Below are 41375 nucleotides of genomic sequence, written 5' to 3' on the forward strand. Positions count from 1 at the left end.
CACGGAGACTTGCGCGATGGCCTGCCCTTGTTCAGGGAGCAGGCACCGCCAGCAGATGCACGCCCCGGGCAGACACCCGCGCGTTCACGAACCTTGACCGGCTACACCACTTCGCGGGACACCATCGGCATGCGGCCCTGCCGTTGCGCGTATACGCCGACGCGTGCGCCGTATCCCGGCCTCGGTAAACGCCGGGAAACGGCACTCCCCCGAGCCCAGAGCCGGGTCCTCTAACCGCCGGTACCTCTCCCGCACCTGACAGCGCAGGAGTTCATGGATCTGTTGGTCGGTACCGTCGTCCCGCCAGGCGGCGAAGTAGTAGTACGTTGCGCTTTTCGGCGGCAGGTCGTTCGGCAGGAGAGCCCACTGACAGCCGGTCCGGGACTGGTAGAGGATCGAGTTCACGATCTCCCGCATCGAGTAACGGCCCTGATGCCCGCTGACGGAACGGTGCCGGTTCTTCCAGGTCGTGAGCACCGGCTCGATCAACGACCACTGCTCGTCCGTCAAGTCGCTCTGGTACGGCTTGCGTTCACTCACCTACCGATCCCAGCAGGCCACCGCCATCGGACCGGCACGTTCCGGCTTCGCCCACACCATCAGGCGACACCAGAACCGCTCATAGACTCACGAACCGCCCACTCGCAACCCTCCCACCGGCACGAAACCATAAAAGGCCAGGTCACCGCAGTTCAAGGCTCGCCTGAAGACCGGAAGTCCCACAGTCACCACACCTCCGTGAAGCGGCCGCGTATCTGCTGCAACCTCTCGCCGGCGTCTCGGAATTCGCTCTGATCTGGCTCCGGAGTCCCAGCTCGGACACCAGGGAACAAGTAACTCACCGGTAGCTTTCAGGGCTTTGCGGCGGTGGTCTTCTTCGGCCCCTGCCCTGTCCACGTGAACGGCGCTCTATACACCGGAACGAAAACCGGCGCTGAGCCTCGAAGGCCGTCCCGTCCCTGGCGGGCTGGGGCTCCGGGACCTTAAACCGTGCGCGCCAAGCCGAGCGTCACCCGGCGGCGTCACACGGGACTCCCTGCTTCTGGTACCGGTAGTCCTCGCCCTGCTGGTACGCCCCGCACGCCACCACCACCTCCGGCCGGTCCGCCACCTGCCGGAGCAGCACCAGGGTCTTGTCGACGGGCGGGGCGTTGACGTCGGCGCCGTAGGAGACGTACCCGGTGGCTCCATCGAAGGAGATGCCGTCCTGGAGCGCCTGGAGCACGTTCGCCCGGCTGACGGTCGGGTCCGCCTGATAGGCCTCGATCACCGCCTGGGACAGGACGTGGAAGGCGTCGTACGAGACCGCCGAGTGGCCGTCCTGCCGCCAGGGATCCTTGCCCGTGGTGGTCTCCTTGACGAAGTCGGTGTACTCCGTGACGAAATGTTCGGTCTTCGTGCTGGCCCGGATGTCCGTGGACGGGAGCCGGTGCGCGGAGTAGTAGAGGCGCAGCCAGTCCTTATTCGCGAAGGTGCCGGTCTGCGCCACGTTGGTGAGTTCGTTGCCGCCGAGGACCGTGATGTCGTGGTTGATGCAGGTGCCCGACCGGTCCAGGGCGTTGGCGAACGCGCTGAAGTCCTTGGCCCGCGCCGACCAGTACACGACCGAGTCAGGCTGGGACCCCAGTGCCTTGCAGAGCTGCTTGGCCAGTGTGTCGGCGCTGGACGTCCTCATCGTGGCGGGCGGTCCTCCGTTCCCGTACTGGTTCTCCTGGCTGTAGTCGAACACCGGCTCGGTACCGGGGAATTCGTCGATGAACTTGCCGGCCAGGCTGCGGCTGTAGAGGTCGGCGGAGCTCTCGATCACGATGGCGTGCTGCGCGGGAGTGCACTGGGTCTCGGAGCCTTGGCGGGCCACGATGTTCTCCTGGCTCGCGAACGAGGCCTCGATGGCGGCCTCCGTCGAGTTGCTCGGCGTGAGCGGCCAGTAGCTGGTGCGGGCGGCGTTCTGCATCTCGTCGGCGGTCGCGGTGGTGCCGATGACCGGGATCCTGGCCTGGTCGAGCACCTTGAGCGCGGCCTGGGTCGACTCACGGCTCTGCGCGAATCCGAGGACACCGACGACTCTCTCGTACGCGGGCTGCCCCGCTTCGCCGCGGATCTCGCCGACCAGTTCCTTGGCCTTGGCCTCGGCGTTGGCGAACGACTCCCCGGTGGTGCGGACGTCGACGAGCAGCGGCACCAGGGAAGGGTCGTTGGCCGCCTGGTCGTTCAGGTCCTGCTGCCACAGTGCGATGCCGCGCAGCTCGGGTATGAGGCCGTCGAAACGGATCGCGTCCACGCCGACGGGCGGTTCGGAGACGAAAGCGACGACGGTCCGCACGGTTCTGTGCTGCGCGTAGTTGTCCATGACGCGCTTGTTCTGCTGGTCGATCCGGTCCCTGGCTGACTGGTACCACTCCGTGGCCCGCACATTGATCTTGGCGCCCGCGTCCTCGGCGACGGTCTGGGTGCCGCCGACACACTCGTAGGAGACGTCTGGGCCATCTAAGATCTGCCATGCGCCGACACCGAGCAAGACCGAGAACAGGCTGACACCGGTCACCGCCGTGGTGGCGACGGTGCGTCCGCTGATCCGGAACGTCCGTGGAAGGCAGTGCCGTACGACGATTCCGTCCCGTTCGAACGGCTCGTCCTGGAGCCTCACCAGGGCTGGGCCGGTGGGCGGCTGCGGCTGCTGGAGCAACTGGCCCGCCTGTCCGAAGCCGATCGCCGTCGGGTCGCCCAGGGTGGTGAGCAACCGCTGCGAGGGCCGGCCGATCGCGACGACGAGCGGACCGGGCCGGCTCGCGGTGTGGCCGCGCTCCTCATGGAAGGCGCGCAGGAACCGCTCGACGGCCGCCACGCCCGGTGCGTCTTCCCTGGGTATCGGAACCAGCAGCAGGGGGCGGGCGGTACGGCGCCGCCGCCTGGGCAGCCGACGGCCGACCGGGGGATCCGCGAGATCTTCGAGCAGTGCCCGGGTCAGCAGCTTTTCGAGGGCGAACAGGGATTCCTGGTGCCGTGGGTGGTCCTCGGGCAGGACCAGCCGGGGCAGCTGCCGGTCCGCGACCTCGTCCATGACCTCGAACACGGTCGCGGAGCCCTGGGCCATGCCCAGCGCCTCGCCCAGCCACCCCGGGCGCCTGCGGCGCGCGAGGCGTCCGGGGCGCATCAGCCTGCGGGTCTTGCGCAGCTCCCAGCGCCGTCGCGGGAGGGTGCGGGTGATCCCGTGCCAGAGGGAGCCGAGCAGCCAGCCGCGCAACCCGCCGACCGGGGGAGCATCGCCGCCGCCGAACGCCCAGGAGACGGTCTGAGGACCTCCCTCGTGGCGCTGCCGTCGGTTGAGGCGCAGCTGCTCGTAGGCGTGGTCGCGCAGGGCCTGGGAGCCGGGTGCCTTGGTCCCCTGACCGACAAGGTCACGTATGGATGAGACGGCGTCCGACAGCGGCCAGAAGCCCGGAAGCCGGTCCGGCGTCATGTTCCTGGGCATGCCGAAGAAGAGACCCCGGGTGGCGGTGCCGCTGAGCAGGTCGCTGTCCTTCGAGGCCGTGACGAGGGCGTACGGGACCGTCGTCCGGTCCTGGTCGTTCCGCGAGGCCCGCAACAGCGCGTCGACCACACGGCGCACCCGGGCGTCGTACTCCGCGCCGCCGTCTCCGATGTCCAGGACGACGAGGGGCGGGGTGTACGCCAGCGATTCCCGTTCGGCGGGTGCCAAGGCCTGCCGGAACAACCGTACGAAGTCGTCGGCTCCCTCGTCGTCGGGGAAGCCCTGCTGGGCGGGGGGCGGTGTGGGCACGGAAAACCTCTTCGGGTCCGGGTTTGCGGCCAACTGCACCTGATGTCAAGGGAGATGAAGGATAATCACTGTTGACTGCGCGTCACAACGGATTCCTGAAGCGCTTCGATATCGATTCTGCGCATATTCCGTGTCTCCTTCCCGCGCGCCTCCTCTTCTGTCCTTCTCACGGGCACCCTTGCCCCCCTTTTTTTTTGTCGTGCCCCGGCACCCGAGGGTGTCCGTCGCACCCCCGCACCCCACACCGCAGGGGGGACTATTCACAGATGGTTGCGGGGCTGACCAGCGGGTTCTTGTGGGGCGGTTGGTGGTGGAGGGGTGGTTCCGTCCTGCGGTGTTGGGTGCGGGGGGCGTCTCCTCGGACACGGTCGAGCCAGGGGCATGACCTGTCCTCGGCGGGCAAGCGCCGAGGACCGGTGATGATTCCGCCGGGTCCTGTCCCGGCGGAATCAGGCGGGCGACGTGCCGGCCATGTGGGCCGTGCCATGCCGCAGGAGTCCGATGTGGCGTTTTGCCGATGGCGGTGAGCGCCGCGCTGTCGAGACGTCCGCCGGTGTCGCGGATTCGGCCTCGCTTCCGTCGGCGCGCTCGTGCTGCCGGATCCTCGTGATCGCCTGTCCCGTGATGAGCCCTCGGATCCCCTGTCCGGCCGATCGGGGAGTCCTTGCGCACCTCGATGATCTGGGTCGGAGATCTCGTGCGAGCAGCCGATTGCTGACGCGTCACCCGTGTTCTGGTAGGCCGACACCGTCCACGGCGAGTCGGCTCTGGTGCGCCATGGACCGCGCGTGCACCCTTGACCGCCGACGGTCGGACTCTTCGGACGCCGAGGGCTATGCGCAGTCGGGCTGTTCGTCATTCGTGTGGTCGGGCCTGGGCGGATCCATGGAATCCTCCTCCGATCTCCGTAGGAGGCGCTCGACGAGGGCGAGGGTCTCCGCATGTCCGGAGGTCATCCCCAGGGCCTTCTCCATCACCATCGTGCGGGAGACCGCAGCCGCCAGAAAGATGACCGCGACGGGAGGCACGTCGGGGAGGCTGATGTCTTCCTCGGCGATCTTCTGCGTGAGGGCGTCGAGTTGTGCGTTGCGGTACCGCTCCGCGCTGGCACAGATTTCGGCGCGGATCGCCTTGCGGTGATTGGCCAGGGCCATGAACTCCATGACGAGAGCGGTGCTGTGGTGGTTGAGATCCCACAGGGCGCGGAGGGGGTGATGCGAGCTGATGATGTGAGTCTGCCGCTCCGTCTCTTCCCCACCCAGACGTCGCAGCAGGGCGAGGAAGAGGTCGTCCAGTGTGCGGAAGTAGTAGAGGACGAGCGCCGGCGCGACGCCGGCCTCGCGTGCCACCCTGCGGACACCGACGGCGGCGTACCCCTCTTTAAGCATCAGTTGCTCGGCGACATCCAGCAGGGTTTGGCGCATCTGGGAGTTCTCGGTGCCCATTCGGCGAGGCGCAGTCATGCCTGCATTGTGCTTGACCGTTTCCGAAGACCCTGTTAAACACTTGTTCAGCGCGGTGCGGGGCGGCCTCCCGCGCGACCGGAGAGCCATGCGCGCACCGAGCGGCCGCGTGTTTCTCGAAGGCCGGGCACATCGCACCTCAAGTGCCAAGAACGGCAAGCCCCATGTCGTGGCGCGTCGGTACGCGACTGCCCCACAAACCGATCCGCCCCCTTGCCCAACCGTTGGATCCGACGCAGGTGGAGGACCGGCCGATGACACAGACCGGATGTATCCCGTCCGAAGGCGGGCGTACGGAAGTGAGTCCTTGCCTGGCAGCCGCAGAGCGGCTCACCGCGCAATGCCGATCGGCGCCGGTCCACGGCGCGCACCGTCGCCGCGGCATCATCGGTGCGGGGGAGAGCAACCGGCCGTTGGTGGGCCGATGAGCATCCAGGAGACGGCAACCGGCCGATACGTGGGCACCCGCACCCTCCGTGTCGAGGATCTGCGGCTGCTGACCGGGACGGGCACCTACGTGGACGATGTCGTGCGGCCCGGGATGCTGCACGTCTGTTTCGTCCGCAGTCCGCTCGCACGCGCCCGGATCGCCGGCATCGACGTGCGGGAGGCACTGGCCCTTCCCGGGGTCCAGGCCGTCTACGTAGCCGATGACCTCAACCCCGGCGTCCACGAACGGTGGTACTCGCTGGAGGGCCGGGACGCCCCGGACACCCCGCGCCCCCCGCTGGCCGAGGACGAAGTGCGGTTCGTCGGGGACCCGGTGGCGATGGTCGTCGCCGTCGACCGGTATGTCGCCGAGGACGCGGCCGAACTCGTTGTCGTCGACTACGAGCCTCTTGAACCGGTCGTCGACTACGCCACGGCCCACGAGTCTCCGGAGCTGGTGCACCCGGGCTATTCCGGCAATCTGGTGGGGCAACTCGGCGGCCGTCCGGCGGAGGACCTCGCCGGCGTCTTCGAGGCTGCACCGCATGTGGTCCGGGCGACGATCCACCAGCAGTGCTACGCGCCTGTTCCGATGGAGACACGGGGGATCATCGCCGAGTGGTCGGCGCCCGGCGGTGAGATGGCGATCTGGTCGTCCACCCAGTCCCCGCATGAGGTCCGGTCGTTCTGCGCGCGGCTGCTCGGTATCGACGAGCATCGGGTGCGGGTCGCGATGCGCGACACTGGCGGCGGGTTCGGGCAGAAGGTGATGCCGCAGCGCGAGGACATGTGCGTCATGCTCGCGGCGACGAAGCTGTCCGTCGCGCTGAAGTGGATCGAGGACCGCCAGGAGAACCTGATGGCGGCGGGACAGGCGCGGCACGAGCACGGCGACGCGCGGATGGCCTTCGGCGAGGACGGCACGATCCTCGCCGCCACCCTCGACCACGTACAGGACGCGGGCGCTTACCCGACACCGTCGCCGGTGAACAGCGGCATCGCCGTCGGACTGCTGTTCCCCGGCCCCTACCGGGTCCCCGAGGGTACGTTCTCGTCCAAGTTCATGTTCTCCAACACCAGCGGCCGGATGGCCTACCGCGGTCCCTGGCAGTTCGAATCGATGGCGCGCGAGGTGCTCCTCGACATGGCCGCACGCCAGATCGGCATCGACCCGGTCGAACTGCGTCGTCGGAACATGCTGCGCCGGGACGAACTTCCCACCGTGAACTGCATGGGCATGCCGTACAGCGACATCACACCGAGGGAGACGTTCGAACAGGCTCTGGAGTTACTGGACTACGAGGCATTCCGTCGCGAGCAGGAGCAGGGCCGCGCCGAAGGGCGATACATCGGTGTCGGCACCTGCACGTACGTCGAACCCACCACCGGTGCGACCCCGTTTCTCAGCACCGAGGGTGCGACGATCCGGATCGAGCCCTCGGGCAAGGTCAACGTCTACGTGTCCGGTGGATCCTGCGGGAACAGCCTGGAGACCACGGTGATCCAGCTGACCGCCGACGCACTCGGCGTGGCGATCGAAGACGTCAGCACCATCCAGGGCGACACCGCCGTCACCCCGTTCGGCGGCGGTACCAGCGGGAGCCGGTCCGGTTCGATGACCGCCGGCGCGGTCGGGGAAACCGCCGCCGCCCTGCGGGAACGCATCCTGGCGATCGCCGCCCACCGGCTCGGCGCCGCCGTGCAGGACGTGGAGTTCGTACGCGGTGTGGCCTGTGTGAAGGGCCGGCCCGCCGAGTCGCTGTCGATGGCCGACATCGCGTCCATGGCCTATTTCCAGGTCGGTTCCCTACCGCCGGGCGTTCAGCCCGGTCTGGAGGCCAGCGGACGCTACCGCGCGCGAAGCCCCATGATCTGGGCCAACGCGACACACGTGTGCACGTGCGAGGTGGACGTCGTGACCGGTCGGGTGAAACTGCTCCGGCACATCGTCAGCGAGGACTGCGGGCCGATGATCAACCCCAGTGTGGTGGAGGGCCAGATCTTCGGTGGCACCGTGCAGGGGATCGGCGGTGTCCTGTACGAGCACCTCGCCTACGACGATGACGGCAACCCCGTCAGCACCACGTTCATGGACTACCTCCTCCCCACGGCCACCGAGGTACCCACGATCGAACTCGGGCACATCGAGACGCCCGGCCCCGGACCGGGTGGCCACAAGGGCGTCGGCGAGGGCGGTGCGATCGGCGCCCCGCCGGCCGTCGTGAACGCGGTGGCCGACGCCCTAGCACCGTTCGGCGTGAAGATCACCCGACTGCCGTTGTCACCCGCGTCCGTCGTCGCGTTGCTGGAGGAAGCACGTCTCCTTCGCGAAGGAGGCGTGGACGTGCTCCACGAGGAAGGGATCCCGATCGTGGGCACGTCCGCCGCGAAGCCCGGGACGGGGACCGCATGAAGCCGGCACCGTTCGCCTATCACGCGCCCGCGGACACAGGGGAAGCAGTGGCTCTCCTCGCGGACCTGGGGGAGGACGCGAAGGCCCTGGCCGGCGGCCAGAGCCTGGTACCGATGCTGGCCCTTCGGCTCGCGGTCTTCGACCACCTCGTCGATCTGCGGAAACTGCAGGAGCTGCGGGGCATCGAGCGACGCGGCGAATCCGTCTGGATCGGCGCCGGGACAACGCAGGCCACCATCCAGCGCTCGGACGAGATCCGCACAGCCGTACCTCTGCTCGCTCGTGCCACTCCCTTGATCGGCCACTTCCAGATCCGCAGCCGCGGCACCATCGGCGGCTCGATCGCGCATGCGGACGCCGCAGCCGAATACCCCGCGGTCGCGCTCACCCTGGACGCCGAAATCGAGGCGCTCTCACCCCGTGGACGCCGCATGATCCCGGCGTCCCGGTTCTTCACCGGCATGTGGAGCACCGAACTGGCGCCGGACGAACTGCTCACCGGAATCGTTTTCCCCGTCCTGCCGGGCCCCTGCGGCTTCGCGGTCGAGGAATTCGCCCGCAGAAGCGGCGACTTCGCCATCGCGGGCGCCACCGTCGCCGTCGGCCTGGACGCCGACGCGCGGATCGACCGTTGCGGCATCGGTCTGTTCGGACTCGGCCCGACCACCAGCCGGGCCACCGAAGTGGAAGCCGCGCTGCTCGGCACCGCCCCCACCGAAGCGGTCGCCGACGACATCGGGCAGTCCGCGGTGTCCGTCCTGGAATCTGTTCCGTCCGACCTCCACGGGTCGGCCGCCTATCGCAAGCGTGTGGGGTCGGCCATGGTGGCACGCGCCTGGCGATGCGCCGTACAGGAGGCAGTCAATGACTGAGGTGGACATCGAGTTACGGGTCAACGGGAAACCGTGCCGGGCGACCGTACCGCCCCGGCTCACCCTCGCCGATTTCCTCCGGGTGAACTGCCGGCTGACCGGCACGCACCTCGGCTGCGAGCACGGAGTCTGCGGCGCCTGTTCGGTCGTCCTCGACGGTGAAGCCGTCCGTGCCTGCCTGGTCTTCGCCGTGCAGGCCGACGGCGCCGAGGTGACCACCGTGGAGGGACTCGCGTCGCCGGATGGCGAACTGTCCGTCGTCCAGGCCGCCTTCCGCGAACACCACGGACTGCAGTGCGGATTCTGCACGCCGGGCTTCGTGGTCTCGGCCACGGCCTTCTTGCAGGAGAACCCCGAACCCACCGACGCCGAGATCCGCGACGTCCTGTCCGGGAACCTGTGCCGCTGCACGGGGTACCAGGGCATCATCAACGCCGTCCGTGCGGCCGCGAAGACAACTGCCGCGAGCGATGCGTCGGCCGCCGCCCGACATGAACCTCCCTGATTCCGACGTGCGTTCCCGCACGCGATGACGAACAGCGGGAGGTGCGTCCCGCGGCCGGAACCTGGGTGCCACGTGATGTCGCGTGACCCGGCCCAACGGAGCCGACGCGGGGCCGATCACGAACCGGTGTCCGCCGTTTGCCCACCCGCGACGACCGGCCCTGCAACCCTTGCCGACGAACGCCAGGGAATCCGCATGAAACTGGAGAACACACTCACCATTCCCGTCTCGGAAGACCAGGCTTGGCGGGTTCTGCTCGACATCGAGCGCATCGCGCCCTGCGTGCCCGGTGCGACGCTCACGTCCAGGGAGGGCGACAACTACCACGGCAGGATCAAGGTCAAGCTGGGCCCGATCGCCCTGGCCTACAGCGGCACCGTCAGATTCGTGTCACAGGACGAGGCGGCCAAGGTCACGGTGCTGGAAGCCAGCGGTCGGGAGAGCCGAGGCAACGGAACCGCGAAAGCCGTGGTCACCTGCCGACTCTTCGGCTCCGGCGACTCCACCGACGTCCTCGTGGAAACCGACGTCACCATCACGGGCAGGCCGGCCCAGTTCGGTCGCGGCGCCCTCGCCGAAGTATCCGGCGCACTCATGGGCCGGTTCGCCGCGAACCTCGCCGGCGAACTGACCACGACGACACCCGACAGCCCAGCCGCGAGCGAGCTCGCCGACGCGACGACGGATCCCTCACCGCCACCACCGGCCGGACCCGCCTACGACCCGACGGGATCGGCTCCTGGAGGTGACAGCCCCACCGCCGCACACAGAACCGCCGAACCGATCGACCTGCTGGACACGGCCGGCGCCAGGATTTTCCAGCGCGTCGTGCCGCTGGCCCTCGGGGCTGCCGCTCTGTTGCTCATCGCCTTGGCCATGCGTAACCGGCGGTCCAAGCCTGCCGCGAAGGTGTACCGGGGGAGCACTTGCCACCCTCGCGCGGTTACCGGTGCGGCTGTTCGACCGCGGTGAAAGCAGCCCGGCACTGTGGTTTCAGTGGACGCGTCATCGAGAGCAGGGTCTTCAGCAGCCGGTGCGACAGACCGTCGACGTCGGTGCCCCCACATCAACGAATGAGGTAGGCAATGTCTGGACGAGTCGAAGGCAAGGTCGCGTTCATCACCGGCGCGGCACGCGGTCAAGGCCGCAGTCACGCGGTGAGGCTGGCGCAGGAGGGCGCCGACATCATCGCCATCGATGTCTGTAAGCAGTTCGACGGCGTCATGTTCCCCATGTCGACTCCCGAGGACCTGGACGAGACCGCCGAGCAGGTAAAGGCTCTGGGCCGACGCGTTGTCGCAGTCCAGGCGGATGTGCGCGACCATGACACGCTGAAGGCGGCGGTGGACGACGGCGTGGCCGAACTGGGCCGCTTGGACATCGTCGTGGCCAACGCCGGCCTCGGAAGCACGGGCGCCGCGCTCGACGTCATGGCCGAGAAGACGTGGCGCGACATGATCGACGTCAACCTCACCGGCGTCTGGCTCACCACCAAGGTGTCGACCCCGCACATTGTCGCCGCCGGCCGCGGCGGATCGATCGTCCTCACCAGTTCCGTCGGCGGATTGTCGGCCTACCCCAACGTCGGCCACTACGTCGCCGCCAAGCACGGAGTCGTCGGCCTGATGCGCACCCTGGCGATGGAGCTGGGAGCACACAACATCAGGGTCAACTCCATCCACCCCACCCAGGTGAACACGCCCATGGTGATGCACGACGGCACGTACCGTATGTTCCGTCCCGACCTGGAGAACCCGACCATCGACGACTTCGCGGCGGTGTCGCAGAACTTGCACCTGCTCCCCACTCCGTGGATGGAGCCCTTGGACATCAGCAACGCCGTGTTGTTCCTGGCATCGGACGAAGGACGCTATATCACCGGCGTGACGCTGCCGATCGATGCCGGGGCGCTCCTCAAGTGAACCGCTCCGGGCCTGATGGAGGCTCGATTCCCTGAGAGGATCGAGTCATGGCACGTCCGTCCCCCTACCCGCCCGAGCTTCGTGAGCGCGCGGTGCGCATGGTCGCGGAGATCCGTCCCAACTACCCGACCGAGTGGGCCGCGATGAAGGCGGTCGTAGCCAAGCTGGGGATTGGTGCGGCCGAAACGGTGCGGACCTGGGTCCGCAAGGCCGAAGTCGACGGCGGCAGGCGGCCCGGCGTCAGGTCCGAGGAGGCCGTGGAGATCAAGCGGCTGCGGGCCGAGAACGCCGAGCTGCGGCGGGCCAACGAGACCTTGAAGGCGGCGTCGGCTTTCTTCGCGGCCGAGCTCGACCGGCCGTCGAAGCGCTCGTAGCGTTCATCGACGCGCACCGCAGGGTGTTCGGAGTCGAGCCGATCTGCCGTGTCCTGACCAGCCACGGACTGAAGATCGCAACGAGCACCTACTACGCCGCCAAGAGTGGCATTCCCAGCGACCGGTCGGTCCGCGACGAGGAGCTGAAGACGCAGATCAGCCGAGTTCACGCGGACAACTTCGGCGTCTACGGGGTGCGGAAGGTCTGGCGGCAGCTGCACCGTGAAGGCATACCGGCAGCCCGCTGCACGGTGGCCCGGCTGATGCGCGACCTTGGCCTCCAGGGCGCGCGGCGCGGGAAGAAGATCCGCACCACCATCCGGGATGACGGCGACGAGAGGGCCTGTGACCTGCTCAGGCGCGACTTCACGGCATCCCATCCGAACCAGCGGTGGGTGGCCGACTTCACCTACGTGGCCACCTGGTCCGGGATCGTCTACGTCGCGTTCGTCGTGGACGTGTACTCGCGGACGATCGTCGGCTGGTCCGCGGCCACCAGCAAGCGGGCCAAGCTCGTGCTCGATGCCCTGGGTATGGCGTTGTGGCGTCGGAGCCGGGGGGGAACTCCCGCTGGTCCAGGGCTGGTTCATCACTCGGATGCGGGCAGCCAGTACACATCTTTCGCGTTCACCGCCCACCTTCTCGAGGCCGGCGTCGATGCTTCAATCGGCACCGTCGGCGATGCCCTGGACAACGCCCTCATAGAGTCCCAGATCGGCCTCTACAAAACGGAGTTGATCAAACCGCGAAAGCCCTGGCACGGCCTTGCCGACGTCGAACTCGCCACCGCGGAATGGGTGGACTGGTTCAACAACCAGCGCCTCCACTCCGCGATCGGAGACGTCCCGCCCCACGAGCACGAGACCAACTACTACGCTCAACACCAGCCCCAACCGGCGGCTGGAGTCAACGCATAGAGCCTCCACCGATCCCGGAGCGGTTCACCGGGGTGAACGTCCTCTTCGGATCGATCTTCGGCCTGTCGGCCGGACAGGCGTGGCTCGCGGCCGTCGTCGGAGCCCTCATCTGCCTGTCCGTGCTCGCCATCGCCCGGCCCCTGCTCTTCGCCTCCGTCGACGAGGCGGTGGCGACGGCCCGGCGAGTGCCGGTACGCCTGCTGGGCCTCGCCTTCCTGGTCCTGGTCGGCGCCTGCGCGGCCGAGGCCACCCAGGCGGTCGGGTCACTGCTGCTCCTGGGCCTGCTGCCCGCACCCGCCGGCGCCGCGCAACGGCTGACCGACCGGCCCTATCCCGCCCTGGCCCTGTCCGCGGGACTCGCGGTGGCGGAGATGTGGGCGGGCTTGGCCCTGAGCTACTACGTCCCCCAACTGCCTCCCAGCTTCGCCATCATGACCGTCGCCACGGCCGTCTACGCGACCGTCCTCGTTGCCGCACGCCGACCCCACGTCCGCGTCGGCCTTGCGGAGGCGTGATGAGCGCGCCGGCCGACGACCTGGACCTCATCGGCCGCCGCACCGTCCAACGCACCAGCGTGGTAAGGGCGTTGATCGACCATGGCGGCTTCGTCGGCGCCCGCGCCCTGCACGACGTACTGAGAACTCAAGGCGCGCGCGTGGGCCTCAATACCGTCTACCGCACCCTGGCCGCCCTCGTGGACGCCGGCCGCGCCGACGTCGTACGCGACCGGAGCGGTGAACGCCTCTTCCGCCACCGCCCGTCCCCCGAGCACCAGCACTACCTGCTGTGCCGGGTCTGCGGGTTGAGCACCCCGGTCGACTCGGAGGCGGTCGAGACCTGGGCCGGGCGGGTGGCCGACACCTCCGGCTTCGCGGAGGTCGAGCACACCGTCGAACTCACCGGCCTCTGCCCACGGTGCCGGTCCGGCCGGTCCAGCTCGTCCAACCCATCCAGTTAGTAATGGTATCCATTTTCATATAGCTTTGCCGCAGCTCACCGGCAGTCGTCGCAGCCATCCCAGTCGTCCAGGAGGATCCCATGGCCGTTCCCAAGCGGAAGATGTCCCGCAGCAACACCCGTCACCGCCGCGCCCAGTGGAAGGCGATCACGCCGGCGCTCGTGCCGCTCACCATCGACGGCGTCCCGTACCTGGTGCCCCAGCGGTTGGCGAAGGCGTACGAGCGCGGGCTGCTGCGCGCCGAGGGCTGACCTCCATGTCCTACGACTCTCACGACCGACTGCCCGTCACCGTCCTGTCCGGATTCCTCGGGGCGGGCAAGACCACCCTCCTCAACCACGTCCTCGGCAACCGCGAGGGCCTGCGCGTCGCCGTGATCCTCAACGACATGAGCGAGGTCAACATCGACGCCGCGCTCGTGCGCGGCGGCGAGGCGGCCCTGTCCCGCACCGAGGAACGCCTGGTCGAGATGACCAACGGCTGCATCTGCTGCACCCTGCGCGACGACCTGCTGGAGGAGATCGACCGGCTGGCCCGCGAGGGCCGCTTCGACTACCTCCTCATCGAGTCGTCCGGCATCTCCGAACCCATGCCGGTGGCCGCGACCTTCGCCTTCGCCCGCGACGACGGCGCCACCCTCGGGGAGATCGCCCGCCTGGACACCATGGTCACCGTCGTCGACGCCGCCAACTTCCTGCCCGAGCTGACCAGCGGCGACGAACTCGTCGAACGCGGCCTGGATCAGTACGAGGACGACGAACGCACCGTCAGCGACCTGCTCATGGACCAGATCGAGTTCGCCGACGTCATCATCCTCAACAAACTCGACCTCGTCGACGAGGAGTTGGCGGACCGCCTGTGGGCGACCCTCACCCGCCTCAACCCGGCCGCACGCGTCATCCCGGCCGTCCACGGCCGTGTGCAGGTCGGCGACGTACTGGGCACCGCGCTCTTCGACCTGGAACGCGCCCAACAGGCCCCCGGCTGGGTGCGGGAGCTCAACGGCGACCACATCCCCGAGACCGAGGAGTACGGCATCTCCTCGACCGTCTTCCGCTCCGAACTGCCCTTCCATCCCGGCCGGTTGTGGACGTTCGTGACCGAGGAACTCGACAGCGGCACGTACGGGCAGATCCTGCGTTCCAAGGGCTTCTTCACGCTGGCCAGCCGCCCGCGGGTGACGGGCCTGTGGTCCCAGGCCGGCTCCGTCGCCCGCTTCGAACCCTCCGCCGCGCACGACACCGAAAGCCCCGACGGCCAGGAACTGGTCTTCATCGGCACACACCTGCACCCGAAGACACTGCACGCCGCACTGACCAACTGCCTCATGACCGACCGCGACAGCCTCCCACCCGCCGACCCGTTCCCTGCCTGGGACACCTACGGCATCGACGACACCTGCGAACACGAACACCCCGCACTCGCAGCGGGCGCCTGAAAACCCCGGGCCGGGCGGCGAACGCAGCCACGGCACCGCCCGACCCGGCACGGACATCGATCCGTATCTCCCGAAGCCATAGGACGGGAGAGGTTGATCCGAAACTCAAAGTGTTCTATTCGAGGGTGTAGCGCAGGTGGGGGCCGCCGAAGTAGCCGCGGACGATATGTGGCTGACGTTGACGCCGATGGAAGAACCTGCGGGTTCCGTCGGCGAGTTGGGGCTGGTCACGGGACTGGTGGTGGGCAGGCTCCGCGGACGCGGTTGTCGAGGCAGTGGTGCAGGCATCCGATCATGCGGTTGAAGAGATTGCGCAGGGCGGAAATGTGTCGATCGCCATGGGCGCGTCTGCGGTCGTGGTGGGTTCTGGCGCCGGAGGCCCGGCTGCCCAGGATCACCGGTACCACCCGCCGCACACCGCTTACCAGCGCATCGGCCACCGTATTCAGGTTGTATTCAGGTTCGGACGAGGCTTGGGCAACTCAAGCCCCAGAAGCGTCAAAAATCCGGCAAAGAGGTCTGGGGCAACCGCCGGGCACCATGCCATCGTGCCTGCCATGACGACAGATCACCTCACTCACCACCGGCCCCCGGGCCACATCCGGAACGCGGCGAGCAAGGTGCCGGAGGTGACCGTCTACTTCTGGATCATCAAGGTGCTGACGACCGGCATGGGTGAGACGGCCTCCGATTTTCTGGCGCATGTGCTCGGCCCGATTCCTGCTGTCGGCCTGGGGGGCATCGCCCTGGTGGCCGCGCTGGCGGTGCAGTTCGCCGTCCGGCGGTACGTGGCCTGGATCTACTGGACGGCGATCGTCATGGTCAGCGTGTTCGGCACGATGGCCGCCGATGTCCTGCACGTCGGCCTCGGTGTGCCTTATACGCTCTCGACCCCGTTCTTCATGGCCGCGCTGGCCGCCGTCTTCGCCCTCTGGTACCGCAGCGAACGCACCCTGTCCATCCACAGCATCCACACCAGGCGCCGCGAGACCTTCTACTGGGCCGCCGTGCTCGCCACGTTCGCGCTGGGCACCGCCGCAGGCGACCTCACTGCCACGATCGGCCTCGGCTACCTGGGCTCCGCGGCCCTGTACGCCGCCGCGATCGCCGTTCCGGCCGTCGCTCACCGCTGGGGCAGTTTGAACGCGGTGGCCGCGTTCTGGGCGGCCTACGTCATCACCCGCCCGCTCGGCGCCTCCGTAGCCGACTGGATGGCCGTCAGCCACCACCGAGGGGGACTGAACCTGGGTCTGGGGCCGGTCACGCTGTCCTGGACGGTGGCCATCCTCGGCTTCGTCGGTTATCTGGCCGCCTCGCGCAAGGACATCCAGCACGACCTCATGCCGTGACGCCGCACGGACCGGGCACGGCTCTCGAACCGGGTGGCCGCCGTCACCCGGCAGGGAGGCTGACCACGAACCGTGCGCCCGGTGCGTGCCCGGGGTCGTATGTCACCTCGCCGCCGGCGGAGCGGGCCAGGCGTTGTGCCAGGGGCAGTCCCAGGCCGGCACCGCTGTGTCCGTCGCCCGGGTCCGTCCGTTGACCGGGCTCGAAGAGCTGTCCGGCGAACCGGGGCGGCACGCCGGGCCCGTCGTCGATGACATCGACGCGTACGCCGTCGGGTGCGCGATACGCGCGGACGGTGACGCTGGAGTGGGCGTAGCGGCAGGCGTTGGTGAGGAGCGGGCTGACGATGCGTTCGAGGAGGGCGGGTGGGACTCCGGCGTCCAGGTGAGAGCCTTCGACGCTGATTGCCAAATGGCTTGGCTTCTGCAGGAGTTGGACCAGGTGACGCAGCGTGGGTAGGAGATCGGCGGTGCCTGGAGCGGTGAGTGCGCCATTGCGGGCGTCGTCCAGGAGGGTGTCACAGATGCTGCGCATGGACTCGGCGGCTTCCGCGATGACCCTGTGGGTGGCCCAGGTCTGGGCGAGCGAGCGGGGGCGGGTGTGCCACCAGTCGAGTTCGGCGATGATCCGGCTCAGGGGCGTACGCAGTTCGTGCGAGAGTTCGCCGGTGAGCTGACGCTCGTGGCGCAGCAGGGTGCGGATGCGGTCCAGTATGGCGTCCAACGATGTGCCGAGGCGGGCGAGTTCGGCGGGATGCCGCTTGCTGCCGAAGCGTTCTTCGGAGGCGACGGCGCTCCACTGGATGGCCTGGTCGGTCATCGTGCGGACAGGGCGCAGTGCGCGGCCTACGGCCAGCCGGGTCAGGGCGTAGGTGCAGGCGAGCATGAAGGCGTCCAGGGCGAGTGAACCCACGAGCAGGGTGTCGGCCGAACTCCGGTAGGGGGAGAGGTCCAGCGCGGTGACCACCGTGGCCCGGCCCCGGGCTCCGGGTACCTGGTGGGAGCACAGTCGCAGGGGGCGATGGATCGTGGTGGTGAGGCACCGCTGTCCGCCCCGCGCGGCGAGCGCGTTGGCGACCCGGGTCAACGGGCCTGCGGCCGGCGGCTGTTCGAGCAGGTGCCGGCCGGCGTAGATCCACACGTTGGCGTCGAGGAGGTCGTCGTGAGAGGTCTCCAGGACACGTACCTTCGTGCCGCTGGTGTCGACGGTCGTCGCGACGGCGGCGGCGCGGGCGCGCAACTCGTCGTCCGCCTGGTGCTGGAGGCGGCGCTGGGCCACGGCGTTGAAGGCGACGGTGAGGACCAACATCAGCAGCGTGGCCGTGATGAGGGCCACGAGAGAGAGCCGGCCGCGCAGTGTGCGGGGTGCCAGGCGGTGGAGGAGGGCTGGCGCGGTCGCGGCCGGCCGCCGCGGCCGGTGGTGGCTGTCGCTCATGACAGGCGATGGCCGATGCCGCGGGCGGTGCCGATCGTACGGTCGCTGCCCGCCTCGCGCAGTTTGCGGCGCAACCGGGTCAGGTACTGGTCCAGGGTGTTGTCGTGGACCTGGGCGCCTTCGGGCCAGCCCGCGCGGACCAGTTCACGGCGGCTCATGATTCCACCGGAAGCCGCCATGAGCACGGCCAGGAGTCGGAACTCGGTAGGCGTCAGGTCCACCGGGGTGTCCCGGACGCTGACCTGGTGCCGGACGGCGTCCAGCACCAGGTCTCCCTCGGTGGTCGCGGGCGGCGGGGCGGCCCGCTTGAGCGCCGCCCGCAGCCGGGCGGCGAGTTCGGGGAGGTGGAACGGTTTGGGGAGGTAGTCGTCGCCTCCGGCCGAGAACCCGGACAGGCGGTCGGTGAGCCGGTGATGGGCGGTCAGGAAGATGACGGGGGAGAGGAATCCGTTCGCGCGCATCGCCTGGCACACGTCCCGGCCGTCGGCGTCGGGCAGCCCGATGTCGAGTACGGCGGCGGAGATGTCGGTGGTGGCCAGGCGCAGGGCGGTGGCGCCGTCCGGGGCGGGGACGGTGTCGTAGTCCTCGTCGCGCAGTCCGCGCATAAGCACGTCCCGCAGGGCGTGATCGTCCTCGACGACCAGGATCGTCTGGCGCATCGTTCTCCCTACTGTTCTCGTGCTGGGTCCGTCCGGCCTCTGGTTGTGCGCATCGCCCCCTTGGCTCCGCGTTCTGTGTCCGTCGCCTTCGTCGCCTCGGGCGTCCAACGCGCGGGCAGCCAGAAGGCCACGGCGCACAGGCACACGCCCAGCCAACCGAGGGCGAACAGCCAGCCGCCGACGATGTCGGTGAACCAGTGGACCCCGAGGTAGGCACGGCTCAGCCCGACCAGCGCGCCCCAGCCTCCGATGATCAGGGCTAGCAGGGTGCTGCCACGCGGGCCGCGGATGCGGACGGCGATGATCAGCAGTCCCGCGGTGAGGGCCGCTGTGGTGGTGTGACCGGAGGGGAAAGCCCAACCGGAGGCATGCGTGTCCCACTCCGGCCAGGGTGGCCGTGGTCGGGCGACGAGCGTCATCACCACGTACCGCAGCGCCTGGCCGGTGCCGAGGCAGGCCAGGCAGAGCGTGACGGCGAGCGCGCGCTGGCGCATGGTGCGTCCGACGATGAGTCCGGCTAACGCGGCCAGCGCGAAGGGAACTCCTCCCGTCCCGGTGGCGGTCACCCCACGGGCGAACGCCACTGCCACCTCCGGCCGGTGAGCGACGGACCACGTAAGGAGGTCGCCGTCTGCGAAGAGCGGTGCGCCGTCGCGGCTCACCACGACCATGGTCAGCGCGCCGAACGCCGTCCATGTCCCGAGTGCGCAGCTGCCGGCCAGTGCGACGGTGTTGCCGCTCTTCATTGCGCCGCCAGCAGTGGACGCAGACAGGTGGCGGTGAGTCGCAGGGCCAGCGCCCCGGTATTCCTGCGTACTGCCGGCATGACGAGCAGCGCGGTGAGGGCGCCCACAGCGACCCCTGCCACCACGTCATGCGGGTAGTGCACGCCGACCCAGACCCGCGAAGCGGCCATCGCACCGGCAGCCACAACGGCGATCGTGCCGAGCCGGCGGGAGAGGAACAGCAGGGCGACGGCCGCCGCGGCGGCGATGGCGGCGTGGTTGCTGGGAAAGGACCAGTCGCCGGGCGCCGGACACGCCTCCAGAGTGGCCACGTGCAAGGTCTGGCAGGGGCGATCCTCATGCACCAGCAGCTTCAGCGCCGCGTCCACTCCGTAGGCCGCGACTACGACGAACGGCACGGCGAGGGCGGTCACCGACGCGGTCGCGCTCACCCGCCGGGCACGCCACCAGCCGACGACCATGAGGACGGCGAACAGGGCGAGTCCGTACGTCGACCATGCCGACACGGTGTCGTCGAGCCAGGCCGGCGTGTGCCGGGCGAGGTTCACCACATCGGTGTACGCCGAGCCGTCGATGGACGAGCCGTCGAGGGCGAGGATCATCCGCGGGCCTCCTTCGCCTTCGCGTCCCGGCGTGTGCGGTACACCTCGGCGGCGAGCGGAATCAGGGACAGGGCCACGATCACCGCGACCATCGGCAGCAGATACCGGTCCACGTTCGGCACGGACGAGCCCAGCGCGTAGCCAGCCAGGGTGAGACCCAGGCTCCACACCAGGCCGCCGGTCACCTGCCACACGGTGAATGTGCGCACCGGTACCCCGAGTGCGCCCGCCATCGGGTTCAGGACCGTGCGCACCACCGGGACGAAGCGGGCCAGCACGATCGCCTTCGCGTACCCATAACGCTCCAGCAGTTCCTCAGCCCGTTTCGCCCCCTCGTGCAGGCGGGCCGAGCGGCTGCGGGCGAGCAGGGCGCCGCCCGCTCTTCGGCCCAGGAGGTAGCCGCACTGCGAGCCCGCCAGCGCCCCCACCGCCGCCGCGACCAGGAGCGGGGCGAGCGACAGCTTCAGACCGCGGTCGGCGGCGCCGGTGCACAGCAGACCCGCCGTGAACAGCAGCGAGTCGCCCGGGAGGAAGAAACCGACCAGCAGTCCCGTCTCCGCGAACAGCACCACGCCCACGCCCAACACGCCGAAGGCGGACAGCAAGGACCGCGCATCCAGCACATTGACAGCGAGCTGCGACGCCAAGTCCATGGCTGTGGTCATCGTGGAGCCCCTTCGCTCTTCGTCCGGACCGCCGGATCGCTGCAACGCTTGCATCCGTCAAGTGACTACAATCCTGTAGACGGTCTACTGAACTGTAGACGAAATCGGAGTGAGGACCGTTCCCATGACCCACGTGAGTTGTGAGAGGCGGCCGGCCAGCGAGCTTGAGACGGCGGTCATGGTCGCGCTGCGGGACGCCGGGGTCCCGCTCACGCCGGAACGGGTGCGGAGCGAACTCCGCTTCGGCCTAGCCCGGACCACGGTGGCGACGACGCTGCCCCGTCTGTACGAGAAGGGCGTCGTCAGCCGAGAGCATCAGGGGCGCGGTTACGCCTACCTCGCCGTGGAGGACGCCCTGGGTCTGACCGCCCGGCGCATGCACACCGAACTCGACCGGGACACCGACCGGGAGACGGTCCTGGCCCGCTTCGTCGCCCAGCTCAGCTTTGAAGTCATCTCATTTGGTGAGTCGGCGGTAGCAGATGAGGGTGCAGGCGATGGCGGCGAAGGCGAGGAAGTGTTCGGCTTTGCGCTCGTAGCGGCGGTGGAGTCGGCGGCAGCCGGTGAGCCAGGCGACGGACCGTTCTACGACCCAGCGGTGGCGGCCCAGGTGGGTGGAGGACTCGATGCCGCGCCGGGCCAGGCGATGGGTGATGCCCCGGCTGCGGAGCCATTGCCGCAGGTGGCGGTAGTCGTAGCCCTTGTCACCGTGCAGCTTGCCGGGCCTGCGGCGGCGCGGACCGCGTCGCGAACGGATCGGCGGGATACTCCGCACGAGCGGCTCCAGGCCCTGGCTGTCGTGCATGTTCGCACCCGAGATGCCGACCGACAGGGGCAGCCCGGTCCGTTCCGTGATCAAGTGGATCTTCGACCCGTACTTGCCGCGATCTACCGGATTCGGACCTGTCAGATCCCCTTTTTCAGGGCCCGCATGTTCACCGAGTCGATCACGCAGCGGGACCAGTCCAGCTCCCCGCGGGATCCGAGTTCGTCCAGGACCAGGCGATGGAGCTTCGCCCACACCCGGGCCTTGGACCACTCGGCGAAACGCCGGTGGGCTGTCGCTCCCGAAGGTCCGAACGAGGCGGAGGGCAGCTGCTGCCACGTGCAGCCCGACGTGGCCACGAACACGATCGCGGCCAGCACCTCTCGATCCCCGTGCCGACGCCGGCCGCCTCCCTGAGGTCGACTCGGCGCCTCCGGTACCACCCGCTGGAACAACTCCCACAACTCATCCGGCACCAGCCGCTCAACGATCCCCACACCGGAAGCCTACCGAACACTCCAAATGAGATGACTTCTTATCAGGTCCAATATCACGCAAGCTCCAGTGAGTTGAGAGCGAAAGGATGGCGGGCCAGCGGCCCTGGCGCTCGGGGTGTCGAGGCCGTTCAGGCGCGGCGGGCTTGAATGAGTTGGTCGACGACCGGGTCGTCGCCTTGGCGGTGGAGAAGGTCGATCGCCTCGACGGTGAAGCCGTGGTCGGTGAGCACGTCCTCCCACAACCGGGGAGAGAGAACCTTCTCCGAACTACCGCTATGCGACCGTGTAAGCCGCGCCGTCACGGGCCTCCGAACAACGCGTGCCCTGCGGCTTCCGCCCGGCGCGCGCCTGGGATAGTTCCGTCGCCAGTCGGCGGCAACGCGGACTCGCGTCCTTCACTCATTCATCGCCGCCGTACCTGCTGGTGCACCCGCCTCACGGGAGGGCTGCGCCAGGTGAGGTCGCGGCTGTCCACCGGTACTTCAGGGGCATGGGCTGCTCCTCCCGCGCCGACCCTGGGAGGAGCAGCCACTAGATGCGTACGTTACCAGTTGCTAAGATTGGCAATTCATGGATTGCCTAGGAGGTGCGATGCGCGTCACACCGATTCGCGGCGGGAGTGCTCCCGTCCTGCTCTGCTCGGCGTGCGGACTGCTGTGCCGGCCCTCCGCGCTGGACGGCCAGGGACGGTGTTCGCGATGCGAGAGTTCCCGGCCCGGTCGGTACGTGTCCGACGCCAGCCGCAAGCCGGCTCGGACCGGTTTGTTGCGTTTCTGGCAGCGACTGGGGTGGTGGTGAGCGTGCGCTGGGACTTCACGGAGCATGACGGCGTGGGTGTACTGCACCTGTTCGGCTTCCTGGGCCGTCAGGACACGCACCGCTTCGAGGGGGCTGTGGACTGGGTCCGCTCCCGCTCGAACGGCACGCTGGTGCTCGACCTGTCCGGCCTGCTCGGCTGGAGCGAGGAGGGTGAGGCCGCCGTGGTGCGTGCCGCACGGAGCCCGCTGGCCGTGTGCGGACTGCTCGATCGCCCCGCGCCGCTGCTGAGCGGCGACACGAGTGGGCTCATCCGGATCTACTCCGACCTCCGCTCCGCCCTGGCCTACCTGGCCACAGCGTGAGCACACCACCGCTGTACCAGCTCAAGGCCGGCTTCTTTAGACCCTCGGCCATCCGGTGCGCGTCTGCGTGCTGGAACTGCTCAGCCTGCGCGAGTACGCCGTGGGCGAGATGCTTCCCGAGGTCGGCGTCGAAGCCGCCCACCTTTCCCAGCAACTGGCCATCCTGCGCCGCGCGAATCTGGTCGCCACGCGCAGAGAAGGGACCACCATCTACTACCGCCTGACCACCCTCGAGGTGGCCGGCCTGCTGGCCGCTGCCCGCGGCATCCTCGGCGGTGTCCTGGCGGGCCAGGCCGGGCTCCTCGCAGATCTCCAGGCCGCGCCGGCCGCTGACCTCCCACCTCACCCGCGCCCGGCCTGACGCTGCCGCCCTCCTGCTCTTGGAGCCGACGATGCCTTCCTCTACGCCCCCCACCGCCGCCGACGCGATGCTTGCGCCGGAAGTCCAGGTCAGCGATCACACCAGCATTGACAGGGCTTTCGACGTGCTCTGCGGATCCCATACGGAGTTCGTCCTCATCCGTGACGACACGGGGCGGTGCGCCGGCCTCGTCACCCGCGAACAACTCGTCGTTCCCGGAGCGAAGCCCTGGTACGCCGAGAACACCCGCGTCCGTGACATCGCGCCCGACCACAGCCCGTTCGCCCGACCCGGCATGGCGGCCGTGGACGTGGCCGCCGAGATGCGGGAACGCTCGCTGGCGGCCCTGCCCGTCGTCGACGACGACGGCTTTGCCCTGGGCATCGTCACCGCCACGGGGCTGGAGACGGTTCTCGCGGCATCGGCCGGCGGCACGGCCGAGCGGCCCTGATGGTGTGCCGGCCGGCGGCTGGGCCTCGTCCCTTCCCTGCGGTCCGCATGATCGCGGCGTCCTGCGGGCCACCCGAGCGTTTCCCTCTCTCACACCAGGAATGACCCACCATGAGCCAGTGGCTACCGCGCAGACGCCACAGCGGCGAGCGGCGTCCGCCCCTGCCCGGCGCGGCACCCGCCCCCGGGGCGGCGCTTCCGCTGCGGCACGATCCCTTCCAGCACGCCATCGTCGTGGGATACAGCGGATCCCCCTCCGACGAGCACACTCTTGCCTACGCCAGCGGCATGGCGCGCCGAGCCGGCAGGGGGCTGGTGATTGTCCATGTGACCCACCGGCTGCCCAGCCCCGGCTGGTGGGAGGGCGGCGATCCCATGGCTCTCCTGGACCTCCCCGATGACAGCAGCGAGCGCCTGACCGACGCCCTGCTCCGTTCCGGGCAGCTCACGCAGGTGCCCTGGGTCGCCGTCCACACTCGCGGCGACATCCGCCGCGGGCTCGAAGAGATCGGCAGGCGGTATGCGGCGGACGCCATCGTCGTCGGCGCGAGCCGCAGCGTCGCCGCCCGGCTGTTCGGCCGCGTCGGCAGCCGCCTGGCCCGGCAGCCGCACCACCCCGTGATCATCATCCCGTAGCGACGGGCACGTCAATCCGCTTCCGGCGGACGGTGGCGTCATCCCCGAGCGGGCAGGCCCCCGCCAGGATCCTCACCCGGCGTACACTTGAAGAATTCTTCAATTAGGCAGTTGCCGAAATTTCTAGGCGCTGAGGAAGCAGAGGGTCATGGGAGCGAGGTCCCGGATCCGCTCGTGCTCGCAGGGCGAGCCGGTCGACGCCGGTCGGATGCGCAGCGGCCGGTGGCCGAACACCGGGGAGGGCGGGAAGTGAGAGGATGCCGACATTGCTGCACGTCCACCTGCGGGACGGGTTGCGCGCGGCGGGGGCGGCGCGGTGACGGGCCGCGACCGGTTCAGGCCGTGCCAGCGGGTCCGGCCTGCGGCGGCTGTCAGCACCGTGCCGCCACCGGTGGCACGGTACTGCGTGTCTGTAGAGATGGCGCCGGAGGCGGTGACACGGGCCCGTGAGGCAGTGGCAAAGGGCCTCGCCGAGGTCGGCGTCATGGCGGATTCCGCATTCGCCGACGCGGTGCTGCTCGTGGTCAGCGAACTGGTCGCGAATGTGGGGCGGCACGCGCCGCGCTGCCCCATCGCCGACGTGGAACTCACGGTAGGAGCGGGGCACCTCGTCGTCGGCGTCGCGGACGACGAACCCCGGCTTCCCGCTCTGGGGCCCGGCGAGCTGGGTGCGGGACTGCAGTTGGTGGCGGAGCTGGCCGCCGCCCACGGGGGCGGCATCGGCGCGAAGCTGACCGTCAACCGCGACGGCAAGGTCGTCCTGGTCCGCTTCCGCATGCCGTCGTAGCAATCGGTTCTTCCCAGCAGGTCCGTGGAGAGTGCAGGGTGAAGGGAGACGGCACGTGAGTGACGAGACGGCCAAGCGGCCGATAGGCAAGAAGAAGGCCAAAGCCAGGGACCGGGACAGCCGGATCCAGCGCGGGGTCACGATCCGGGCGGGCCTGTACATCTTCGGAACGCACATCGTCGCCGCGTGGGTGATGCTGCTCTTCTACCTCGGCCAGCACAAGTAGCGCCCGAGGACTCAGGATCGTGGACTGGTTCCCCCCGGGCGGAGGGTCTGTCTGCTGGGTTCAGCGGGCAACTCGCTCTGGCCAGTGATCAGTTCGAACACGATCCGGCGCGCCGCGCCCAGGAACTCGGCCGCGTCACCGCCGGCCAGGGCGCAGCTGACGGCAGAGCCCTCCCGGATGGACACCACGATCCCCGAGCGGCGCAGAACGGCCAGTTGCTGGGAGAGGCCGGACGGTTCGACCTCGATCTCGCCGAGCAGGTCACGTACGGGGATGGGGCCGTTCTGCAGCAGTTCCAGGACCCGGACGCGTACCGGGTGTCCGAGCATCCGGAAGAACTCGGCCTCGGCCTGGCAGAGAAAGACCTGCGGGGTAAATCTCTCCCTGCCACAAGCGGCGGGCTGCATCCGGGCCCGTTGGCCCCGGCCGGGCCACCGCCGACAGTCATGCCGACCGATCCTCGTGCATCCGGCGCCTCGCACGCCCATGCAATTGATCTGATTCAGATGTGGCCAGTTGAAGAAGTCTTCAAGTCGTGGGCGTGCGGGGCTCTGGAGTGCGCGGTTTTCTACACGTCCAGTTGGCCCTCGACGGTCCTGAGCTGGTGGCGGGCCATGGCGAGGTTCGATTTCTTCCTGTCGAGCACGAGGTAGAGGAACAAGCCGTTGCCGCTGCCCTTGAGCGGCCGGAGGATGTGGTAGTGGCTGACGAGTGTGATCAGGATGTCCTCGATCTCACCCTTGAGTCCGAGGTGTTCCATGGTGCGGAGCTCGGATCGGATCACGTCCGTGTTGCCCGCCGCCGCAACAGTCAGGTCGAGGTCCTTGCCGCCCCCCAGAGTGCCCAGCGCCATACCGCTGGTGAAGTCGACCAGAGCAGTTCCCAAAGCGCCCTCGATCGACGTCATGATGTCCTTCAGGCAGATCTCCACATTGCTCATGCAGGCATCTCCTCCTTGTCGCTGCGAGACTCGGGCGTAGCCCTCCTCGCCGATGCCCCGGACCTTACGTAGCGCTGTGACCCGGCAGCCCCGTTGTTCCTGTACTGGCCGAGGGAGCCCCGAAAAAGGCGGATGATGCGATGCCTGCGACCGCTCATGCTCGGCGAATGGCGCTCCCGGCAACCCCGATGCCGCCATCGACGAACGGATCATCGATTCATGTGGCGTCCGGTAGAGGCACGGGGCGGCTCCGGCTCCAACGGTCGATCGAGCGCGTGCACGGCGCCGGCGCAGCCAGCTGCTACGGGCGGCGGGCCCGGTCGAGGCCTCACCCCCGTCCCGTCCCATTCGCCCTGCGCTGTACGTGATCTTGAGCTAGTCAGCAGGATTCCTGGCACCCGGTGGTGCGTTGGTGGTCCAAGGAGAGACGCTTCGCTCCCTGCGGGGAGATGCAGGTACGCGGTATGTCCGGGGCTCGGACACGAACCCCAACCCGCGATCTGCGGCGTGGGATTCGTGCGTTGCACGCCGATGGCGCCGGTGATGTGACATCTGCGCGCCGTACTCCGCGCGGTAGGTCGGCAGTCGGGTAGGGCAGCATCTGCTCAGCTTCCGCCTGACCGTGAGGGTTCATCATGCGCTCCATCCGCCGTACCGCGTCGTCCGTGCTGCTCGCCACGGTGTTCCTGGCGGGCTGCTCGTCCGTCTCGCCCGGTACCTCTGACTCGTCCTCAGGCGGTGCTCCGGCGCCGGGTCCGTCGGGCACGGGTGCCCAGGGCGGCGGTTCAGGGCGGTCGATCGCGGTCGGGGCAGGTCCGCAGACGACGTACACGGTGCAGCAGCAGCCGGCCGCGGGCTCCTGCCACTACCGGTATCTCAAGGGGGAGCCGTTGGAGGATCCCACGTGCACGCCGGGCGCGGTCTCCCCGGCTGTCACGCAGGCGAACCTGAAGTCGACGATCTGCCGCAAGGGCGGCTAGACCTCCGGCATCCGCCCCTCCACATCCGTGACGGGCAAGGAGAAGAAGCTGAACGCCGCCTCCTACGGCTTCACCGGCCGTATGAGCGATGCCGAGTACGATCACCTCATTAGCCTCCAGCTGGGCGGGGATCCCAACGACTACCGCAACCTGTGGGTGGAGCCGGCCGACCCCGGCCACCGGAAAGGGTCCGGGGTCAACAACGCGAAGGACCCGGTGGAAACTCCACACCGCGGTCTGTAAGGGCAAGGTCACCCTCGCCGCCGCACAGCAGGCGATCGTCACCGACTGGACGACCGCGCTCAGCAGGCTCGGCCTCAGCTGAAGCACCGCGTAGGGGCGTCAAGCAGGCAAATGCACCGGCGCGGGGGCGACTTCACCGGGAGACGGCGCGCCCGGCACACAGGTATGAGACCGTGGCGGTCATCCGGCCCGTCGCTTCCCCCCGTAGCGGCGGGCCGGACCCGTTTCAGCGGGCGGGCCGATGGTCAGGGCGCGGCCAGCGTCGACGGTGACGGAGCCAGCGAGCCCGTAAGAGGATGCGCCAAGGCCCGGGCGGGGCAGCCCGGGCCAGCCGGGATACCGCCGCCCTCCGAGTTCTGACAACGCCGGCAAACCGCGGACTGCTCAGCCGCCGGAGCGTCAGAAACGCTGCGGCAAAGGGAAATTCACTCACCGGTATTTCCCCGTGTAGCGGCTGCCGCGCTGTGCTGTACGCATCCCCGGCGATCGGTCGGTGCGGTCGGGTAAGCCGGATCACTGAGTGTTCGCCGTCTTCGAACATGCAGGTCGGAGGCTCTGGCGTGGCGCTCGCTCGGGGTACTCATGGTGATCACGGGCGGGAGTCGGCGATTTTGATCATCCGTCATGTCATCGGTCGAGACAGTTGCATTTGGGTCACTGAACCCAACCCAGCCGGCCGGGTTGTTAATTTCACGTAATCGCTCGCGGCGGCACGGCCCGAAGGGCACATCAGCCCCCAGCGTCATCTCCCGGTGCGGTACGCTCCCGCGGCCAGCGACGGCGTCCGCGAGGGGCGCAGCCAGGTTCCCGTTGTATGTAGTGTGCGGAAATGACAAGAAGCGAGCGGCTCGCGGAGCAGTTGGACTGGCACTGGCGCACGAACCTGCGGCCGCGGCTGGAGGGTCTTACCGATGAGGAGTACTTCTGGGAGCCGGTGCGCGGCTGCTGGAGCATCCGCCCACGTGGCACGTCGGCCGGACCGATGTCGGAAGGTTCGGGGGAATGGACGATGGACTTCGCGTCCCCTGGCCCGGTGCCGGCGCCGGTGACCACGATTGCCTGGCGGCTGGCACACCTCATCGTCTCCTGCCTGGGCTATCGGGTCGGATGGTACTTCGGCGGCCAGGACGTCGACTCCCAGACATTCGCCTACGCAGAGACCGCTGACGAGGCGCTGAAACAGCTCGACGAGATGTATGGGAGATGGAACGAGGGGGTCCGCGCGCTCTCGGACGCCGACCTGGAGAATCCACCCACGGTGGGTCCCGAGCGGTTTCCCATGGAGAACAGGGTCCTGCACGTCAACAGGGAGCTGATCCATCACGGCGCTGAGATTTCCCTGCTGCGCGACCTCTACCGCTGGCAGGACGGAGCCGTACCGCACCGGATATGACTTTTCGGCAACCGGCGATCGAGCTTCGGAAACCTACGTGGACTCCGTGACGCTCCGTGGCTGCGAGCTTCACTGTGCCTGATCGCCCCAACCGGCCATTGAGTGCCTCAGACGGCCACGATGCGCCCTGCTGCGGCAGGGGCCTGATGGGGTGTCGGCCCGCGCTCAGCGCGACGGAGGCTTCAGCGCGCCGAGTTGTAGCAGCATCGCCAAGTCGTCGCGTACCGCCCAGCGTTCGGCGATCCGTCCGTCGACCAGTCGGTAGGCGAAGGCGACGTCTCGTCGGTAGGTCCCGCCCGGCACGTCGAAGCCTCGGAACGTGCCTCCGGGCCACTCGTGCTCTCGCACGCCGAACTGGACGACCATGTCTCCCTCCGCGACGATGCGTGACTCCACCCAACGGGCCGGATGCTGGTCACGGCGGGCCCGCAGCAGGAACTGCCGCGTGCCCTCGATCCCGGTCGGCATGCCGGGTGCCAGTGCGTGGTTGACCATGTCGGGTGTGCACAGCGCATCCAGCCGGCCAAGATCGCCCACACCGTTGCCCAGCTCGTCCAACTCGCGAACGGCCGCCTTGTTGCGCTCCGTATCCACCCTGTCGAGTGTTCAGCAGTCCCCCGTCGAGCACAACGCGATCGCCGAGGTGACACGCTCAGCTTGGCTCTGAAGTCCCTATAGATCGTCAAGTGGCGGGGCCGGTAGCTCGATGGGGAAATCAGCGATGGCTGTTACAGCGAGAGGCTGGCACGCGGCGAGGGCGTCTACCGGCTGCAGCGATCCGACGGTCACACTGGAGCTCGCGCGGCGGCGTCGCGAGGCGGAGACGGGACCGGTCAGCGGGCTCGGCCGGCTGGCTCTGCGCGCTGGAGCTGACCGACGACCTGTGCCGGGATTCGCTGCGGCGGGGCGATGCCGTTGCCTTCGCCCGCCAGTGCGCCTGTGGGGCCGAGCTGCGTGAGTTCTGTCCCTGCGCGCGGCTGGCCGACGGGTGAGTCCTGAGGGCGCTGTCTCCGCAGGACGGAACTCGGCTGATCCCACGACCTATAATTGAAGAGTTCTTCAATTGGTTAGTTGCGGTGGTCGATAGGTAATGCAGTGTATGGAGGTCGGGGTGGGTGAGGTCGTCGAAGCGCTGCTGGCGCGGGTGCGGGCGGCCCGGGCAGGGCTGGCGGCTGCCGTGGCGGCCGAGGATCCGTATGCCGTAGCGGTGGCGCAGGACGAGCTGGACGACGCGGTGCGGTTCGCCCGCCGGCACGGTCTCGATGTCACGGTGGCAGGGACGGATGAGGAGTGATCGGCATGTCGGTTCCTCTGTACGAGGCGAAGGCGGAGTTCTTCCGCATGCTCGGGCATCCGGTGCGCATCCGGGTGTTGGAGCTGCTGCAGGACGGGCCGATGCCGGTGCGCGACCTGCTGGCCGCCATCGAGGTCGAGCCGTCGAACCTGTCGCAGCAGCTGGCCGTGCTGCGCCGCTCCGGCATCGTGACCGCCACCAGGAACGGGTCCACCGTGGTGTACGAGCTGGCGGGCGGGGACGTGGCCGAGCTGCTGGCCGCCGCACGCCGGATCCTGTCCGTGCTGCTGACGGGCCAACAGGAACTGCTGGACGAGCTGCGCACGGCGGAGTCGACGCGGTGACGGGCGGGCACCCGTTCCGGCCGTGGCGCAGACACCGGCCCGCGGCGGCGATCGAGCATGTGCCGTCGCCGGTGCGCCGTCACATCGTGTCGGTACCGGTGGGGCCGGACGCTGTGCGCCAGGCCCGTGAGGCGATGACCCAGCGCTTCAGTGAGGTCGGTGTTGCGTCGGACTCCGTGTTCGCGGACGCGGTGCTGCTGGTGGTCAGCGAGCTGGTCACCAATGTGCTGCGGCACGCGCCCCGCTCCCCGGTCGCGGACGTGGGGATGACGGTCGGCGCGGGGCAGCTGGTGGTCAGCGTCGCCGACGCCGAGCCGTGCCTGCCCGATCTCGAACCGGGCGCGATGGGGGCTGGGCTGGAGCTGGTGGCGGAGTTGGCCGGCGAGTACGACGGTGACGTCAGCGCGGAACCGGCCGTCGGCCGTGACGGCAAGGTGGTTCTTGTCCGCTTCGGTCTGCCATCGCGGGCCATGGACACGCCCAGGTCGAGGGAAGCAATGAGATGGCCCGGTGCGTGACGAGTCCGGGACGGCCGAGCAGCCGGAGAGTACGCGGCGCAGCGCGACGACCAGGGACCGTGAGTGGCGGATTGGGCGCGGTGTCGCGATCCGGGCGGACTTCTGCATTTTCGGCACCCAATCTGTTCGCCGGGTTCGTATGGATGCTCTTCTACCTCTACCTCGGCGAACATGCACACAAGTGACCGGGCAGCCGACGGCTCGGCTGCCCAGTGGGAGGCCCGCCGCGTAATGGGGGCCGACCGGACCCTGTACGACCACCAGGGCATCGGCGAAGGTGTGGATCGACGGAGCCGGTGGGCGGTCGTTCCTCTCCCGCATACGGCCGCCCATGCCGCCCACCCGGCGGACTACCCTGGACTGGGATTGAAGATTTTTTCAATTTGCTAGTTGCTGTGGACAGCATGGTTGGGGAGAGAGGACTGCCGAGGGTGATCGCTGTTGTGGGGCATGCGGATCTCGCGCCCTGGACCCTGGCCCTGCTGGAGGAGGAGCTGCGCGCGCGGCTGGCCCGGTGTGCCGAGGCGGGCCGGACGGGCCTGGTCCGGGTCGGGCAGGGTCTCCCGGTGGCGTTCGGGCGGGCCGCTCAGCAGGCCGGGCTTGCGCTGGTGGCCGTGGTGCCCACCCTCAACCGTGTGCCCGCTCTGCTGCGGGAGCGGGATAGACGGGCGACCGGGGAGTTGCTGCTCCTCTCCCAGCAGGTGCGGCTGGTGGAATACGACCCGGCGGACCGGGATGCCTGCGTGCGCGCCGACGAGCGGCTGCTGCGCGCGTGTGCACGAGTGGTGGCGATCTGGGACGGCACCGCCTCCAACGGCCGTGACAGCACAGCACACTTGGTGGCCTACGCGCGCAGCCGTGGCATCGACGTCGAGGTGGTGTGGCCTGACGGCGCCGAGCGGCTGCCGCGGCTGGGAGAGGAGTCGTCATGACGGCCGGTAGTCCGCAGCGGGTTCGCATGGTCGAATTGGGCCGGGGCGAGGCGCTGAAGCTGCTGGCCGAGGCGCCGCTGGGCCGAGTGGTCTTCTCCCACCAGACGCTGCCCGCGATCCGCCCGGTCAACCACCTCGTGGAGGCGAACGATGACATCGTCATCCGCACGCACACTGGGGCCGCCCTGCGCGGTCGGAGATGGTGGCCTACGAGGCCGACGATCTCGACCCGGCCACCCGCACCGGCTGGAGCGTGGTCGTCACCGGCGCCGCCGGCCCCGTGACGGACCCCGCCGAACTCGCCCGCTACCGGACACAGCTCACGCCCTGGGTCGACACGGAGATGGAGCATGTGGTGCGCATCCACGCCGACATCGTGACCGGGTACCGGCTCGTGGAGCGCGACGCAGGCGCCTGACGAATCGGCTGGTGAGGGTGCTGTCGGCGGGTCGGGAGCCGGCTCGCGTGTGGCGGCACCGGACAGGGAATTACGTGGGCTCCCAGGTCGCTGGCAGGATCTCGGAATGGCTTCGATCTCCCCAATACCCCCGGTTGCTCCCGTGCCCTGCGTCGTTCCCGCCGGCCGGATGGCCCGGACGCCTCAGCCTCTGCTCGCCCTGCCCGGCGGGCTGGAGTTGCGCCCGTGGCATTCTCGGGACGCTGGCGTCCTCGTGGCCGCCGGCCAGGATTCTGCCATCCGGAAGTGGAACCGCCTGGTCGTGGCGTCATCGGATGACGCGCGCCGGAGGATCGAGCGCATGCACGAACGGTGGCGGGCCGAGGAGGCCGCGATCTGGGCCATCGCCCGGGCGGACACAGGCGAGGCCGTGGGTCTGATCGGCTGGGGCGACATCGACCTCGACGACGGCAACGCCGAGATCGTTTACTGGGTTCTGCCCGCGGCACGCGGTGGCGGTGTCGTCGTCGAGGCGACCAAGCGGCTCAGCCGGTGGGCCCTTGAGGACCTGGGCCTGCACCGCCTGCGCCTGTGCCACTCGACCGCGAACCCGGCGTCCTGCCGGGTGGCGGAGAAGGCCGGCTACTCCTTCGAAGGTACCCAGCGCAGCGCGCTGCTGCACGAGGACGGGTGGCACGACGAGCACCTGCACTCCCTGGTGCAGGGAGACATCTGAGGCGTCTACAGGTCGTTGCCCGCGTAGGAGAGATTGAAGCTCTTGTTGGTCAGCGGGAAGTCCGGGACGATCGTGTCGCTCAACGCGACCGGCAGCGCGGGCCAGTTGAAGAAGGACGGGTCGACCGGCTTGACCCGTTTCAGGGTGCCGTCGGCGGCGAGTTCGACGCGCGTGGCGATGGTGCCGCGCCAGCCCTCGACGAGGCCGACGCCGCTACGAGGGCCTGCCCCCGCAGCGGGCGCGGGGCCGAGGACCGGGCCGGTGGCGACGCAGTCGCGCAGTTCCCGGATCAGTGTGAGGGAGGCGTCGATCTCTTCGGCGCGGACCAGGAAGCGGGCCAGGACGTCGCCGTTGGTGTGGACGGGGACGTTCGCGGGGTGCCCGTGCGGGGCGAAGGGGTGGGCGATCCGGGCGTCCTGGTCAAGGCCGCTGGCGCGGGCGACGTAGCCGAGGCAGCCGATGTCGCGCGCGGCCTCGGTGCGCAGGATCGCGGTGCCGGTGAACCGGTCGTGCACGGTGGAGTGGCCGAGCGCCAGCCGGACGATGTCGCGGATGTCGTCGCCGATGGCCTCCAACTGCGTAGGACTGGGCAGGGTGCGCAGGGCGCTGCCGCCGGGGATGACACCGCCGCGCAGCAGCCGGTGTCCGGTCACCGTGTCGTTGAGGCGCAGGAGTTGTTCGCGCACGCGCTGGGCGTGGGCGTTGAGGATGCCGTGGCCGACGTCGTTGCAGAGCATGCCGAGGTCGGCCACGTGGTTGTGGAGGCGTTCGAGTTCGAGCAGCAACGCGCGGGCGCACTGGGCCTGTTCGGGGACGGCGGTGCCGGTGGCCTCCTCGACGGCCAGGCAGTACGCGAGGGCGTGGCCGACGGCGGTGTCGCCGCTGATGCGCTCGGCCAGCGGCAGCCCGGCCGCGACGCTACGGCCCTGGAAGAGTTTCTCGATGCCCTTGTGGACGAACCAGAGGCGGGCCTTGAGTTTGAGGATGGTCTCGCCGACGACGGAGAAGCGGAAGTGGCCGGGTTCGATGATCCCGGCGTGGACGGGGCCGACGGGGATTTCGTAGACGCCGTCGCCGGTGACTTCCAGGAAGGGGTAGGGGCCTTCCTGTTCGCTGAAGGCGGGCGGGTTGCCGGCGTCGGGGTGCATCGGGTACCAGCCCTTGGGCCAGTGGAAGTGTCGGACCAGGCGGCGTGGTTGGGGGTGGTCGAGGGGCACGATGCCGTGCAGGTCGTGCATCTCGCGCTCGAACCGGCCTGCGGGGAAAGACAGATGGGCCAGGCTGGGCACCTCGGGGTGGCCGGGGTTGAGGCGTACGTGGAGCTCGATGCGGGTGTCGGGTGGGCCGGAGACGAAGAGGTAGACCAGGCGTACGGCGTCCTCGTCGTGGTGCGCGGCAACCAGGGCCAGGCGGTGCCCCTCGCGCAGCAGCGCCTCGGCCCGCTTGCGCAGTTCGCTGGTGTTCACCTCGTGCACGGTGCGCATCGGTCAGGGCCTTTCCAGGACGGCGGCGGCCTGGGTGAGCAAGTGGCCCAGCGGGCCGGTGGCGATGCCGAGAGCGGCGCAGGCCGCCAGACCGGCAGCGAGGGGCCACAGGGCAGAGGGTCTTTCCCCGGTCGCCTCCGCGGGCCCCAGCAGCATGCGCGCGGTGCGGGTGGCGAATGCGGCGAAGGCGACCAGGACCAGCAGGAGGGCGGTGGCCGTGGCCCACCCGAGGCCCGCTCCGGCGGCGAATCCGGCGCGGGCGATGCCCAGTTCGGAGGCGAAGAGGCTGAACGGCGGGAAGCCCAGCAGCGCCACGACAGCGAGCCCGAACAGTGCGCCCAGCCAGGGCGTTCGAGCGAGCAGCCCGCGCACCCGGCCGATCTTCGTCGTGTCGCGCAGGTGCAGGATCTGCCCCGAGGCGCAGAACGCGGTGGCCTTGGCGAGTCCGTGCCCGGCGATGTGCAGCAGGGCGGCGGACAGAGCGAGCGGGCTGCCGATCGCCGTGGCGAGGGCGATCAGGCTCATGTGTTCCATGCTGGAGTAGGCCAGCATCCGCTTGTAGTCGCGCTGGGCCAGCAGCAGGCCGGCGGCGACGGTGAGGGTCAGCAGGGCGATTCCGGCCAGCAGGACACGGGTGAAGTCCGGGCCCAGGGCCGCATCCGCGATGACGCGGTAGCGCAGGATCGCGGCGAAGGCGACGGACAGCAGAACGCCGGACATCAGGGCGGAAACGGGGGCGGGTGCCTGGCTGTGCGCGTCGGGCAGCCACGCGTGCAGCGGGACCAGGCCCGCCTTGGCGCCGTAGCCGAGGACCACCAGGCTGATGCCGAGCCGGGTGACGGCCGGGTCGAGCCGGTCCGCCTGGGCCACCAGCGTGGGCCAGTCCAGCGCCCACGCCTCGGCGATGCCCGCCTGCCGGGCCGCGTAATACAGGAGCACGGTGCCCAGGAAGGCGAGCGCGATGCCCGCCGAGCAGATCACCACGTACTTCCACGCGGCCTCCACAGATGTACGGGTGCGGCGGTGGCCGACCAGGAACGCCGTGACCACGGTGGTCGCCTCGATCGCCACCCACAGCACACCGAGGTTCGCGCTCACCACGGCCAGGCACATCGCGCCCAGGAACGTCTGGACCAGCATGTGGTAGCGCCACACGGTCCAGGCCGTCGCGTCCCCGCCGGCCCGCTCCGCCGCCAGATGCGCGGGCGCCGAAGCACAGGCGATGAACGCGACGGCGCCGACGACCAGCAGCATCCACACGGTCAGCGCGTCGGCCCGCAGCAGCCCGGAGTACGCGGACACCCACCCGCCGTCGACTCGCTCCGCAGCCAGCAGTGCCGCGCAGGTGAGGATCACCGTCGGGGAGGCCAGTGCGGCCCAGTCGGACGGGTGACGGGCCCGCGCCGGGGAGGCGACGGCCGGCTTCCCGGGTGGGGAAGCGGCTGCCGCTTCTTTCCTCTCCGGAAGGCCCGCAACGCCCGCCGCAGTGAGCACAGGGGCTTTCCGCACCCGGGGTGGACGGCTCTCCTGCGTGCGCCGGACCGCCGGCAGCCCGCGCGGCACCTCATGCCTGACGAACCCGGTGAGCGCGTACCCGGCGGCCACGGCCAGCGGAACGGCGGCGGGCGCGGTCAGCAACAGCGCGGTGGTGGCGGTCATCAGTCGTGCAGCTCCCGCAGGTCGTCGATGTCGGTGGTGCCGAACGCCTCCCGCACCCGCACGGTGAGCAGTTGCAACACCAGGACGGCGAGCAGCACGTCGAAGGAGACGCCGAGTTCGACGATCAGCGGCACCCCGGAGGCGGCCAGGAAGGCGGTCGCCGTGATGCCGTTGTCCAGCAGCAGGAAGCCGACCACCTGGGCGAGCGCACGGCGCCGGGTGACCAGCACGAAAAAGCCGATCAGGACCACGGCCAGGCCCACCGGCAGCGCACGGGTGGCGGGCGTGGGATCCAGCTCGACCAGGGGACGGGCGACGGCGTAGGCGAGGAGGGTCAGCGCGGCGGCGGTCAGCAGGGACGCAGCGACATTGACCAGCGGCTGGGTCTCGCGCGCCTCCTCGTGTCCCTCATGGCTGCCGTCCCGCTCGGCGACGAATGCCTTGAGGGCGCGGCGGATCAGGTAGGGCAGCAGGCCGGCCCGCAGCGCTCCTATCCCCACCGCCACCACGAGCAGGCCCCACCGGCCCTCGTACAGTCCCAGGAGCAGGGCGATCGCCGCGAGTGCGACGCCCTGGAGCGCGAAGAGCCGGACGATGGCGGCGAGTTCGCGCCGCCACAGCACCACCACGGCGGCCAGCAGGAACGCCCCGCAGGCCAGGTCGAGCAGCTGGGTGAACAGGCCCTCGCTCATCGCGCTCCTCCCTCTGCGCCCAGGAAGTAGGAGGCCGTCACCGCGAGCAGCGCCAACAGGAAAGACCCGGCGAGGAGTTCGGGCACCCGGAACAGCCGGAGTTTGGCCCAGAACACCTCCGCCGCCGCCAGCGCCATGCCCAGGACCATCACCTTGAGCACCACCAGCAGCAGGGCGAGCAGCACGGCGGTGAGCGAGGCGCCGGTGGCGATGCCCCACGGTGCGAACAGCGAGGCCAGCAGCCCCAGCAGCACGGTCAGCCGCAGCTGGGCACCGAACTCCACCATGGCCAGGTCGGGCCCGGCGTATTCGAGGACCATCGCCTCGTGGACCATGGTCAGTTCCAGGTGGGTGGAGGGGTTGTCGACCGGCAGCCGGCCGCTCTCGGCCAGCACCGCCACCGCGAGCGCGGCGATCGCCAGCAGTCCGGCCGGAGAGGTGAGGCGGGCGGGCTGGTCGGCGGCTCCGGCGACGATGACCGGGAGGTTCGTCGACCCGGCCGGTATCGACAGCGCGAACACCGCCACCAGGATGGTGGGTTCGACCAGCGCGGCGATGGTCATCTCCCGGGAGGCACCCATCCCGCCGAACGCGGTACCGGTGTCCAACCCCGCGAGCGCCAGCGCCAGCGTGCCGAGCGCCAACAGCGACACCACCAGGATCAGGTCCGCGCGCGCCCGCACCGGCGTGTCGGTGGAGACCAGCGGCACCAGGACGGCCAGCACCAGCGAGGTGGCGACCAACAGGGGCGGCGCCCAGCGGAACGCGGGGCCGGTGCCGATAGGGGTGATCGGTTCCTTGCGCAGCAGCTTGCGAACGTCCCGCCAGGGCTGGAGCACCCCGGCGCCGGCCCGCCCCTCCAAGCGGGCTCTCGTCTGCCGCATCAGCCCGGTCAGCAGGGGCGCCCCGGCCACCACCACGCCCACCTGGAGGACGATCGCTGTGTATCCGACCGTGTTCACCAGCCCACCACCAACACCACCAGCAGGGCGACCAGCCCGAAGAAGCCGTAACCGAGATAGGCGTGCACGCTGCCGCCCGCCAGGCGTCGCGCCGACTGCCCGGCCGCAGCGAGGAAGTCGAGGACCGGCCGGTACAGGCGGTGCTCGATCCGGTCGGGCACCCGGTTGCGGAAAGCCACCCGCTCCACGAGATACGCCGACTCGCGCACCGGCGTGACATCCACGTCCTGCTCCGGGGCGAGCACGTCGTCGAAGACCCGCTGCAGCGGCTCCGCGAACGAGGTTGCGGTATACGCCATCCGCGGCGTCGGCGCCCCGCCCCCGCAGTCCCACAGCCGAGCGTTCAACCGCCGCCGCTGACGCCGCGACGCCCACCTCGTCGTCGCAGTGACCGCGCCCAGCGCCACCGTGAGCGCCGCCACCACCCACAGCGGGGACAGCGAGGCGGATACCTCGTCCAGGCGCACCCGCAGTCCGCCGCCGGATACCGGGTGCGTCCCGGCGAAGCCGACCGCTGCCACCGCGCGGTCCAGGCCGTCGCCCAGCAGCCCCGGCACCAGGGCCAGCGCCGTACACAGGGCCGCGAGCAGCCCCATCCCGGCCAGCATCAGCAGCGGCGACTCCTGTGCCGCGGCGGCCTGTGCGGTGCGCGGCCGGGCGAAAAAGCCCACACCGAGCGCCTTGACGAACACCGCCGCCGCCAGCCCCGCCGACAGGGCGATCACCGCCACCGCCAGCGGCAGCACGATCGCCGTGGTCACCCCGGGCACCGCCAGCCCGTGGATCATCGACTGCAGCAGCAGCCACTCGCTGACGAACCCGTTGCCCGGCGGCAGCGCCACCGCCCCCAGCGCACCGAGGGCGAACAGTCCCGCCGTTATGGGCATCCGGGCCCGCAGCCCGCCCAGCAGATCCAGGTTCCGCTCCCCGGTGGCCCGCAGCACCGAGCCCGCCGCGCAGAACAACAGGGCCTTGAACGCCGAGTGGTTGACCACGTGCAGCAGCGCCGCCGCGAGCGCCAGCCCGGCCAACGCCTTGTCACCGGCGTGGGCGAACAGCCCGGCCGCCCCGACACCGAGCACGACCAGCCCCATGTTCTCCGAGGTCGAGTACGCCAGCAGCCGCTTGAGATCCGAGGCCATCGCGGCCTGCAGGATCCCGTACACCGCCGACAGCCCGCCCATCGCCATCACCAGCAGCCACCACCAGGCCGGCCCTCCGCCCAGCAGATCGAACCCGACCCGCACCAACCCGTAGACACCGAGGTTCACCATGGCCGCACTCATCAACGCCGAGACCACGCTGGGCGCCTCCGGGTGCGCCCGGGGCAGCCACGCGTGCAGCGGCACCAGACCCGCCTTCGACGTGAACGCCACCGCCGTGAGCACGAACACGAGCCCGCGCACGGTCGGCGACATCCCCGCGGTGCCGGTGCGCAGGGCGGCGAACGTCTCTCCGCCGGCCTGCGACGCATACACGGACAGGCCCGCGAACAGCAGGACAAGGCCCAGGTGGGTCATCACGGCATACCAGACGGCCGCCTCGCGCACCGACGCTCGCGCCCTGTGCTCGGCCATCACGAGGAACAGCGAGGTCAGCGCCATCAGCTCCCACAGCAGCAGGAACGTCGAGACCGAGGCCGCCGCCGGCACCAGCACGAGGGTCAGTGCGAACAGCGGCAGGAGCCCCTGCGCGCCCCGCGAGCCGAAGCCCTGCGCGCCGTGCCCGGCCACATAGCCGACACCGTAGACGGCCACCGCCGCCACCACGGCCCCGGCCACCGCCATGAACAGTCCGGACAGAGCGTCCACCGCGAAGTGCGTCCCAGCCAGCGGGAGCAGCCCGGGAATTTCGGCCGACCAGCGGCTTCCGCCCAGAGCGGCCACACCCGACGCACCACCCGCCACCCCCACACCCGCTGTCAACACACCCACCACCGCACCCCGGCCCCGCTGCGGCAGCACCAGCCCGGCCGCAGCGCCCGCCACGCCCAGTCCGGTGGCCGTCGCGAGGGCGGCCGGGATCAAGCTCACCGTCCGGTCACTCTCCGCAGCGCGGCGACGATCTCGTCCGGCCGCGGCGGGCACCCGGGCACCACCAGATCGACCGGTACGACATCGGAGACGGCGCCCTCGACGCCGTAACCGCCCGCGAACTCCCCGCAGTTGATCGCACAGTCCCCGACCGCGACCACCAGCCGCGGCTCCGGCATCGCGGCGACCGTACGGCGCAGCGGCTCGGCCATGTTCCGCGTGACCGGCCCCGTGACCAGGGCCACGTCCGCGTGCCGGGGCGAGGCCACCAGACGGGCACCGTACCGCTCGGCGTCGTAGACCGGGTTGAAGGCGCCCGCGATCTCGATCTCACAGCCGTTGCAGGACCCCGCGTCCACACAGCGCACCTGCACCGAGCCGCCGAACTCCCTGGCCGCGGGAAGCTGTTCACCCTCCGGCCGGGGCGGGGCGGGCTCGGCCACCCGCCCGGTGTCCCGGATCTTGCGCAACAGGCCCATGAACCCTCCCTGACACGGTGAGGACTTGCTCGTGGGTGTCCAACCGGCCACCCACGAGCGGAGTTACAGCATTTGGCGGTCGAGGCGGCCGCCTCCCGCACCAGGGAGCACTGTCAACTCCCGAAAGACGGCCGCCGGTTGAGGGGCCGCCGCTACGACGGCGGTTTGGCCTGCGCCTGGGCGGCCTGCAGGTCGGCGAGGAGTTCGGCCTGCCCGGCGAGCACGCCGGACAGGATGGTGCGGGCGACCCGGAGCAGCTCGGCGATGTCAGGGCTGGTCAGCGAGTAGTACACGGTGGAACCCTCCTTGCGGGTCACCACCAGGTTCGCCCGCCGCAGCACCGCCAGTTGCTGGGAGAGGTGGGCGGCCTCGATGCCCACCTCGGGCAGCATCTCCGCCACCGCGTGCTCGCGCTCGCTCAGCAGCTCCAGCACCCGGATGCGGGCCGGATGGCCGAGCGTCTTGAAGAACTCGGCCTTCAGCTGGTACAGCGGCGTACTCATCGTGTCGTCCCCTCCCCGGTCCAGCAGCACGGCCGCACCCGACCGTCCTCGGCCCATCGCATCCACCCACTCATCACACACATGCGGCCATCCTCACCTGCGGCCACGGTCACACCGAATCCGCGCACGAGAACCCAGCTGCCCGAAACCAGCGGCAACGACCTCAACAATTGCTAACATTAGCAAGTCCATACGTGTTGCGAGGGAGGCTTGCGTGAGAATCATTCCGCTGCGCGGCCCCGGGGTCGCCTGGTACAAGTGCCCCGCCTGCCGCCTCAAGTGCCGCCCTACCGCCGTCGGCCCGGAGGGCGCGTGCCCCCGGTGCGGGCACTCCCACATGATGCGGCTGTCCTTCGGCGGCCGGGGCGCGGCGTCCGAGCCGCCCGGCGGCCGGAACTGACCGCAGCGGCACAGGGG

At 69.6% G+C, this 41375-nt stretch carries 42 protein-coding genes and 5 pseudogenes; 27 read left to right on the top strand and 20 right to left on the bottom strand.

From position 1 onward, the window contains the following. Positions 1-216 precede the first annotated feature (216 nt). From ACNFOC_RS13480 to ACNFOC_RS13490, 3 genes and pseudogenes are all read right to left on the bottom strand, one after another. Positions 217-540, bottom strand: a pseudogene (locus tag ACNFOC_RS13480) (transposase); the annotation flags it as partial. Positions 541-1009: 469 nt separating this feature from the next. Then, a complete protein-coding gene (locus ACNFOC_RS13485) occupies positions 1010-3781 on the bottom strand; it encodes a type 1 periplasmic-binding domain-containing protein (RefSeq protein ID WP_416959352.1) in 2772 nt (923 codons plus the stop codon). 833 nt (positions 3782-4614) lie between these two features. Then, positions 4615-5244 carry a TetR/AcrR family transcriptional regulator gene (locus ACNFOC_RS13490; protein WP_416959353.1) on the bottom strand — a complete coding sequence of 210 codons (630 nt, stop codon included), beginning with the start codon at positions 5242-5244 and terminating at the stop codon, positions 4615-4617. 424 nt (positions 5245-5668) lie between these two features. Between ACNFOC_RS13490 and ACNFOC_RS13495 the strand changes: the two genes are divergently transcribed. The 11 genes from ACNFOC_RS13495 to ACNFOC_RS13545 all read left to right on the top strand — a co-directional run bounded on the left by ACNFOC_RS13495 (position 5669) and on the right by ACNFOC_RS13545 (position 16421). Further along, entirely contained in the window at positions 5669-8086 is a 2418-nt protein-coding gene (locus ACNFOC_RS13495) for a xanthine dehydrogenase family protein molybdopterin-binding subunit (protein WP_416959354.1), read from the top strand. Continuing rightward, complete coding sequence (locus tag ACNFOC_RS13500) at positions 8083-8958, top strand: FAD binding domain-containing protein (protein WP_416959355.1); 876 nt, start codon at positions 8083-8085, stop codon at positions 8956-8958. Before ACNFOC_RS13495 ends, ACNFOC_RS13500 begins: the two co-directional genes overlap by 4 nt. Continuing rightward, positions 8951-9463, top strand: a complete 513-nt coding sequence (locus tag ACNFOC_RS13505) for a (2Fe-2S)-binding protein (protein WP_416959356.1) — start codon at positions 8951-8953, stop codon at positions 9461-9463. The genes ACNFOC_RS13500 and ACNFOC_RS13505 overlap by 8 nt, the downstream gene beginning before the upstream one ends. A 195-nt stretch (positions 9464-9658) precedes the next feature. Beyond that, the gene (locus ACNFOC_RS13510) at positions 9659-10435 is read left to right on the top strand and encodes an SRPBCC family protein (RefSeq protein WP_416959357.1); all 777 of its coding nucleotides are present in this window, start codon (positions 9659-9661) and stop codon (positions 10433-10435) included. A gap of 113 nt (positions 10436-10548) precedes the next feature. Further along, the gene (locus ACNFOC_RS13515; protein WP_416959358.1) at positions 10549-11385 is read left to right on the top strand and encodes a mycofactocin-coupled SDR family oxidoreductase; all 837 of its coding nucleotides are present in this window, start codon (positions 10549-10551) and stop codon (positions 11383-11385) included. Positions 11386-11432: 47 nt separating this feature from the next. Beyond that, positions 11433-12676, top strand: a protein-coding gene (locus tag ACNFOC_RS13520) for an IS3 family transposase (protein WP_416959359.1) whose coding sequence is annotated in 2 segments (ribosomal slippage) — positions 11433-11715 and positions 11715-12676 — 1245 coding nt in all. Because the reading frame shifts where the segments join, the coding sequence is not laid out codon by codon here. Between the two features lie 32 nt (positions 12677-12708). Next, the gene (locus tag ACNFOC_RS13525; RefSeq protein WP_416959360.1) at positions 12709-13191 is read left to right on the top strand and encodes a metal ABC transporter permease; all 483 of its coding nucleotides are present in this window, start codon (positions 12709-12711) and stop codon (positions 13189-13191) included. Then, complete coding sequence (locus tag ACNFOC_RS13530) at positions 13191-13634, top strand: Fur family transcriptional regulator (RefSeq protein WP_416959361.1); 444 nt, start codon at positions 13191-13193, stop codon at positions 13632-13634. The genes ACNFOC_RS13525 and ACNFOC_RS13530 overlap by 1 nt, the downstream gene beginning before the upstream one ends. A gap of 80 nt (positions 13635-13714) precedes the next feature. Further along, positions 13715-13885, top strand: coding sequence for a 50S ribosomal protein L32 (rpmF, locus tag ACNFOC_RS13535; RefSeq protein ID WP_416959362.1), 171 nt, complete (start codon positions 13715-13717; stop codon positions 13883-13885). Positions 13886-13890: 5 nt separating this feature from the next. After that, positions 13891-15072, top strand: coding sequence for a GTP-binding protein (locus tag ACNFOC_RS13540; protein WP_416959363.1), 1182 nt, complete (start codon positions 13891-13893; stop codon positions 15070-15072). Between the two features lie 557 nt (positions 15073-15629). Next, the gene (locus tag ACNFOC_RS13545; RefSeq protein ID WP_416959364.1) at positions 15630-16421 is read left to right on the top strand and encodes a COG4705 family protein; all 792 of its coding nucleotides are present in this window, start codon (positions 15630-15632) and stop codon (positions 16419-16421) included. A 43-nt stretch (positions 16422-16464) separates the two neighbouring features. On the opposite strand, the gene ACNFOC_RS13550 is transcribed toward ACNFOC_RS13545, so the two are convergent. The 5 genes from ACNFOC_RS13550 to ACNFOC_RS13570 are packed head-to-tail and all read right to left on the bottom strand — an operon-like array spanning position 16465 to position 20525. Next, positions 16465-17853: a sensor histidine kinase gene (locus tag ACNFOC_RS13550; protein WP_416959365.1), complete on the bottom strand. Its 1389-nt coding sequence runs from the start codon at positions 17851-17853 to the stop codon at positions 16465-16467. Next, positions 17850-18512 (bottom strand): response regulator transcription factor, encoded by a 663-nt coding sequence (locus ACNFOC_RS13555; RefSeq protein WP_416959366.1) that lies wholly within the window; start codon positions 18510-18512, stop codon positions 17850-17852. The genes ACNFOC_RS13550 and ACNFOC_RS13555 overlap by 4 nt, the downstream gene beginning before the upstream one ends. Before the next feature lie 8 nt (positions 18513-18520). After that, positions 18521-19258 carry a phosphatase PAP2 family protein gene (locus ACNFOC_RS13560; protein ID WP_416959367.1) on the bottom strand — a complete coding sequence of 246 codons (738 nt, stop codon included), beginning with the start codon at positions 19256-19258 and terminating at the stop codon, positions 18521-18523. Next, a complete protein-coding gene (locus ACNFOC_RS13565; protein WP_416959368.1) occupies positions 19255-19860 on the bottom strand; it encodes a phosphatase PAP2 family protein in 606 nt (201 codons plus the stop codon). The genes ACNFOC_RS13560 and ACNFOC_RS13565 overlap by 4 nt, the downstream gene beginning before the upstream one ends. Further along, positions 19857-20525 carry a DedA family protein gene (locus tag ACNFOC_RS13570; RefSeq protein ID WP_416959369.1) on the bottom strand — a complete coding sequence of 223 codons (669 nt, stop codon included), beginning with the start codon at positions 20523-20525 and terminating at the stop codon, positions 19857-19859. Before ACNFOC_RS13570 ends, ACNFOC_RS13565 begins: the two co-directional genes overlap by 4 nt. A 124-nt stretch (positions 20526-20649) precedes the next feature. On the opposite strand from ACNFOC_RS13570, the pseudogene ACNFOC_RS13575 reads away from it, so the two are divergent. Next, positions 20650-20970: pseudogene (locus ACNFOC_RS13575) on the top strand (BlaI/MecI/CopY family transcriptional regulator); the annotation flags it as partial. Positions 20971-20982: 12 nt separating this feature from the next. Here the strand turns inward: ACNFOC_RS13575 and ACNFOC_RS13580 are convergent. After that, positions 20983-21782, bottom strand: a protein-coding gene (locus ACNFOC_RS13580) for an IS5 family transposase (protein WP_416959390.1) whose coding sequence is annotated in 2 segments (ribosomal slippage) — positions 20983-21444 and positions 21447-21782 — 798 coding nt in all. Because the reading frame shifts where the segments join, the coding sequence is not laid out codon by codon here. 836 nt (positions 21783-22618) lie between these two features. Between ACNFOC_RS13580 and ACNFOC_RS13585 the strand changes: the two genes are divergently transcribed. From ACNFOC_RS13585 to ACNFOC_RS13600, 4 genes and pseudogenes are all read left to right on the top strand, one after another. Then, a complete protein-coding gene (locus ACNFOC_RS13585; protein ID WP_416959370.1) occupies positions 22619-22909 on the top strand; it encodes a hypothetical protein in 291 nt (96 codons plus the stop codon). Continuing rightward, positions 22906-23270 (top strand): annotated as a pseudogene (locus ACNFOC_RS13590) (ArsR/SmtB family transcription factor). Before ACNFOC_RS13585 ends, ACNFOC_RS13590 begins: the two are co-directional and overlap by 4 nt. A gap of 31 nt (positions 23271-23301) precedes the next feature. Further along, positions 23302-23721, top strand: coding sequence for a CBS domain-containing protein (locus ACNFOC_RS13595; RefSeq protein ID WP_416959371.1), 420 nt, complete (start codon positions 23302-23304; stop codon positions 23719-23721). A 110-nt stretch (positions 23722-23831) separates the two neighbouring features. Continuing rightward, the gene (locus ACNFOC_RS13600) at positions 23832-24356 is read left to right on the top strand and encodes a universal stress protein (protein ID WP_416959372.1); all 525 of its coding nucleotides are present in this window, start codon (positions 23832-23834) and stop codon (positions 24354-24356) included. A gap of 123 nt (positions 24357-24479) precedes the next feature. Here the strand turns inward: ACNFOC_RS13600 and ACNFOC_RS13605 are convergent, their stop codons facing one another. Further along, entirely contained in the window at positions 24480-24623 is a 144-nt protein-coding gene (locus ACNFOC_RS13605) for a hypothetical protein (RefSeq protein WP_416959373.1), read from the bottom strand. Between the two features lie 151 nt (positions 24624-24774). Here ACNFOC_RS13605 and ACNFOC_RS13610 point away from each other — a divergent pair, with 151 nt between their 5' ends. Together ACNFOC_RS13610 and ACNFOC_RS13615 are read left to right on the top strand one after the other, a co-directional pair. Then, the gene (locus ACNFOC_RS13610) at positions 24775-25143 is read left to right on the top strand and encodes an ATP-binding protein (RefSeq protein ID WP_398850533.1); all 369 of its coding nucleotides are present in this window, start codon (positions 24775-24777) and stop codon (positions 25141-25143) included. A gap of 55 nt (positions 25144-25198) precedes the next feature. Continuing rightward, positions 25199-25369, top strand: coding sequence for a DUF6126 family protein (locus tag ACNFOC_RS13615; protein WP_416959374.1), 171 nt, complete (start codon positions 25199-25201; stop codon positions 25367-25369). Between the two features lie 11 nt (positions 25370-25380). Here the strand turns inward: ACNFOC_RS13615 and ACNFOC_RS13620 are convergent, their stop codons facing one another. Both ACNFOC_RS13620 and ACNFOC_RS13625 read right to left on the bottom strand, forming a co-directional pair. Continuing rightward, positions 25381-25776 carry an ArsR/SmtB family transcription factor gene (locus tag ACNFOC_RS13620; RefSeq protein WP_416959375.1) on the bottom strand — a complete coding sequence of 132 codons (396 nt, stop codon included), beginning with the start codon at positions 25774-25776 and terminating at the stop codon, positions 25381-25383. A gap of 161 nt (positions 25777-25937) precedes the next feature. Further along, positions 25938-26309, bottom strand: coding sequence for a roadblock/LC7 domain-containing protein (locus ACNFOC_RS13625; RefSeq protein ID WP_416959376.1), 372 nt, complete (start codon positions 26307-26309; stop codon positions 25938-25940). A gap of 635 nt (positions 26310-26944) precedes the next feature. Between ACNFOC_RS13625 and ACNFOC_RS13630 the strand changes: the two are divergent. Continuing rightward, positions 26945-27614: pseudogene (locus ACNFOC_RS13630) on the top strand (hypothetical protein). 747 nt (positions 27615-28361) lie between these two features. Continuing rightward, complete coding sequence (locus tag ACNFOC_RS13635) at positions 28362-28925, top strand: DinB family protein (protein WP_416959377.1); 564 nt, start codon at positions 28362-28364, stop codon at positions 28923-28925. A gap of 165 nt (positions 28926-29090) precedes the next feature. On the opposite strand, the gene ACNFOC_RS13640 is transcribed toward ACNFOC_RS13635, so the two are convergent. Then, positions 29091-29519 carry an ester cyclase gene (locus ACNFOC_RS13640; protein ID WP_416959378.1) on the bottom strand — a complete coding sequence of 143 codons (429 nt, stop codon included), beginning with the start codon at positions 29517-29519 and terminating at the stop codon, positions 29091-29093. Positions 29520-30036: 517 nt separating this feature from the next. Between ACNFOC_RS13640 and ACNFOC_RS13645 the strand changes: the two genes are divergently transcribed. From ACNFOC_RS13645 to ACNFOC_RS13670, 6 genes and pseudogenes are all read left to right on the top strand, one after another. Continuing rightward, complete coding sequence (locus ACNFOC_RS13645) at positions 30037-30219, top strand: hypothetical protein (RefSeq protein WP_405848427.1); 183 nt, start codon at positions 30037-30039, stop codon at positions 30217-30219. Between the two features lie 5 nt (positions 30220-30224). Beyond that, positions 30225-30563, top strand: a complete 339-nt coding sequence (locus ACNFOC_RS13650; RefSeq protein ID WP_416959379.1) for an ArsR/SmtB family transcription factor — start codon at positions 30225-30227, stop codon at positions 30561-30563. After that, positions 30560-31081, top strand: a complete 522-nt coding sequence (locus tag ACNFOC_RS13655; protein WP_416959380.1) for an ATP-binding protein — start codon at positions 30560-30562, stop codon at positions 31079-31081. The genes ACNFOC_RS13650 and ACNFOC_RS13655 overlap by 4 nt, the downstream gene beginning before the upstream one ends. Positions 31082-31512: 431 nt before the next feature. Further along, positions 31513-32013 carry a DUF834 domain-containing protein gene (locus tag ACNFOC_RS13660; RefSeq protein ID WP_416959381.1) on the top strand — a complete coding sequence of 167 codons (501 nt, stop codon included), beginning with the start codon at positions 31513-31515 and terminating at the stop codon, positions 32011-32013. Beyond that, positions 32010-32431 (top strand): annotated as a pseudogene (locus tag ACNFOC_RS13665) (pyridoxamine 5'-phosphate oxidase family protein). The gene ACNFOC_RS13660 and the pseudogene ACNFOC_RS13665 overlap by 4 nt, the downstream one beginning before the upstream one ends. A gap of 106 nt (positions 32432-32537) precedes the next feature. Then, a complete protein-coding gene (locus tag ACNFOC_RS13670; RefSeq protein ID WP_416959382.1) occupies positions 32538-33146 on the top strand; it encodes a GNAT family N-acetyltransferase in 609 nt (202 codons plus the stop codon). A gap of 5 nt (positions 33147-33151) precedes the next feature. Here ACNFOC_RS13670 and ACNFOC_RS13675 read toward each other — a convergent pair whose 3' ends face one another. The 7 genes from ACNFOC_RS13675 to ACNFOC_RS13705 all read right to left on the bottom strand — a co-directional run bounded on the left by ACNFOC_RS13675 (position 33152) and on the right by ACNFOC_RS13705 (position 40958). Beyond that, the gene (locus tag ACNFOC_RS13675; RefSeq protein WP_416959383.1) at positions 33152-34630 is read right to left on the bottom strand and encodes a hydrogenase large subunit; all 1479 of its coding nucleotides are present in this window, start codon (positions 34628-34630) and stop codon (positions 33152-33154) included. A gap of 3 nt (positions 34631-34633) precedes the next feature. Beyond that, on the bottom strand, positions 34634-36289 hold the full coding sequence (locus ACNFOC_RS13680) for a proton-conducting transporter transmembrane domain-containing protein (protein WP_416959384.1): 1656 nt from the start codon (positions 36287-36289) through the stop codon (positions 34634-34636). Beyond that, positions 36289-36981 carry a hypothetical protein gene (locus ACNFOC_RS13685; protein ID WP_416959385.1) on the bottom strand — a complete coding sequence of 231 codons (693 nt, stop codon included), beginning with the start codon at positions 36979-36981 and terminating at the stop codon, positions 36289-36291. Before ACNFOC_RS13685 ends, ACNFOC_RS13680 begins: the two co-directional genes overlap by 1 nt. Next, on the bottom strand, positions 36978-37943 hold the full coding sequence (locus tag ACNFOC_RS13690) for a respiratory chain complex I subunit 1 family protein (protein WP_416959386.1): 966 nt from the start codon (positions 37941-37943) through the stop codon (positions 36978-36980). Before ACNFOC_RS13690 ends, ACNFOC_RS13685 begins: the two co-directional genes overlap by 4 nt. Next, positions 37940-39976, bottom strand: a complete 2037-nt coding sequence (locus ACNFOC_RS13695) for a proton-conducting transporter transmembrane domain-containing protein (protein WP_416959387.1) — start codon at positions 39974-39976, stop codon at positions 37940-37942. Before ACNFOC_RS13695 ends, ACNFOC_RS13690 begins: the two co-directional genes overlap by 4 nt. Further along, positions 39973-40455, bottom strand: coding sequence for an NADH-quinone oxidoreductase subunit B family protein (locus tag ACNFOC_RS13700; protein WP_416959388.1), 483 nt, complete (start codon positions 40453-40455; stop codon positions 39973-39975). The genes ACNFOC_RS13695 and ACNFOC_RS13700 overlap by 4 nt, the downstream gene beginning before the upstream one ends. A gap of 152 nt (positions 40456-40607) precedes the next feature. After that, positions 40608-40958 carry an ArsR/SmtB family transcription factor gene (locus ACNFOC_RS13705; protein ID WP_093631627.1) on the bottom strand — a complete coding sequence of 117 codons (351 nt, stop codon included), beginning with the start codon at positions 40956-40958 and terminating at the stop codon, positions 40608-40610. Positions 40959-41172: 214 nt separating this feature from the next. On the opposite strand from ACNFOC_RS13705, the gene ACNFOC_RS13710 reads away from it, so the two are divergent. Beyond that, positions 41173-41358, top strand: coding sequence for a hypothetical protein (locus ACNFOC_RS13710; RefSeq protein ID WP_416959389.1), 186 nt, complete (start codon positions 41173-41175; stop codon positions 41356-41358). Positions 41359-41375: the final 17 nt, after the last annotated feature.

Source organism: Streptomyces colwelliae (assembly GCF_048158785.1).
Taxonomy (GTDB): domain Bacteria; phylum Actinomycetota; class Actinomycetes; order Streptomycetales; family Streptomycetaceae; genus Streptomyces.

Bases quoted from the DNA above. Each gene is read 5' to 3' on its own strand.
- ACNFOC_RS13490 (WP_416959353.1), bottom strand. From the start codon at position 5,244: ATGACTGCGCCTCGCCGAATGGGCACCGAGAACTCCCAGATGCGCCAA.
- ACNFOC_RS13495 (WP_416959354.1), top strand. From the start codon at position 5,669: ATGAGCATCCAGGAGACGGCAACCGGCCGATACGTGGGCACCCGCACC.
- ACNFOC_RS13500 (WP_416959355.1), top strand. From the start codon at position 8,083: ATGAAGCCGGCACCGTTCGCCTATCACGCGCCCGCGGACACAGGGGAA.
- ACNFOC_RS13505 (WP_416959356.1), top strand. From the start codon at position 8,951: ATGACTGAGGTGGACATCGAGTTACGGGTCAACGGGAAACCGTGCCGG.
- ACNFOC_RS13510 (WP_416959357.1), top strand. From the start codon at position 9,659: ATGAAACTGGAGAACACACTCACCATTCCCGTCTCGGAAGACCAGGCT.
- ACNFOC_RS13515 (WP_416959358.1), top strand. From the start codon at position 10,549: ATGTCTGGACGAGTCGAAGGCAAGGTCGCGTTCATCACCGGCGCGGCA.
- ACNFOC_RS13530 (WP_416959361.1), top strand. From the start codon at position 13,191: ATGAGCGCGCCGGCCGACGACCTGGACCTCATCGGCCGCCGCACCGTC.
- rpmF (WP_416959362.1), top strand. From the start codon at position 13,715: ATGGCCGTTCCCAAGCGGAAGATGTCCCGCAGCAACACCCGTCACCGC.
- ACNFOC_RS13540 (WP_416959363.1), top strand. From the start codon at position 13,891: ATGTCCTACGACTCTCACGACCGACTGCCCGTCACCGTCCTGTCCGGA.
- ACNFOC_RS13545 (WP_416959364.1), top strand. From the start codon at position 15,630: ATGACGACAGATCACCTCACTCACCACCGGCCCCCGGGCCACATCCGG.
- ACNFOC_RS13550 (WP_416959365.1), bottom strand. From the start codon at position 17,853: ATGAGCGACAGCCACCACCGGCCGCGGCGGCCGGCCGCGACCGCGCCA.
- ACNFOC_RS13555 (WP_416959366.1), bottom strand. From the start codon at position 18,512: ATGCGCCAGACGATCCTGGTCGTCGAGGACGATCACGCCCTGCGGGAC.
- ACNFOC_RS13560 (WP_416959367.1), bottom strand. From the start codon at position 19,258: ATGAAGAGCGGCAACACCGTCGCACTGGCCGGCAGCTGCGCACTCGGG.
- ACNFOC_RS13565 (WP_416959368.1), bottom strand. From the start codon at position 19,860: ATGATCCTCGCCCTCGACGGCTCGTCCATCGACGGCTCGGCGTACACC.
- ACNFOC_RS13570 (WP_416959369.1), bottom strand. From the start codon at position 20,525: ATGACCACAGCCATGGACTTGGCGTCGCAGCTCGCTGTCAATGTGCTG.
- ACNFOC_RS13595 (WP_416959371.1), top strand. From the start codon at position 23,302: ATGCCTTCCTCTACGCCCCCCACCGCCGCCGACGCGATGCTTGCGCCG.
- ACNFOC_RS13600 (WP_416959372.1), top strand. From the start codon at position 23,832: ATGAGCCAGTGGCTACCGCGCAGACGCCACAGCGGCGAGCGGCGTCCG.
- ACNFOC_RS13605 (WP_416959373.1), bottom strand. From the start codon at position 24,623: ATGTCGGCATCCTCTCACTTCCCGCCCTCCCCGGTGTTCGGCCACCGG.
- ACNFOC_RS13610 (WP_398850533.1), top strand. From the start codon at position 24,775: ATGGCGCCGGAGGCGGTGACACGGGCCCGTGAGGCAGTGGCAAAGGGC.
- ACNFOC_RS13620 (WP_416959375.1), bottom strand. From the start codon at position 25,776: ATGCAGCCCGCCGCTTGTGGCAGGGAGAGATTTACCCCGCAGGTCTTT.
- ACNFOC_RS13625 (WP_416959376.1), bottom strand. From the start codon at position 26,309: ATGAGCAATGTGGAGATCTGCCTGAAGGACATCATGACGTCGATCGAG.
- ACNFOC_RS13635 (WP_416959377.1), top strand. From the start codon at position 28,362: ATGACAAGAAGCGAGCGGCTCGCGGAGCAGTTGGACTGGCACTGGCGC.
- ACNFOC_RS13650 (WP_416959379.1), top strand. From the start codon at position 30,225: ATGTCGGTTCCTCTGTACGAGGCGAAGGCGGAGTTCTTCCGCATGCTC.
- ACNFOC_RS13670 (WP_416959382.1), top strand. From the start codon at position 32,538: ATGGCTTCGATCTCCCCAATACCCCCGGTTGCTCCCGTGCCCTGCGTC.
- ACNFOC_RS13675 (WP_416959383.1), bottom strand. From the start codon at position 34,630: ATGCGCACCGTGCACGAGGTGAACACCAGCGAACTGCGCAAGCGGGCC.
- ACNFOC_RS13680 (WP_416959384.1), bottom strand. From the start codon at position 36,289: ATGACCGCCACCACCGCGCTGTTGCTGACCGCGCCCGCCGCCGTTCCG.
- ACNFOC_RS13685 (WP_416959385.1), bottom strand. From the start codon at position 36,981: ATGAGCGAGGGCCTGTTCACCCAGCTGCTCGACCTGGCCTGCGGGGCG.
- ACNFOC_RS13700 (WP_416959388.1), bottom strand. From the start codon at position 40,455: ATGGGCCTGTTGCGCAAGATCCGGGACACCGGGCGGGTGGCCGAGCCC.
- ACNFOC_RS13705 (WP_093631627.1), bottom strand. From the start codon at position 40,958: ATGAGTACGCCGCTGTACCAGCTGAAGGCCGAGTTCTTCAAGACGCTC.